The organism is Balneola sp. (genome assembly GCA_003712055.1).
Taxonomy (GTDB): domain Bacteria; phylum Bacteroidota; class Rhodothermia; order Balneolales; family Balneolaceae; genus RHLJ01.
In genome coordinates, this window is record RHLJ01000002.1 from 173015 (window position 1) to 230685 (window position 57671).

The window sequence follows — 57671 nt, forward strand, 5'->3', positions numbered from 1 at the left end:
TGGAGACAAGCCATGGGAAGCCGTTTTGCGGCAGATGGTATGTTTTTTGGCGATAATCGGGGAAGTGGAGCGATGTTAACTTATTCGGTAAATATTCCTGAGCCTGAAGAAGGTGAGAAGAAGAAAGACGAAAAAGTTAAAGTCGAAGTATTCGATAATTCAGGTGATAAAATCAGAACCTATGAAGTAACCCCTGATGGAAATGGCTTAAACCGAACCAGTTGGTCACTAAACCGAAAAGGAGTTCGATTTCCAAATAGAAATGCTCCAAGACCGAATGCTCCAGAACCAGGTGGCCCAAGTGTACTTCCGGGAACATACAAAGTGAAGTTTACTTTCATGGGTGAGTCTGATTCCACAATGGTAAGGGTGCATCCGGATCCGCGCATCGAAATGCCGATGAATGCTCTTCAGGCTACTTCCGACTTTTATGACAGAGTATATGAAGTAGTGAATCAAATGAACGATGCAGTAGCCATGCTTCGTGATGCCAAGGAAATTGTGGAGGTAAACGAACGACTTTTAAAATCCGATACTCGTCCAAAAGATGAGCTAAAGGAAGTCAATGATCTTAGTAAGGAAACCAAGGAACGCATTGATGAATTGATGAATCATGTATTCGGTAAGCCGGATGACCGCCAGGGAATTACACGTAACCCTGCAATTACTGTAATGACCCGGTTGTTTGGCCCAAACCGTTATTTAAACAATGATTGGGATGGCCCGGGTTCTCATGAAGAAAACCTCCTCCGTTTAGCTGCTGAAGCAGTAGATGAAGCAGTTGCTCAAATCGAGGACTTTGTAGCTACCGATTGGGTAGCTTACCAGGTAGCGATTGAATCTGCTGATCTAAGTCCGTTCAAAACTCTAGGTGGAGACGACCAGGACTAAACCTTTTTAACAAAGGAAATACTAAAGCCCCGGCTATTCGTCGGGGCTTTTTTTATTCGTCATTGTTTCGGTCGCTGTTGGCTTCCTCGCAAAAACTCTACAAGTCATTCTGAGGATACCTCCGAAGAATCTAAGTGTTTTGAATCACGTTGATTCTTCGCTTTCGCTCAGAATGACAGTAGTGAGAAGGAATGCGAGATTACAAGTGAAAGTTTTATATTCGATTCAAGGCAACCGCTAAAAGAACATAAATCAGCATGGAGTCATTTATAGAGTTTTTTGAAAACATCCCATCCGCTTTCAGAGCGGGTATTCTGGTAGGGGGTATTTTCCTATTCTGGATTATCGAAGGGGTATTTCCACTCTTCGAGTTTGGGTACAGGAAAGTCCGTCATGCTGGTATAAATGGATTACTCACACTCTTCTTCCTAATCATTGGGCTTGCTTTTGCCAGTGTGCTATTAGCCGCTTCTGATTGGGTAACTGCCAATGATTTCGGATTACTAAACTGGATAGACATGCCCATTTGGGCACAAATGATAGTAGGGGTAATGCTTCTTGATTTTTATGGAGCCTGGCTGGTTCATTGGGTGGAACACAAAGTTCGATTCATGTGGAAATTCCACCTGGTACACCACAGTGATACTACGGTTGATGTAACTACAGGACTAAGACACCATCCCGGAGAAGCTGTATTCCGAATGATCTTCACTATCCTTGGAGTGGTGATTGTTGGAGCTCCAATCTGGATTGTATTCCTTTATCAAACTTGCTCAGCAGCTTTTACCCATTTCAATCATGCCAATATCCAAATGCCCAAAAAACTGGACCGCACACTATCCTGGGTATTTGTAACTCCCTACATGCACAAAGTACACCATCACTACACCCAGCCCTTAACCGACACTAATTACGGGAATATCTTTGCGATTTGGGATCGGGTATTTGGTACTTTCGCAGAGGTGGATGATACTAAAGAGTTGATTTATGGAATCGATACCCACATGGACCCTAAAGAACATGACGATGTAGTAAACCTGCTAAAAATTCCATTTCAAAAATATCGCCCGCCAGTAGGTTCTAAGTTTGGAGGGGATGAGAAAGTAGAATCTTCAGATATAGAATCATGAGCCTTTTCGAACAATGCCATTTCTTATAAAATACCTATATATAAGTATTGCATCTATAGATATTTATGGATATGATGATTGTGGTCAGGTCAAAAAAAGGAAAATTATGAAATATCTATTCAGACTCTCTTTAATCTATATTTTAATTCAAGTCTTTTTACTTCCCAATAACGAAATCGAAGCTCGGGAAAGTTGTCATGACAATGGCGTATGTACAACGATATGTGGAGAAGAAGGAACCAAAGCTTGTTCATATGCTTGGTGTGATGATGAAATAGGTACTGAGCTATGTATGTCTGGAGGTGGTACACCTATGGAGTGTACGTCCGGGTGTTTTTAGCCTTTATATATGAGATTATTTGTTACTATTGTATCAGTTTCTCTTATAGTTTTTCTTTTCATTTATGTATTTCATACCAAATCATATTTATTTGAAAAAGAGGCTTTTGACTCTCAAAGTTTAGAGAGAAGAATTGATACACTTGATGTAGGTAGTAGAAAGGAAGTTTCTTTACCAGATTCTCTATACCGTCCTGAACAGATTCTTTTTAAGGAAGGGTATATTTATATCCTTGATTTTTCTGATATGAGAATTTACAGGTTTGATCAGGAATGGAACCTGATATCAATAATCGGAAACGGTAAAGGTAGGGGGCCTGGAGAAGCACTCTTGATCACTGATTTTTTTGTGGACTCCAATTTTATTTGGGTCGTAGATTCAAGGCAATTCAAAATTCTTAAGTTTGATCTTAATGGTAACTTAGTGGATGAACTAAATTCTAAAATTCATCCATTAAGAATTTTCTCAAACGATGAAAGTATTTTTTATTTAAGCTTGGGAGATGAGTTACTATTTAGCAAAATAAATATCGAAAATGGCCTGGAAAAGAGATTTGGACAATTTCCTGAGTTAGAGGCTAAAAGTTCTATTCTTTATGATGGTCAAATTACTGGTGGTAAAACAAACGATTTTTATTACTTACCATTCTATTATAGTAAGCTTTATAAATTCTCAGGTACTGAAGCTAATCGCATTCAAACAATTCACCTTCCTGATGCCCAAGATAAACCTGAACTAAAAATAGAATCTGGTTCAACTAGGATAACAGCACCAAAAGAAGAAAGGATAAATAATACTGGTATCGATGTATATAACGGAAAAGTATTTGTTGCCACCTATGATAAAGGAGTTTGGAATGGTGAAAAGTATGTAGAAGAGTGGAAATTATTTTTAGATGTATACGACGAAGAAAGCGGAGAATATTTACAGTCGTATAGGGTGCCAGGTTTTTTCCATAATTTTGCACTTGGCGAAAAGAAAATGTATATGATTTTACCTTCAGATATTATCTATGAAGTTCCTTTCGAGTATTAATAGTAGATTTCTGCTGGGAGATATCTTTATAAGAGTATTGATAATACTTTTAATGCTTGCTCATTTAGTTATCATTCTTCTTATCGCATTTAAACCAAGTTTAGTTCTAGATTTTTTTGAAGTAGTTTTTGTTCGAAGTAGATTTATTTTTTACACCTTTCTTTTTATTACCATAGCAAATCTATCATCAGGTTTGTTTTACAAAACAAAACCTTTTTGCTTGTTCTCTTTCCTGATCTTTTTTTCGCTTTCAGTTCTGATAATTAATTATTCTAGATCAATGGGCTTAGATTCGATATTAATGGATCCTCTATATTTTGATTTTGAAATGTTAAGCTTCTCTGTGATTGAGATAGGAGTAATTTCTCTTGTATCACTAATAGTGTTTTTTGATTTAATGGAAGGTAAAGAGTTAGAAAATTCAAATTGAAAGTACGTTTGCTCATTAGTTTATAGTCTGAAATGAATAAGGTCTATTTTACACTGCTTCCTTTATTAATGCTAATGTTGATGTGCGCTCCAATTCCGGACCCTTCACAAGATCCTTGCTATAAGCTTCCGGATTATTACTTCAATGAAGAAATTGTAGATACCTCTGAGGTTGTAACCGATTTTGATGTTCCATTTGAAGTAGTACCAAATATTAATTCAGGAATCACCTTTCCTGAGCCTGCTAGAAGAGCAGGTGTTTCCGGGAGAGTTACTATGGAAATAACTATATCAAAATATGATGCAGTACAGGAAATCAAAGTTATAAATGGACCAGGTTATTGTCTAAACAGACAAGCAGTACAGGCCTATATGAAAGCTTCATATACTTCTGCCATAAAAGATGGTGAACCTGTTAAAACCAGCTTTACAACGGGAATGAATTTTAACCTTTCCACTGTGAATTATTGATTAGCGTAGATGCACAAAAAGGTGTCAAAGAGTGATCAATAATTACATTCCAAGCAGGTAAGAGAACTTAATCAGAAACACATTTTCAGGTTTTACTGAAAATAGCTCATCAAAACCTGAGCCATAGTTAAAGCCTCCGGTTGAATCATCAAAGTCGGTTCGGCCTTGTGTCCAAACCAGGAATACCAGCGATCCTGGGCGATATTCCCATCTTAGTACTAAATTAGATCTGAATTGACGAAAGTTGAAGTCGTAGTCATTTACGTAATCTTCGGATGAAAACGAAACATCCCTGCTAAATCGATCTTCAAAATTATCGGCACGAGGATTAGTGACGACTTTAGGGTCAGAATAATCTACCGCACTAATAAAGGGTGATCCATAATATTGAATAGTAAAATCCGGAGAGACTACATAATCCAGTCGCATGGTAATGCTCGTAGTTACTTGATCAATGTCGCCAAATATATATGCATCGTCACCAATGAGGTCACTTGTTGTGGTCATATACTGAAGTTCCCCGTCAAAAATATTAAGGCTTGGGCGGACAAAAATTCTAAAGGCGTCAGTAGGAATGTATCTGACAGAGAAACCAAAATTCTTTCGATTGGCAGAATTATCAAATCCAAAGAATTGACTATGATTAGTTCCAAATGAAAGCTGCTTTCTACTATCAGTATTTACATTAAAATAGTAGCTATATCCACCAGGTACCTGCATAGATGGACCACCTCTTAAGAAAGTATTTGATACTTCTTCTCCTTCTATATCCATGCCACCACTTACAAACCAGTAATTTTTAAGCTGACCATTGATATTAAAATTCCCACCTTTGAAGCTATTGGTGCCACCAAAGTCCCAGCCTGTCCATTGATTGAAATTCAAATTCGCGTTTCTGAAAATTCCTATCGGATTAGCGAAACGGTAGCCGGCCCAAAGTACCTGGAAAATGGAATCACCGCGTCTCAAGAAACCTAAATCATTTAGTTCCAGCTCGGGAGAGCGCCAGGTTAGCCACCCCAAGTATCGCCATCCGCTGCTAGCTTGCTTTCCAACTTCGATATTTCCACCAGTTCCGGTCAGAGAAGTTCTGGTTGGGTCATAGGTGGTATAATCATTGTCAGGTCGTTGGAAGAACCTTCGGGACGATTCCTGCTGACTTAGGATTGCTTCTTGACTTCCTGTGATATGGCTGGCGATCATATTTGCACGAACGTAATACGTTCTGTCATTCCAATAGTGTTCAAAATTTAATCCTCCTGTATAAGCACTGGTATTTAGATTTTCGAGGGAGGCATCATTAATGTCCCGGTTTGTGGCGGTGAACATTCCACCAAAAACAGTATTACTCTCATTCGTTTCCTGCTGTACACTAGCCAGGAAATAATTCGTAAGTGGTTCAACGATTTCTTCACTAGAAATTCCATTCCGACTTACATCTGAGTATTCAGCAGAAGTCAGGCTTTCCACGATTCCAATGGATAGGCCGTTTTGGGTTTTGCCAGTAAGCTTTACAGCACCTAAAATGGTCGTGTTTTGTGGCACATCTGCATATTCGTTTAAATCACTATCAACATCCGGGAAATTTTGCGGGCTTCTGCCAATTCGACGAGAGTAGAATAAATTGTCGGATGAGTAAGGATTACCTCCACCGGTAATTTGGAAACTTGTGATGTTTCTACCTTCAATAAAAAATGGTCGTCGTTCCTGGAAAAAAGACTCAAATGCGGTAAGATTTACTTCAGAAGGATCGGCTTCAACCTGTCCAAAATCCGGGTTGATCGTGAAGTCTACAGTGAAGTCGTTAGTAATACCGATTTTACCATCTAATCCAAGACTTAAAGATTCGTCACTTCCATCTCGGAAAGGGTTTCCTGCTTCAGCTTCATAACGTTCTGCTTTTGCAACCGTGTATGGCGCGATTTCAATTTGCCGTTTTGGCTTAATTCCCCGGATACCGTGTAGTTTTCCAAAATTACTTACCCATCCGGCGTCTTCTTGTGAGAAGTACTGCCAGGTAGACCGCTCTTGATTTCTGAAAAACCTGCGGGTGAATTGCATTCCCCACTCCTGATTTTCATTTGCATCGAAGCGAAGTTGAGTAAACGGAATTCTCATTTCTGCAATCCAGCCTTCATTATCAATGCTGGTTTCAAAATCCCAGAGTGGATCCCAGGAAGAATCCCAGTTATTACCATCATTACTAATGGCTTCATCTCCTTTTACACCGGCAACTGTTGCGGTAAATGAAAAGGCGGTTCGTTTGTCGTTATAGCTATCAATATTAATCTCTACCCAGTCGCCTTCAAATCCATCTCTACGTGAAAGGCGTTTAACGATTTTATCCGGTTCATCGTCAAAAGCCCGGATCGCTACATAGAGGTAATTGTCATCATACAAAATTTTAATTGCCGTGGGTTGAGATGGCTCGGCTCCATGATCCGGACTGATTTGTGTAAAGTCACCCGACCATTCTACCATATTCCAGCTGTCTTCATCGACAAAACCATCAATTCGGGGAGCCTCGCCCGCAATTTTTTGAGTGTAATAGCTCTTTTGTTGAATTTCGGTTTGTTCCTGTGCAGTTACCAATTGTTGTGCACAGAAGCTAACGATGAGGAGTACTCCGAATTTGATTTTCATTGCGTTAATTTCTGAATTTTGTACCTATAACTATTTAAGCGACTTACAGATACACGCTTGGCGAAGAGAAAGGTTTCCTTAAGGAATGTAAAAGAATGGGAAGGGGGCTAAATGGGAATATTCACTACTCTCGGAAAGTATAACCTCACAATAGACTAAGTCTCAAAAAGCTCTTCTAAGATTTTCCAAAATTCATCAATCAGGGCTTGGTTGCTCAAAGCAGAATTCATAGATGTTTGTTCGGTAAACTTACCTATTGATTTTCCTTCTGGTGCTCCAATTAAGTTTCCATTGTTACCAATTTTTCCTATTAGACATTCTGCAAACTTTTGTCCCCCTTTTTGTGGTGTTTGAGATTTTCCTGCTAAAGCCATAAAAGTAAAAAGGACATTATTCATGAACCATCTCTTAAAAGGAGGTAAGGTTTTGAGCCCATCAGAGCCAGAAGTAAGCCCTGGAGAAAACCAGATAGTTTCATGCTCATCTTTGAATACCTCAGCCATTTTCTTCGTCCATAAAGCTCCGCAAAATTTTGAAACACCAATAGCATTCATTGGATTATAGGGTGGCGTTTGCTTCAAAAAGACATAGTCTCTTAGTTCTTCAGGAGTAGAGAATTCGGGCTTTTCTATTAACCCTTTTAACCCTCGAGCACCTTCACCACCTGCAATAACTACCCTCGCATTAGGCTTAAGCAGATTGTTTTCTTTAATAAGTTTTAGGGTAACATGACTGCCCATCAGGTTTTGAAAGATATTCTTTTCAATTCTTTTGCCATCCCATTCTACAGCCTGGTAATCATCTGAAAACACAGCGAAACCTGCTGCGAGAAAGACTATATCAAAAGAAAGGTTGTTTGGCAGCGAATATATTGCACTTCGAATCTTTTTTGGGTCATTCATATCAAACCCACCTATCACTCGAAGATTTACTTTGTTGCCTACTCCTAACTCATCCTCAATCTCTTTCTTGGCTATCAACCCTTTGGCCTTAGACCGACAAGCCATTACTATTGACGTTGCGCCATTAGCAATTAATTGCTTGATGGTTTCTCTTGCCATCGCTCCATTAGCGCCAGTGATCAATATATTCTTGTCAGAAATATTACTATCCATCTTAATCAGCTTAAGAGTTAGAAGTAATAGTTGAACCAAAAAAGGCTTTCACATTTTTGTGATAGGAAAGAGCAAAAGAAATCACAGCCACAAGGATTCCTATATATGCCCCAACTGGGATAGATATGAGGATGTTCAACGCAAAGACCAATCTCATCAGAATGATTTTTCTATTTAAGATTGTAGCGACAAGCATTGCAAAGCTGATGATGTACCCGATACCTGTATAGACCATCCAAATTGGATCAAGTGTACCTATAATTATATCCTGTGTAGTAAAAACCAGGTAAAAGAGAAAAGGGAGGGCAATCATCAACGCATTTAAGATGAAGATCGCTCGCAGCTGCTTCGGTTTATTTATTTTTTCCATTGCTGTTTAGTTATGTGTTATTAAGATGACCATTCGTCATATTTTGTTTAAAAAAATTATAGGTTTGCTAAAAAGTACTTTTTGAAATCCTCAAGTGGCTTTGCAGTAGCAGAAGCTTTCATCCGAACTAGCGCACCATGCCAGCCATTAATGATAGAACTTCCAAGAAGTTCTACATCTGTTTGTTCGTCAATTTCGCTTTGTGACTGGGCTTCTTTAAGACATTCAATGATTACCTGCTCCTGTTCATCAAAGCCCTGATCTAACAATATTCGAAATGACTCATTTACATCAGCCATTTCCGTAGAGAAGTTCCCCATCATACACCCCATCTTAAATTCCAGGACTTTTTTGTATTCCTGGATATTTCCCTCGTAAAAATCTCTAATCCTTTGAGTAGGTGACTTACTTGTATTTAGTAAATGGTTTTTGTGGATATTAAGTCCGTTAGACATATAGTTTCTTAATACTTCCAGCCCAAATTCTTCTTTACTTGAGAAATGATTGTAGAAAGAACCTTTAGGTATACCCACCTTATTGGTTATGTCTTTGATACCGGTAGCATTGTACCCGTTCACAAACATCAGGTCGCGGCCAGCATTAATAATGTCTTCTTTAAATATTTTTCGTCTCACGGATCAATTATAATGACCGTTCGTCATATTTCCAAGTTTTATTTTTTTAATGCCAGCGAGCATCTTTACTCTTTTCAATTAACTGAGCCAGCACATCCAAATCAATATCGGCAAGTTTGTTGATGTACAGGCACCCCTTGCCCCATTTACACTTACCCAATTTGCTGGTTAGTTCTTCCTGTTCATTGATATCGAAGGTGAGATATACAGTCATTTTTGTCTTTCGTGGAGCGAATCCAACATTAAACCATTCGAACTCTTCTTTCCCACCTTTCCGAGTGTAAGTGTATTTCCCGAAGCCAATGATAAAATGATCACCCCAGATTTTGGGCTCATGGCCAGTGATTTCCTGTATCATTTTGATCAGGGTTTTGCTGTCCTCCCTTTTAGACGCACTTTCAATACTGTCGATAAAATCAGAAACGCTTTTGTTGGTTTCCTGTGTTGCCAGGCCTGCCATAATACCTATTGGTTTATTGCTGTGTTAGGGAATGTAATACATCCATGGCTTTTTGGGCGTCTTTTGTATTCACGAAAAGATGATCATGATAATAGCCTGCTACCACATTACAGCTGATATCATGCTTAGCCAATTCGGTAGAAAATGCGGCGGTTAAGCCAACTGCTTCCAAAGAAGAATGAACGGTGAGGGTAATCCAGGCCGCCACGAACTCATAGGAAAACCCTAGTTCATTCGCTTTTTCTTTATTTAGGATGAGAGTAGTTCCTTCTTCTTCTTTGATTTGAGCAATGATATCATCTCGATTAATGCCTTCTAAACCGGTCACCAAGACAAAGACATATTCTCCCTCATTGAGTTTTGGGGAGAGGTTTTTGAGGAGGGAGTTGAGATTAGTTTTTACGGACATATATCTAATCTATACAAAAGCTTATACCAACCCTCTTTTAAGAAAACTTTCAACTTTTTGTCTTAAAATAATTATTAGCTCAGTCTGCATATAGTCATATTCATCAGGGATATATAGGCATACAATTTTCTTATTCTGGTATGTATCAGGATCTAATTTCCTTATATAGTTTCTGTGGTGCTTTTCCATAACTATTATTGTATCCGCCCAATTAAGTAATTCGATAGTTATAGGAGTATTAGCACTAACATCAGTGCCCGCAGATTTAACTGCAAACCTTAAGTCATTTTTATAAATCTCATGTGCAGTAGCGCTTCTCATTCGATTAACAGTGCAAATAAATAGGATTTTCTTTCTTTTTATCTGTTTAGAAAAAAGATTTCGTATAAGTGGAGTGATACCCCACCAATGGCTAGAGCTTTCTGAATCCAAACAAGACCAATAATTAATCAAGAATTTGTGGATTTCATAGTCCCAGATTAATCTTTTTTCTAATTCTATCCATCCATCATTGTCACATTTATCTTCAATAAGGTCATTAGTAGCTTGCATCATAATCTGCATCATGACAAACTTTTCTTCCTTGGTAATTAAGCTATCATAAATGCAGTGATATTTATGTATCAATTTTGGATCAGCAACCTCATATGCCCAGTCTTGCATATCTTCATGATGACTAATCTCTAATCTATGTGCTATTGATTCAAGAGCTTCTTTGGTCTCATAGAATTGGGCTTTCTTTTCCATTAGAGATTAATTTTTCTTCGGAAAAGCCATACTAACCCCTAAACCAACAATCACTACCACAAAAGCGCCGAGTGGGTTTAACCATAAGAACTCAATGGCTTTGGTATAGCCTTCAGGGGTTTGGGCCCACGGAAAGAAAAAGGAGTAATCAGCCAGGGCTTCAGAATAGAAGAGGCGATCGAAAGTAAATACAGAAAGCATTCCTGCAGCCAGACCAGCAAGGGCTCCATTTCCATTAGCTTTCTTAGCCCAGAGTAAGAGGATGAATACCCCAAGAATGGAGCCATAAAAATAACTACCGATCTGGTTAACCAGCTCAATGATAGAACGAGTCTCACCCAGAGCGAGGGCAGAAAGGGTGGCAAATACTCCCCAACCTAAGGTAGTCCAGCGAGAATATTTGAGGTAATGCTTGTCCCCATGCTTGTTGTTATCCAGCCGCTGGTACCAGTCTACAATAGAGACGGCACTCAGGGCATTCAACTGAGAATCGATGGAACTCATGGCTGCCGCGAAGATTCCGGCTATAATGAGTCCTATTAAGCCAATGGGAATATAATTCAGGATGAAATAGGGGAAGATGTAATTGGTATCGTTGACATCAGCATCTAAAATCTCGGCTTGTAAATCGAGTTCGGCCTGACGTGCTTTATTTAGATCGTTGTCAGCATCAATAAAGGCTTGCTGAAGGGCGTAGTCTCGAGTCTCGGCGGCTCTAAGTGCCAGGGCTCTTCGGTTACCTTCAGCTTTTTGGTATTCATGCATGATGATTTCTTCCCGATTCAACTGCTCTTCAGTCTGGGCGACCGGGTCAGAAGCGCGGAAAGAAATAGGGGCGTCGTTAAAAATGAAGAAGATATAGAGCATCACCCCAAGCAACAGGATGAAGAACTGCATAGGTACTTTCGCATAAGCCGACATTAACAAAGAATTACGGGCTGCTTTAACCGAAGGAGTAGTTAGGTAGCGTTGTACCTGAGTCTGATCGGTTCCGAAATAAGAAAGCATCAGGAATAACGCGGCAATAACCCCACTCCACACATTGTATTTCTCGCTCAAGTCAAAGCTTAGGTCAAGTGCTGTGAGTTTATCCAAAGAACCAGCCAGATAGAGTGCATCTCCAAAAGAAACGTCTTCCGGGAAGTGATATAGAATCATCCCAAAACAGAAGATGAGGCCGAACATCATGACTGCCATCTGCTTCACATCGGTGGATATCACGCCAGCCATTCCGCCAATCATGGTATAGCCGGTGGCAATTACTCCAATTATAAGAATGGTGATCCACAGTGGTAATCCAAGCAAAAGGGCTAATACGTAAGAAGGTGCGGCGATTACAGTACCTAAGGCCAATCCGCGGGAAATAAGGAAGAGTCCGCTGGTAGTGAGACGTGTTTTTAATCCAAAACGTTCTTCCAGTACCTCATAAGCAGTAAAAGCTTTCTTTTTGGCAAAAAAGGGTACCAGGAACATACAGATGATGATCATTGAAAAAGGAATGGCCAGGTACACCATCACAAAGCGCATGTCTTCTACATAGGCTATTCCTGTTGTTCCAATGAAAGTGATGGCAGAAGCCTGGGTAGCCATAATGGAAAGTCCGGCGGCCCACCAGGGCATACCTCTTCCCGCAAGTAAGTAGCCTTCGATATTTTCAGCGTCTTTTCCTTTCCGGGTACCGTCCCAAATAGTGTAAGCTAAAAAGGCGAACAACACCGCCCAATCAATCCAATGCATAAACTAGGGCTGGTTGAAGATTGCGGTGAATATCCAGAAAAGAATTACACACACTATTCCCCAGATGAATACGATCCAGTAAGTCCGGTTCCAGTTGGTGTTGTCCGTGTTTTCTTCCATCACTGATGATAGGAAATGATGCCTTAGGAAAAAAGGGCTGAGAGCACCTTATAGCTCTCTTTTCCCTCATTTAATAGCAAATCGAGGATAGAGCAACCTTCAATAAAACCGGGATGAGCCTGACGGTAATTGGGATGTCTTTGCAAAGCAACAAGAGCTTTGTCGCTCTGCCACAGATAGTTTTTGGATTGGTGCTCGATATAGAATTCATTAGCTCCAAGATTTGCTGCAGCTTGCTCGGGGTTAGAATCATACTTAGATAGCTCACTGGCGTGGGAGATATTGATATCTAATTCCAGGTAAGCGCATAACCGCTGAAAGAAGTAAGCGTTGAATTCAAAAAGGAATTGGCACTCCCTAGCGTATTGAATATCTGAAAAGAGTTCGTCTTCAAAGAAATCAAACCAGGTGGCATGCTGGTAATTGTGAAGGATTCCATTCCAGAAGGCTTCCAGCCAGGGCTCCGAATGATCAATACGAACTTCCCGAATGGGCTTTTTCTTGTCCTCGCTAAGAATGGGGATGTTAATCCATTGAGTTCCATCGGCATTCCTAAGTTCCGCACGATGAGTTCTGCCTTTTCTTGACCAGGGCTCGATATCCAGCCAAATTACCTGCTCAGATTTAAGCATAGAAGCCAGATCATACAGGTTCGGTGCGAATTGAGGAGTTATTAAAGCGAGTTTCAATTGGTCAATTATTCAATTAAGAATTCTGAATCTGCGAGAAGGTAAGAAAAAAGTCCCCTCTTGGGAGGGGATTTAGGGGTGGGTTTTTCGTACCTTTGAAGCCTTTTAGAATTAACCAAGAAGTAGATTTTTAAATGAGCGTTAGAGTACGTTTCGCACCATCACCAACCGGATTTTTACATATCGGTGGATTGAGAACCGCATTATATAATTACCTGTTTGCCCGGCATCATGCAGGAACTTTTGTATTAAGAATAGAGGATACCGATCAGGCAAGATTTGTAGAAGGGGCAGAAGAAGACATCATTCAATCATTGGAATGGGCGGGAATGACCATTGATGAAGGCCCGCACAAACCAGGAGGATTTGGTCCATATCGTCAGAGTGAGCGAAAGGAATTGTACCATACGTACGCTAAAGAATTAGTAGAAAACGGACACGCTTATTACGCCTTTGATACCCAGGCAGAAATCGAAGAAATGCGGGAGCGCTTGAAGAAATCAGGGAATCCTTCTCCAAGCTATGATTCTATTACTCGTCAGTCCATGAAAAACAGTTTAACACTTCCTCAGGATGAAGTGGAAAAGAGGCTGGCAAATGGGGATGAGCATGTAATTCGTTTGAAGGTACCTCGAAGAGAAACGGTTAAATTCGAAGATTTGATTCGAGGTATAGTTTCCTTTGAAACAGCTGGGCTAGATGACCAGGTATTGATGAAATCAGATGGGATGCCTACCTATCACATTGCCAATGTTGTAGATGATCATACTATGGGGATTACCCATGTAATTCGCGGAGAAGAGTGGCTGAGCTCGGCGCCCAAGCATATGCTTTTATACCAGGCTTTTGGCTGGGAGCCTCCAACTATGGCACATCTCCCGCTGATTATGAGTCCCAGTGGAGGAAAGCTTTCAAAAAGAAAAGCGGAAAGCGAAGGAATTCCGATTAATACTAAAGATTACATTTCCGGGAATTATGAGCCAGAAGCACTGGTGAACTTCCTAGCCTATTTGGGTTGGAGTCCGGGAGATGATTCAGAAGTACACTCACTTACTGAATTATGTGAACTGTTTACCCTCGACCGTGTGAGTAAAAGTGGGGCTGTATTCAATCACAAAAAACTGATGTGGTATAATGAGCACTACATCAGAGAAACGTCGATTGAGGCATTACTTCCAAGAGTAAAAGCTTTGGCTGAGGAACAAGGTTTTGATACCAAAGACGAAGGATATCTTTCCAAAGTAGTTGGGTTGCTGCACGAACGTGTTTCTAAAGTAGATGAATTTGTAGCCATGGGTTCATTTTTCTTTGAAGCTCCTGCCGAATATGATGAGAATGCCCTCAAGAAATGGAAAGACGACAGTGCAGGTCTGGTTAAAACCTACCAGTCAAAGGTAGAAGCTTTATCGGGTGACGAGTTCAAAGCGGCCAAAATAAAATCCTTACTTGAAGAAGTAATTGCAGAACATGAAGTCGGTTTCGGAAAATTGATGATGCCACTTCGAATTGCTGTAACCGGACAAGGCTTTGGCCCGGATTTATTTGAGTCTTTTGAACTTCTTACAAAAGAAGAAGTGTTATCAAGGATTGAAACTGCTTTGCTTAAATTAGCTTAGTTGAACATTGAACATTGAACATTGAACTCAATGAATTCTGTTCAAATCAATTATCAAGGGTTTTTCTGATCGTCTAATACTACTTCTTCACCTTTAGCGTCTGCAAGTTTGCGGATCTTAAGCCCTGCATAGGCATAGAACATTGTCATAAATGGACTGATGATGTTGAAGAAGGCAAAAGGAAGATATGCAAGTGTTCCAACGCCAAGCACTCCTGCATGATAAGCTCCACAGGTATTCCAGGGGATAAGTACAGAAGTCACAGTACCTGAATCTTCCAGGGTACGGCTTAGGTTTTCAGGGGCAAGGCCTTTTTCCTTGTAAGTGTCAGTGTACATTCTTCCCGGAACTACGATTGCAAGATATTGATCAGATGCCGTGATATTGAAGAACACACATGTTCCAACTGTAGAGGCAATGAGAGAGCCTGTAGAATTAACGGCAGAAATAACGGCTTCGGCTATACGCTTTAGCATTCCGCTCTTCTCCATAACACCGCCAAAAATCATAGCAGATAAGATCAGCCAGACGGTTCCAAGCATTCCATACATTCCTCCTGAGCTCAACAGATCATCAACAATGGCATTTCCAGTAACAATGGCGATATCTCCATATAGAGAAAGCAACACGCCCACATACATCGACTCAAAACCTCTGGCTTCATATCCTGAAACCGAATGAACCACATCTGGTTGGAAGATTAATGCGAAGATAGCCCCTAAAAGAGCTCCGGCTAAAATAGCTGGTATTGCAGGTACTCTTTTGACGATCAAGGCTATTACAGCAATGGGGACCAGGAACAACCATCCATTGATGTTAAACTGGCTGGCAATAGCATCCTGAATTTCCTGAACATCAACTCCTCCCGTTCCTCCAGTTTGCGTAAAGCCTAAAATGATAAACAGGACTAGTGCGATACTTATTGATGGCACTGTGGTATAAGCCATGTAGCGGATATGTGTAAATAAATCCGTTCCTGCCATGGCTGGCGCAAGGTTAGTAGTATCGGAGAGGGGAGACATTTTATCTCCAAAATATGCTCCTGAAATAATAGCTCCGGCTACCATCCCCGGATTCAATCCCAATGCTGTGCCAATTCCTATTAGGGCTATACCAACGGTAGCTGAGGTGGTCCAGGAGGAACCAGTTGCTACTGAAACAACCGCACACACCACGCAGGCTGCAAAAAGGAAAATGGTAGGATTCAGAATTTCAAGGCCGTAATATATCATGGCTGGCACAATTCCACTCAATAACCAGGTACCTGCTAATGATCCAATAAGCAATAGGATAATGATGGATGCCATGGCAGAGCTAATACTCTTTACAATCCCGGTACGAATTTCAGTCCAATCGAAGCCAAGTCTCAATGCTACTAAACTGGCTACAGCTGCAGCCAGCATAAGGATTATTTGGTTTGATCCATCCAGGGAGGCATCCCCATAAATGCGAACATTCACAAAAAGAGCAATAATAAGAAAGATAATAGGGATAAATGCCTGTAGAAGAGTTGGTCTAGCGTATTTGTACGTCATGAAATAGGATCATATTAATAGTAAAGCGGATTGAATAAACGCCGTTTTCTAACCAAAAACCAGTTTAAAAGTGTTCTCTTCAATAACTTCAGAAGTAGTGAAATCGTATCTGCGTTCTATGAACTCGGCCTGGCCTTTCTTATCAATTAAGAGCAGAGTGGAAGAGCGGGTGCCATATTGTTCGGTTTTGATGAATACAGAAGAGACAGCTCGTTCCCATTCTTTAGGAATGCCTGTATCCGGGAGCTCTTCATCAGGCGCTCTATGATCATTCTTTAATAGTGAGAATAATTGCTCATAATCGATGTCATCATGAGAAACAGCTTTTGCAAGATCGTTTTTGGCCTGTTCTAATTTTGGCCAGGGAGTATCCATAAGGGCATTACTTAAACCATGAAATCCCGGTTTAATGCGCGTACTCTCTTGATTTATGTTCGAAAAATGAAAAATACCTTCTGCATCACCTACAAGAAGATTAAATCCTTGATATCGTGATGACCCTGGTGAGATATGCCGGAGATAGTTTTCCGGAAGACGATGCTCAGCAAGATAATTTAAAACCAGTTCTCCACGGCTTGGAGGATTTTCTCGTTCTATGGATGGATCTCTGTAATTTGTAAGGGCAGCCCATTTACCGGTTTGTTCTACACCCATCCAGGTTCCTCCGGCTTCCAAATCCTTTCCTGCCAATATATTTTCCTGGTTCTCTTCCTGCCAAAACTGGGCTCTTCGGGTAGGTCTACCATAGAATTCATCGCGATTTGCAGCAAGCACTAAATCATACTCTGAGTGTACTTTATAAGCGAAGGTTATGAGGCACATAAAACAGGATAAACAGTGGTTTTAAAAACGGCGGAATCTAAGCATATTCCCGAAACCATTTACAAGTTTTCCGTATATCCGTTTTATGTTTTCTATCTACGACCAGCGCTTTAGGGACATTTTGCTTCTTATGTTGGGGTTCTTTGGAGCAATATGGTTTTTTTATGATTTAAAGAACCATCATCCACTTGATACTCTGGAATTATACCATTCCAGCGATGAAGTGATAGAAAAGGCGGATTCTATTTTTTTAAGTCTTCAATACCAACCGGTAAACCTTAAAAAAAGAGCCAGGGTAAGTTCTAAATCTGATCTTATTGATCACTTGCAACATACCTATGGACGTAGTGAGTTTCTGACTTCTCATAAATCAAGCGAAGAACAACGCTTACCTTTATTTCATTGGGCCATAGATGAGTTTTCCGTAACAGAGGGAGAAATTGAGAACGCATTTACAATGTCGCTCTCGAAAAAAGGAGAACTTATCAGTTTCACAGTTTCTGATGAGCTTATAGAAAACCAAACTCCGTTTAACAGGGGGATGGTTCGGTTTGGGTTTTTCAAAGGAAGAGAGCTTACGAAGGCAATGGAAGATTCTATTATAACGGAGTTGGTGAACTTCCAGCATTTTAGGACAGATGAAGCAAGTGCATTCGAGGGGCTTTTGAAACGTCTTGCCAATGAAGGAGAAACTATGAATGATTTCCTTTGGAGAGCATTGGAGCAGTATGTAAGCAATACTTACTGGGGAAGGTTCTCTTTTTCAAGAGACTCTGTTTTATATAATGATAATGGGAGTTACAGATACGCAACAGCCTTTATGACATCCAGAGATACGCTGATGGGTGTAGTTCCAAAAATTGAGGTTCAAATACTTCCAGCCGGGGTTCTGAAAAGTTTTTCTGTGGATATGGAGGAAGGGGTAAAAAGGCCTAATACCTTTTCCAGTACCAAATCGAATATACATTTTGGTCTGGCTTTATTTTTCACAGTATGGCTCTTGGTGTCTTTTTATCTAAGAATAAAAGCGAGAGCTGTTGATACACGACCTGCTTTGGTTGTAGCTATAATTACTGGTTTTCTTATCCCGCTTTTTATGCTTCTGGCCTATATCAAAGAGTTTGCTATAGGTTTTGAGACGGAACAGATTTCTCAATTGATAAATCAAATGTTTGTTTTTGGGGTTGGTGGAGCGTTAACAGCAACCTGTTTCTTTGTGATAACAGCCGTAAGTGACTCCGTTACTAGGCAATATTGGCCGGAAAAGCTGAGCACCTGGGACCTGGTTCGAAGAGGGATGTTCAAAAATAAACCCATTGGTTGGGCAATAGCCCGGTCTATTTCCATTGGAGCAGTATTGGCGGGAAGTTTTGTCTTCTTTTTAAACTTTTTCCCTGAGCTATATATACGAGGTAATGTAGGTTTTCAGGAGGGTAATTATGCGTTACCTACAATGGCTAATATTATTGTAACCCTGTTACTCGGATTAGCGGTTGTGCTGATATTCTTTATGATATTAGGGAATCAAGTATACGCCATGACTTCAAAAAAATGGGCGATCCCTCTTTTAAGTGGGTTCCTCCTGGGATTTATAGATCCTATTCCTGTAAGTATGGACCCTTACCAGGTTGAGTTTTTTCTGAATTTCACGCTCGGCTTTTTAGTAGGGGTCTTTTATATCAATTTTGATTTCCTGACTACGGCACTTGGCTTCTTTATTTTTCTGAATTTCCTTAGTACCTCTAACGGCTGGCTGGTTTCTGGTTCTCCGGATGCGGGTATTTTCTACGGTTTCATTATTACTCTTGGGGTACTTTCGGTAGTTGCATTATACTTCTTATTGGTAGGTGATGAACAAGATCAACTGCCCGAGTATGTGCCAGAATACATTGAGGATTTAGCAAAGGAGCAAAGAGTAAAGCAAGAGTTAGACATTGCAAGAGTAGTACAACGCACTTTTCTACCTAATACAACTCCTGATTTATCTGATTTTGACTCTGCTGCAGTTTGTTACCCTGCCCAAGAAACAGGCGGTGATTATTACGATATTATTTGTATTGATGATAACCATGCAGCCATAGCCATAGGCGATGTAAGTGGTAAGGGAATAAAGGCGGCTTTTTATATGACTTTTGCAAAAGGGGTTATTCATAGTTTATGTAGCATTTTCCCCTCACCTAAATCGATGCTTTTCCGGGTAAACAAGCTATTTAATCAGCACGCCACCAGAGGAACATTCATTTCGATGATTTATGGAGTGCTGGATTTTAACAAACGAACCTTTACCTATATAAGAGCTGGGCATAATCCTCTTCTTTATAAAAAGGCAAATGGAGAAGTTTCATGGTTGCAGCCAAAAGGGGTGGCCATCGGGATGGTAAAGGATGAAGTTTTTAACAAAGTGATGGATGAAGAGACTATTGAGTTGGCAAAAGGTGATACACTTATCCTTTATACTGACGGGATTACCGAGGCTCAAAATGAAAGCGAGCAGTTTTATGGGGAAGACCGTTTGTTAAATCTTTTGAAAAGAGAGAATGCGGGCTCTGCAGCCGAACTTCGTAAATTAATTATTGAAGATGTTCGTACCTTTATAGGCAATGCTCGCCAATATGACGACATGACGCTCGTTGTATTAAGAGCTTAAAAAAGGGCACTTTTTATGAAACGAACCCGAATTTATTTACTAGGCTTTGTGCTTGGAGTTTTTGCTGTTCAACAGGCATCGGCGCAAGACCAATCTGATTTTAACTCAGGTTTTGAATGGTACACATTGGATGAGGCTCAAAAGAAGGCAAAGGAAACCGGGAAGAGTATTCTTCTATTTGGTTACGCTGAATGGTGTACCTATTGTTTAAAGATGAGAAGAGAATCTTTTCCTGATTCAACCGTGCTTGAATCAATATCGGAGTATTATTACCCGGTTCAGTTGGATGGAGAATCGGAAGAACGTGTAGTATATAATGGAGAAACCATGCCTGCTAGGGAATTAGCACGTTACCTTAGATTATCTTCCTTTCCAACCCATTACTTCATCAATTCCGAAGGAGAAATTTTAGGAGCTCAACCCGGATATATTGAACCATTTATTTATGCTCCGCTTCTTAAATACGTTGGTTCAGGGGCATATGGTCAAATGAAATTTGAAGAGTTTTTGGAGCAGGAAGAAGATTCTGGTAAAGAATAAAACCATGAGCCTCAGCCAGTCAGTTGAAGATTATTTAAAAGCAATATATGTGCTCGAAACCGAAGGGGATGGAGCCACTACCACGAATATTGCTGAAACACTCAATGTTTCATCAGCCTCAGTAACAAATATGCTGAAGAGGCTGGCTGGCATGAATTTCATAGAGCACAAATCATATAAAGGTGCCACACTTACCGAAGCTGGCAGAAAGATTGCTCTTGAGATCTTACGCCATCATCGGTTACTTGAATTGTACCTGAAAGAAATCATGGGTTATTCCTGGGATGAGGTTCATGAAGAAGCCGAAAAGCTGGAACATCATATTTCAGAACAATTTGAAGATAAAATCGCGGAGTTATTAGATCATCCTACTCATGACCCTCATGGAGATCCCATTCCATCTAAAGATGGGGTGGTCCCGGAGATGGCTTCGCTGTCGGTATGTGATGCCGAATTAGAGACCCCATACATTATTGGGAGGGTAAAAGATCAAGACCCAGAATTACTACGCTATTTAGAACAAACAGGGGTTATTCCTGGTGTAAAACTAACGGTATTAGATAAAGCTCCATTTGAAGGTCCTATTCGCGTTTTACTAGAGGAGGAAGAGAAAACCCTCGGTTTTGCTGTAGCAAGGCAAGTTTATCTCGTTGAGTAAGGCTCAGTTCAACTTGATTTCGACATACTGGAATAGCGAAAGCCGAATCTAGATTCCCGCCTTCGCGGGAATGACTTTTAGAATTTAGAGAATGTCGTCATCCAAAACTCGGGTGTCAATTCAATGAGAACTTTACACCCATCATAAAACGCCGTCCTTGTAATGGCCCATATACATAATCGGTGGCAAAATCATCACTAAAAGGTCGGTCGGCAGCAATTATAGGTTCTGCCTGGATATAGTTGAAAATATTCTTGGCATTAAAAAACCCTTCAAACCGATCAGAGAAGATTTTGGTGACTTTAAGATTGTGTTCACTAAAAAGCCTTGAATCTAAATCTCTGCCAGGATATTCGGGCAATCTCATTTTCCCGACAACCCGGCTTGTATAATCAAAATTAATACCTTGATTTGGCAAGCGATAAGTAAGGCTAAATGTAGAGTTAAAATCCGGAGAAAAAGGGAGATCTTCTTTAACACCATCTTCAACAGAAAACACATCCTGGAATGTTACTCCAATGGTGTAAGTAAGTGGGGCTATAAAATTATGCGCCATACTTATAGATATTCCCTGAGAGACTGCATGACCATCGAGGTTAGCATAGATAATTCTGCCAGGGGTATCATAATCGGGAATAATCTGATTTGAGAACCGAGTATGGTACACATCAAAATCAACATTTAATACGGAAGGGCCAATATCAATAATCTGGTTCCAGTTCAACGCTACATTTATAGAGCGTTCTGGTTCCAGTGCCTCAGCTACTTCAACTTGCCTTGAACCTGTTAATGATTCATGTTCTTCTGTAAATAAGTTCACGATTCGGAAACCAGTGCCCACATTTAATCTTACTGTCGAGTGGGAAAAAGGATCAGCCTTAATATTAAACCGTGGAGAAAAAATCAGTCCGTGATCTTTGTGATGATCAGCTCTCATTCCCACAAGACCACGTATTTTATCATTAAAACGATGATCATATTGAGTGAATACTCCCGGAACAAAACGTTCATCTTCAGAGCCTCCATCCAGCCGAACTCCATTGAATTGCTGGTTTAAAAGATCATATCGAGCAGTTAATCCGCTAACAAATCCGCGGTCGGTTGACAGTGGTTTGTCCCAAATAAGGTTAGCAAAAGCAGTTTGCTGGTCAGCTATATAATGATATTCCCCATAGTAACTGTCCTGATCATGGTAGCTGTATGAAGCATCTAGCCGGAATACCTCTTTTGCAAAAGGAAATTCATAACTGCCGAATAATTCTAGCCTATTAGTATAAATAGATTCGCCATACACTAATGAGCTACCTCTCAGATCACGGCTGAAATCCTGAGTCCCACCCATTCTGTCTTCGAAATAGTATTTACCGGCAAGCGAGAATTTTTTGCCTCCGGGGCGATAGATATCCCACTTATTAAACAAAGACACTCGCACGTTTTGAGTTATATCAGCAAAACCGTCACTATTTTCATCGATAAAGCGATCTTGTACATAAACGCTTCCACTAAACATAGTTGGAGTTTTTCCAATTTCAGGGACAAAGGAAAAGTCAAAATTATGTTCGCTATGGGTTGAAGTGGTTGTAGAGAAATCTAAAAGAGGAGAGGAGGCAGGGTTTTCTGTGATAATATTGATCACTCCTCCCATTGCCTGGCTACCATAAAGTGTAGAATTTGGGCCTTTAATCACTTCAAGATTTCGGATAATTGCTGGGTTAATCCCATTTAATCCATACACAGAAGCAAGCGCACCCATTACTGGCATTCCATCAATCAGAACGGAAGTATAAGGGCCTTCCATCCCATTAATTCGGATGTTATTAGTACCACAAACCGCGCAATCAACCTGAGTATAAAGGCCGTTTACATATTGGATGGCATCCATAATATTACTAGTGCCGGATTTGCTGAGGAAGCTTTGCGAAATCAGGTTCACTTTTACAGGAGAATCCTTGATAGACATCTCTTTCATAGTTCCAGTAACCACCATCTCATCCAATTGAAGCATAGAAGCTTCCAGGTCAATGGTTAAGAAAAGTGTATCAGAAGTTGAGAGCGTAACAGGGAGTTGTTTTTCAAGATAGCCAATAGCCCTAATGGTAAGTATGTGCTCTTCTCCCAAAGGAATTCTTTTGAGAATGAAGCTTCCATCCGTTTGAGTAAAACTACCAATCCCAAGTGCTTTAATGCCAATAGTAGCATCAGTTACAGGGTTTGAGTCGGAATAAACAAATCCTTTAAGCACACCAGTGTCTTGCGCCTGGATTAAATATGCTGATAAAGCAAAAATAAATAATAGGAGAACTCTCTTCATGGAACCTGATTTAGTAATCAGCTTAAAAATCAGGTTAATTTAAAATTTAGTCAAGGCTAAATTTTAAATTTGTCTAGATAAATTTAAATCAAAAAATCCTCGCCATTGCGAGGAGCATATAGAAAAAAGAAATGATCCGTTTAGCCTCGACGAAGCAATCTCCTTGAATAAACTTCTACATTGAGATTGCTTCGTCGTAATGAGCCAAGCTTTTTTCAGTCTCTTTTACTCCTCGCAATGACCGTTCTTTTAGTTTTTTGTGCCCTATTGTATGAGATTGGTCATTTGATGAGCATCATTCTTCTCGAAATCTGGGTTTCTCCTGAACTGAGTCGATATACATACACTCCTGAAGGAACATTTGAAGCATTCCATACAATAGAATGATTTCCAGAAGCCTGGGTGCCGTTTACCAGTGTAGCTACTTCTCTACCAAGAAGGTTATACACTTTCAAAGAAACTTCTCCCGGACTATCGATACTATATGAGATTGTGGTACTGGGATTAAAAGGATTAGGGTAGTTCTGATTTAACTGAATAGTACTTGGAGTAAATCCTTCTTCTTCTGAGTTGGTGGCTACTTTTTCGAGTTCAGCTTCAAGTACATCCTGTACAGCCTCAAAGTCATTATTCACAAATACGGTTCCTCTGTAACGCAGCACCCCATCTGCACCAACTACCACTGAGCGATCATAAGCTCCCGAATTCCCATAGTAATCAACCAAGACGTCTCTTCCGTTAAGCAAAAGGGGATAAGTAATTCCTGTTACGTTTCGAAAGCTATTATTAGAACTGGTATTTGCATTCCAGGTATCGATACCCAATGCAACAAAATTGGTATCATCTTCAAATACTTCAAAGATTTCAGTTTGGGTAACCGGGCCATTGGATCTACAGTGGGGGCAGTTCGCTCCATAAAAGAAGATATACACTACTTTGCCTTCCTGATCTTCCAGGGAAATACGATCATTCTGACCTCCCCCTAAATATAGAAGTGAAAAATCAGGAGCGTCCTGCCCCACTGAAACCTGAGCCCAAGCAAAAGATGAAAAAATAAAAACGGTGAATAGTATGATAGCAAGTTTTTTCATAGCGGTTTCTTATTGACTAAGAGTATTAAGTTCTTCCTGAATTACTGATATAACCCGATCAGAATCGGTATTCACAAAACCTGATCCCTGATAGGCTATTCTGCCCTCTGAGTCGATTACGACAGAGCGGTCATAAGCTCCTGCATTGCCATAGTAATCTACCAGGCTTTGTCTTGCATTAAGTAGTAATGGGTAGGAGATCCCGGTAGCACTGCGAAAAGAGATATTCTGAGATGCAGAGAGGTTCCAAGTATCAAGCCCAAGAGCTACAAAATCAGGATTGGATAAAAATTGTTGATTAATCGTTTCTGTAACTGGTCCATTGGATCGGCAATGAGGACATCCTGCGCCATAGAAAAAGAGATATACTACTTTTCCTCTGAATTCAGATAGACTAATTTCCTGACCGTTTAAGCTAGTGTATGAAAAGTTAGGAGCAATCCTTCCTACGGCTTCGTCTATCCCGCCACTATCGGTAGAGGAAGATAAGCATCCCGTGAAGAGTGAAATGGATGTAAGTAAAATGAATAATGTAGTACGTCTCATTATCTAAGTATTCAAGTTAAAATCGAGTTGAAAAACGGAGCTCTACCCCCTCAAAGTCCAGAATCTCGTAACAGATTCCTGAAGTACAGGCCGGACCACCTCGCCGCTTTCCGGCAAATACATCTACTCTATGCTTAGAGTTGAATTTGTAGGAGAGGTTTCCACCCAGCCAGGTTCTTGTATCCGTTTCAGCATCAAAAGTATTGGGGTTATCTGTTAATTGAGGATCAGTAGATGCCTCAAATACTACTCCAACAGAAAAATCGGGTAAATAAGAGAAGGCGAGTGATCCATAGAAGTTAGTGCTGTTATCCGGATCAAATTGCCTGTCAAAAGTCTGGTACTGAAGGTCTAGTACAAAGCCCCAAACATAATCGAAGGATTTATCAGTGATAAAACCAACAGAAATACGATCCTCTTCTCCTTTTAAATCATCATTTGCGTAATCAAAGAAGGCTTTAAGAGAGAGGTAATCATCAACTTCATAATAGCCCTCTACGAAATATTCCCTGTAGTCAAATTCTCTGAACAGATCATTTTTTGCAGTGGTCATGTTTGCGGTAACAGAATGTCCTCCTTCAAAATTATAGTACACTTCAGCCTGTATACCAGTCTCGTCGGAAGTTTCGAGTACATGGGTACTTCTGTTAAGGACGGGGTAGGTGTGTTCTTTTATAAGAGACGGGGGGTCATTATATCCTTGTCCTAGCCTAAACTGATTGTAGTTCTTGTATTCAAAACTTCCCCCAAAAGAACCAATATAGAAATTCATTCCGGCATACAAAGCATACGAGTCATCGTCATTGAAAGCAGTAAGAGATGCATCGGATTGAAACGCATATTCACTGAATACCTGTAGATTAGGAAGAGGGTTCAAATCCAGTGAAAAAGAACCATATTCGGTATAGTTATTTGTGAAACTGGGGTGAGATCGCATATAAGCGCCACCTACGCTAACAATGTCGTTTACAAAGAACTTGGCTTCCAGCGCTTCAACAAGATCAGGCCGACGGGCTGAGTCGGCTTCAAAATTCGGAGGGAGTAAATTGAATAAAGGTTCAGCTCTAAGAGCTTTTACTTCTAAACGATCAGTGTATAAATCGATGCCGATTCCTTCCAAATCACGATAGAACCCATATCGAGTTCGTTCAAAGGCATCTTCATACACCGATCCGGGAATGTCATAACTTCGAAGGAGTAAGCCTCTGCCTATGGTTTCATAAAAATTACCTACCCGTACTCTAAACATTTCATCCCGGTATTGTACAAGCTTTTGAGTTAAATCCAGATAATTCCGGTCGTCAAAAGGGGTAATGAACTGTTCAACTTTCCCAAAAAAACTGAGATTGTCTGAGTCGTAGAACAGGTTAAGTTGATTATAAGAGGTAGTTAAATCCCTGTCGCCTTCATAAGGGAGGTTCCCATATTGAAATTCAAAGGTATTAGTGCCGTAAATTTGTGCAGCTGCAGGTGTGCTAAAAACCAGTACAATAAGGCAGAGAAATATGGAATAGAAACTCAGTTTCATTCTTCCAGAAGGCTTAGGATTTTTTCTCTTATCTCCACCTCTTCACCGGGCTTATATCCCTCATGAAAGTAGATAATTTCGTCATCCTGGTTAATGATGAGCAAGGTAGGAACTGCCTGAACGCCCAATCGTCCCATTACTTCACTATTTGGATCCAGAAGGACATCATATTCTACCCCTAATGAGCGAACAAAAGGTTTTACTTTGGCCTGGTTTCGAGGGCTATCGATGCTAATACCAACAAAGTTTACGCCTTCCGTTTCAAACTCCTTCGATATTTCAACCAGCTTGGGAATAGACTTTATACAGGGCTTGCACCAGGTAGCCCAAAAATCGATGACCGTATAGGTATCACCCTTTATATCTTTGTACGTGGTGGTTCGGTTATCCAGATTCTTAAGGCGAAAGTTATTCACCTTGGGAGGAGCAACTGAAAGGCTCCCCAAAAAAACAAGTATGGCTAATGTTAACTTCATAATGTTTGATTATTTCTAAGCTAATAATCATCAATAAAGTTCAGCCAAGTATCACAAAAAGATAAAATCGAAAATTCGTCATTGCGAAGGAATTGGCCTTAGACAATCCTGAAGCAATCTCCTTGATAAAGTCTGGTACGTAGAGGTTGCTTCGTAGATTACTTAATAAAAAGGGTTGAAATTACCCGAATTCTCGCAATGACAGTGGGATTTACTAATCCACCCAATCTGCTATAAAGACATTAGTAGATCGATCTCCTCCATTGAAACGGTTAGAACCGAATACTACTTTTTTACCATCGTACGAAAACATGGGGAATGAGTCGAAAGTAGGGTCGAAAGAAACTTGTTTTAGCTCTGTACCATCTACATTTATCATAAAAAGATTAAACGGAAATCCTCTTTCAGATTTGTGATTGGATGAAAAAAGAATTTTTTCTCCAGATGGATGGAAATAAGGTGCCCAGTTTGCTCTTCCAAGGTTGGTGATTTGGCGTAAGCCGGTACCATCTACATTCACTATATATAGTTCCATATCAGTCGGCTCAACAAGCCCCTCAGCCAGGAGGGAAGTATACTTCTCAATTTCTTCGTCTGTTTTTGGTCGGGAAGACCTGAATACTAACTGGGCGCCATCTGGTGAGAAGAAAGCTCCTCCGTCATATCCTAATTCATCGGTGATCTGAACCACATTAGATCCATCTGTATCCATGATGAAAAGTTCTAAATCTCCAGTTCGCATTGAGGTAAACACGATTTTAGTTCCATCCGGAGATAAGGTGGCTTCGGCATCATAACCCGGAGAATCAGGGGTAAGGTTAGCAATGATTTCTCCTTTCAAATTGGCTTTAAAGATGTCATAACCCTCATAAATTGGCCAGACATAAGCTCCGCCAGGACCTCTCTCTGGAACCTCAGGACAAGCTTTATCTGCAAGGTGTGTTGATCCATAGACAAAAGTAGTATCGCCTGGCAGAAAGAATGAACAGGTAGTTCTTCCCGTACCTGTACTGATCATAGTAGGCTCGAAATCAGCGTCTTTAGGTGAAGTATCCATGTAATAAATCTGATCACAATCAGCACCCCAGGCCGGATTATTTGATTGGAAGATTAACTTGGTGTCTTCGAATCCCCAGTACGCTTCTGCATTATCTGCTCCAAAAGTAAGCTGGCGAACGTTCTGGAAATGGACTTCCTGCTCATACTTCAAGGTATCTGTTGAGGGGTCATAAGGAGTTTCTGCTGGTTGATTAGAGCAGGCAATGAATGGGATGAAGATTGTTAGTACCGATAAATATTTCATGGATCGAAAAAGAGTTAAAAATTGGATGATAATCACCTTTGAGTATGAAGATAAGATGAAGAGAAGGTGCCCGTCAATTATTGTTGGGGCCAAACAATTCAATAACCTGCGAAATCAACCCCTTGCCCATTTTAACAATTCTCTCCTGGCTTCCCATTGCTAAATACCGAAGTACTAATTTTAATTCAGCCAGCAAAATAGGTGGATCTGTAACCAGTGAGTCCTCACGAATTATTAAATCCCAGTCTATAGGCTTTTGAAATTTAACCCCGGCCTTTCTCATTACTTCCCGATATACATTGGCCATTAAGCCATAACCTATGGTCGTGGGGTGTAAGCCATCGAGGCTGAAAACACCTCCTTTATGGATTTTTCCGGTCTCCTTTTTAACACGAATAAAATCAGTAGATATTAGCGCTTCGTTGTGCTCATCTACTAAATGCTCAGTGTTAGGATTTCTTTTTAAAGCAGCGATAAAATCATCGGGGTAGCTTCTGAGTAGTTCTCCTCCTAATCGTCTTCTTGCCATACTGGCTACGTTTTTTGCCATTGGAACTACATGCCAGCCATACTCACGAGCGACCTTCCGAATGATGGAGTTGAATTCATCAACAGTAAAGTCAATTTGGATAGCTTCATCCTTGGTAAGGTGGGGATGTTTTTCGGGATCAAAGTCCTCATCCCAAATCCAGAAGCGGGTGTAATAATCGAAATACCCTAAATGATTACTTGAAAACTCAGAATTTACTCCCCGGCAAACAGGAGGGATTGTGGGATAGGGGATAGTCGGTACAAAAACCCGTTCGGCTCCAATTTTTTTAACTCTTTCTGCCAGCTTTCTGTAATCCAGTTCAAAGTGTTCAGGGCGATAGATGGAGTGCTTTCTAAAAGCCATGAATGATTCCAGGTCTTCAGGCTCCGACCAGGTGAGATTTAAATTCACAACTGCACCTAAGGCATTATTGTGACCAATACAAACGATCAGATTTTCAATACCACCATCCTCGGCCAGTTTTTCCACGTTCGAAAGCTGGGATTCCGTTTCGTATTCCGCTTTTAGCTGAGGATTCAATACCAGGCGAGAGGTGACATATTTCGCATGTTCAGGAAGGAAGCCAAAGACTGAAAACACTTCCTTATTTTGTTCAATAAACTCGCGGCTGTTTTTCTCATTAATCATCCAGGTATCATTAATGGATAATCCCCAGATAGCCTGGTTATGGAAGGGGGTGGGTTGATCAACACTTAAATCTTTAAAACCGCCCTCCCAGTATTTTTTGATTCTCTTTAGGGTTTTGATGGTGTGAGCAGCAACGCCTCCATACTCACTCCAGTCAATTTCAGAGCCGAATTCATCAGACAAACCTCGGAGCAATACTTCAAGATTGAGCGGGATCCCTGCTTGGGCCAGGAATTTAGGTTGATCGAAAACGGGAAGAGGATCGAAGCATCTGTGAATGAAAGAAGGGAAATTGATGTCAGTTCGGTAAATACCTCCATTTTGAAATCCCTGAGAGAGGGAATCACCAATTACCACCAGCTTATGTTTCGATTGCTTCTTTTGGAACATATTGGCTCAGAATTTGCCACAAAATCTCCAAAGCACAAAATTGATATTAGTTATTTGTTAATGGTTATTGGCAAAGTTCACCAATAACCATTAACAAATAACCAGTACATAATAATTTATTGTACTTTTATATAAATCATTTCGTGGCTTAACAATGACAACTATGAGTGAAGAAAAAAACCGACTAGAACAATTCCGTGAACGCCGGGCTGAACAAAATGAAAAAGTGCTGGGCTTAGATCACCTGGGCATCAAGCGTTTTTTTAATATGGATACAAACACTTACCGTGATGGTGCCCTGGATACCAAAACAAAAGAACTTCTTGGACTGGTTGCTTCTGCTGTGTTACGCTGTAACGATTGTATTGACTATCACCTGGAGCAAAGTGCAAAAACAGGCTCAACGAAAGCCGAGATTATTGATGCGCTTAATGTAGCTTTGATTGTCGGAGGAAGTATTGTGATCCCTCATTTACGTCATGCGGTAGATACCATTGAGATGCTGGAAGAGGAGGGGAGTTTTGTCAATTAAGAATTATTCAATTACCTATTCCTAATTAATAATTGACTAATTCTTAATCGATTCCTTATTCATCAAAACTTAATACCCATTTATAAATTTGGATTGTAGATTTAAGTAATTACTGAAATCAGTTATTTATGACATGAAAGTAGTCTCCTTTCTATTCATGCTATCCCTTTTCTCAATGGCCTTTGCCACCGATTCCTTTGCACAGGAGGAAAATTTAGTACTTCATCTGGCCTTTGATGGAAGTGTCGTTGATTCAACAGGTTTAAATCCCAATATCGATGCAATAGGCAATACATTTGTTGAAGGGGTGAATGGTAAAGGGTTTTATTTCGACGGAGTTGATGATGAGATTACACTAACATCATTAAGTGATGAGTTGAGTGCTATTTCTGATGCTTCTGGATTTACAATAATGGTTTGGCTCAAATATGATGTAGAGTCAACTGGAAATTTTGGGGTAATTTTAGAGCGGTTTGATTCTTTTGTACAAAATACCTGGGTTAGCAGAGATAGAGGGTATGTTTTCTGGATGGACAATCTTGGTAAAGTATATGTAAATAGTTATTGGTCAGATTCTGTAGAACGAATAAATAATGGTGATTGGTTTCATGTTGCTTTTACTATCAAAAATGGGAAAGCAAGGTATTACATAGATGGAGAATATATAAATGAAAAGAACGTAGTAATTGGCAATCCTAAAACCGATACCGTAACTATTGGAAGTAGCAAATTTCCAATGGGTAATTATGTTCCTAACGTAGGATATAGCAATTCTTTTCAAGGGGTGATGGACGAACTCAAAGTGTTTAATGAAGTAGTAAGTGAAGAGTTCATTGAAAATGAAGCAAACTACTATAAGAGCTTATTTCAGAATGTTAGTAATGATGAAGACACCTTAAAACTATTGCATCTGAGTTTTGATGGTGCTGTGGAAGATCTTACTGGATTTCATTCTAATTCGATAATTCAAACTGATGGAGAAGGATATGTATACGATCGTTTTGGGAATCCAAATAAAGCGTTTCTGTTAAATGGAATTGATTCAAGAGTTAAGATAAAGAACAATAATTCTGGAGGAATACCAATTTGGTTGAGTGTTCCAGAAAGAAACTGGAGTAGCTATTCTGTTATGTTTTGGCTAAAGATTGATGAATTTACAAGTCACTTTTTTGGTGGTAAAACATACGATGAAACGATTGTTATTGAGCAAGGAGAATCGCCCTCAACTACGATTGGCTTTTCCAATGATCAATTGAAATTTAATGATATCTGGTCAAATGAACGGGTGATTCAGAATATAGAGCTTCAGGATGCTGAATGGATGCATTTGGCATTTATTGTTGATGATGCAAAAGCTCTTGGGGGTGAATCAATAAAAATCTATAAAAACGGGCAATTCATAAATGAGGTTGAACATACTTTATTTCCTTTCGATAAATTTTTTAATGATGTTAGAATAGGGGTAAGTAGTGCAACCTCGTCAAAGGTCATAGGAGCATTAGATGAATTAATTATTTATGCAGGAGAAGGGGGAAGTCTGGAAAATGTGATTAGGGAGTATAATCAACTTGAGCCTTTTCCTAATTATGATTCTTTGAAAGTATTAGATATTTCGTTTGATGAGGGTGTAGTAGATCATAGCATTCCTTCAAATCCCATTTTTCTAGAGGGAGGCACATTTGTAGAAAATCGATTCAAAGAAGATAAAGCAGCATTATCCTTTGATGGAAAAAGTGACATTTTATTTTTTGAGTATGATGATTCAACAAAATCATTAGACCCCTTTGAAACATTCACATTTTCAACATGGTTAAAAATTGAGTCTTTAAATCCAGTGAGGTCAACCATTTTTGAAAAACCGAACTATTATGTTTTAGACTCTAAACCGTACCTCAAAAGCCTAGGTGTTAGTGTATATCTCGATCAGGACGGGAAAGTGTATTCATATCTAGAGGGAGAAGATATAAGGTATTCCACACCTGTTTTGCCTCAGGATGAGTGGCTAAATTTGACAATCACTTTTGATAATAGCGAAGAGGAGCAAAATAGATTTAAGTTTTATTTAAATGGAGAAGAGCAGGGTATTTTAAGTAGGTATGTTCTAAGTCAATACAAATTTAGCTTTGATGGAGAAACGATCAATATTGGAAATTCAGCAAGTAGGAATTTTGGTTTTCATGGTTCACTGGATGACGTTAAGCTATATGATTTCATTCTTTCAGGAGCTCAAATAGACTCTCTCATTGATTTTATCCATGTTGATCCCGCTGTAGAACAAAAAGAACTATTATATCTTCCATTCAATGAAGATGGCGTTTCAAATCAGGTACTAGAAGGGGAAATCATAGAGAGGAATACAAGTAGATTTGAAGATCGGTTCGGGGTGAAGGATAATGCAGTCTATTTTAAATCTTCAGAAGATTCGGTTTTATTGACAAGTCTTGATGAGAGATATGATTCATTAACTTCAGGTTTTACTATAGCCTCATGGGTGCTTTTAGACAGTTTGAGGACTACATATTCAAGCCTAGACGATAGCTTCATCTTTACGAGAAAAGAAACCGGAGCAGGTGATCGGTTACAATTCGGTTTATCGCGTTATAGGTATTTCGATTGGTATGGTTTTTCTACCAATCGAATGTTTCTTGACCTGAACGGAATAAGGGTAAATATATCTGACCTGGATATAGATGAAGGGTATTGGATGCATTTAGCAAGTACTTTTGATGGAGAAGAAGTGAAGTTTTATGTGAATGGAGAGATGCTAAAAACCACTAACGTTGATGCCAAGGTAAAACTCAAGGAAGCAGATATTGAAATAGGGTCAAACTTTTTTGGGGCTATAGATGAAGTAAGAATGTTGAACTACGCGGTAGATAGTACCTATATAAAGGAGCTTTACAACAATCGTTTTAGAGGATTTGGCCTGGAACAACAAAAAGTACTTTCTTTAGAATTCTCAGATAATTTTGTTGATTCAAGTTCCTTTAATCATACTGTGACAAATACAGGAGGATCATTTGTCTCCGATCGTTTCGATACTCCTAACTCTGCACTATACCTGGATGGGGTAGATGACGTGCTTATGATCACTGATTCAAATTCAATTTTAGATTCCCTATCCGAGAGCTATTCATTTACTTTTTGGTTAAAGATGGAGCGCGAAGGAGAGATATTATCAGAAAGCTCGATAATCTCTCGCTTTGATGGATTCAACGATGGGTTTTTGGTTGGCCTAAGAGATGGATTAAATGATGGGACCGGGGATGCCAACTCACCTGATCCTAATCTAGAGACAGTAACTTTTACTCTTAATGAGAGGCGTATCTATTTTCGAGATACTCCTATACAGCCCGGAGATTGGTTTCACGTAGCAGCAGTATACGAGGGGGAGAATATGAAGCTATACCTAAACGGAGTGAATACCAGAAAAGTTAAATATCCTGGCTTGATCAAGGTTACTAATTCCGATATATATATCGGAAACAATGCAGAAGGAAATAAACCTTATAAAGGTGCGATTGATGACATCCAAATCTATAATTATGCCCTAAGCGATAGTGCCATTGCAGATATGATCGATGTCAGTGTATTGAGCGTACCTAACGAAGAAGATCCTATCCAACTACCATCTTCCTTTAATCTTGAGCAGAACTATCCAAATCCTTTTAACCCGACAACAAACATAAGTTTTTCACTTCCTAACTCATCTAAGGTATTGTTGACAGTTTATAATTTACTTGGCCAGGAAGTAGCTCAATTGGTTAATGGAGAGTTATCAGGAGGAAACCATATAGTTCAATTTGATGCCTCTGGTTTATCATCCGGAATCTATGTGTACAGAATTCAAGCAGGAAGTTTTGTTCAGACAAAAAAGATGATGCTTATTAAGTAATCCGTGTGCAATTAAGAATTAGTCAATTATCAATTTTCTTTTTTGTCATTTCGAGCGGAGCGAGAAATCTACACATCGTAAACAAAGATTAACTTTTAGATTTCTCGCTCCGCTCGAAATGACAAACTAAGGTTTATCTATTCAGAATTATTAGTAACACGACTAGAATCAGAATACCAACTAAAATTAACCGTATGGTAGTAAGCGTTTTTTTAGAAACCCTTTGCTTAAACTTTTCTTGATTCTCCCAGGGACTACCAACAACGTCCCAAATCTTATGAATAATTTTAGAGCGTAATTCATTCAAGGGATAAACGAAAATAGCTATTGCTAGTATAACAATGGTTGCGTCCTTTAAAGCATCTTCTGGTAGTTTTTTTCCGGAGATTTTTAAATCCAAGTACCCAATAAGAGCTACAAAACCTGCAATTAAAATTGTCCAGCTGAAAAATTTAAACCAACTTTTGAAGAAGGGATTCATCCTAATTGATAATTGAATAATTCTTAATTGAACAATTGATCATTAAAAATTGACAACCGTAACTCCCGCACCGCCATGATCTTCATGGGCTAACTCAAAATGCTTTACTTCGGTTCGGTCTTTTAGGTATTTGTGAATTTGCTCTTTAAGAATCCCATCTCCTTTGCCATGAACGATCTCTACCTGGTTCAGTCCTCTGAACACTGCTTTATCCAGGTAATGAGTGACTTCATTTAAAGCTTCATCTGCTCGCTTTCCTCTCAGATCAAGACGAGGGGAAACCATTTCTTTTAAAGAAGCTGCATCTCCAACCAAAACAGAAGCCCTGGCTTTCTTTTCCTTCTTCTTTTTGGGAGGCTCAACCTTTACTAGGTTTTTGTATTTGGTTCGAAGGCGCAATCCATCGGCTTGAACGGTTGCATTATTTCCTTTCTGTTCAATGAGTTGACCAGTAGTATTACCATCCAGAAAACGGACATAATCACCTACTTTTGGAGGTTGCTTACTTTTGCGGAAAGTAGCTTCTCGCTTTTCTTTCACTTCTTCCAGCTTGCTCTCAATCTTCTGCTTCTCCTGGTCAATATCCTCACGGATATCTTTAATTTCTTTTTTGTTGGTTTTTTTCTGTTCAATGATCTGCTCAACCGCTTTTTCAACTTTTTGATTGGCTTTATCCATAATGGATTTGGCTTCAATCAAGGCCTTTTCGCGGATTTTCTCCTTTTCTCTGTTTAGGCCGTCCAGCTTATTTAAATACCGGTTTCGATCGGTTTCGGCTTTAGATTTTAACTGCTCAAAGGTCGACTTAAGTTCTTCGGCATCCTGGGTTTTAGCCTCCAGCTCAGAGATGAGGGATTCCATCTTATTCTTCTGTTCCCCGAGTAATTCCCTCGATCGCGATAAGATATCTTCATCCAGCTGCATGCGCTCTGCAATTTCGAAAGCATAACTGCTTCCGGGAATTCCTTTTTTGAATTTATAGGTAGGAGACAAAGAAGCCTGATCAAACTCCATCGATCCGTTTACGGCTAGAGGGTGCTCATGAGCAAAAACTTTCAGGGAGCCGTGATGGGTGGTAACCAATACCGTACACTCTTTTTGGAGTAGATATTCAATAAAGGACTGGAAGAGCGCGCCACCCTCTTCAGGATCAGTTCCGGCCGCAGCTTCGTCTATCAGTATCAAACTTCCCGGTGTGAGGTTCTTTTGCGTTTCTCTCATCCATTGAAGTCGGCTTGAAAAAGTACTCAGGTCATTTTCGATAGATTGATCATCCCCTAAGTCCACAAATATTCCCGAAAAGATGGGAAGCTCAGAAGTTGGATCGGCAGGGATGGCATAACCGCTTTGTTGCATAAGGGCAAAAATACCCACGGTTTTCATTGCTACCGACTTTCCACCTGCATTAGGGCCAGTGATCATCAGGCAACGCTCATTTTCATCCAATTGAAGGTCTAATGGGATAATATCCGTGCGTTCATCCTTCTTCAAACCGTTATTCTTGAGAAGGAGGTTTGCATTAAATCCCTGTTTGATCGAAAGTCGACGAGATGTTGAAGTAATGGAGATTTCAGCATCCAGAGAAAGAGAGACCTTTGCTTTTGAAGCAATCACATCCAGCATGGCTAAAGCGTCCAGATTTTGCTGAAGGTATTCACGATTTATCCGAACGTGATTGGTGAGCTCCCTAAGGATGCGTTCGATTTCACGTTGTTCTTCTGCTTCGAATTGTCGGATTTCATTATTCAAGTGCAGGGCTTCAGCAGGTTCGAGGTATACCGTCTGCCCTGTGGAGGAAACATCATGAATAAAACCCTGAATCTTACGCTTGTATTCCACCAAAATAGGGATCACCATTCTACCATTGCGAATAGTAGCCCCTTCATCGGAAGTCATTCCGTCTTTGGTAGCATTTCTCATCAGTTTATTGACGGTGCTCCGAAGCTCATTTTTCTTGGAGTTCAGTCGCTTTCGAATAGACTTCAATTCCGGGCTGGCATCATCTTTTAGTTCTCCACCATCGGTTACCTTTTGCTTGATAGAAGCTTCCAGGTCTTTGAGGGGAATAATGGTTTCAGAAATAGCATAGAGCCTGAGTTTATGCTCAATCCGAGACTTAAAGTATTTTTTGACCAATCTGGAAGTAGTACATACCGAAAGAATTTCAGGAAAAGCGTGTAGAGAAAGGATACTTCCTTGTGGCTTAGCTATAGACATGTAATCCCGGATATCAGGAACTTCTCCTAGTGGGAAGGGATCCGGATCTCTCAGAACGTCAATCATTTCTCCAGTCTGTGAAAGCAAAGTTCTTACAAAATCGGGATGGTTCGATGGAGACAGACGAGCAATAGTCTCCCTGGCAAGCTCTGATTGAGATACTTTCAATGTGGCTTCGCGGAGTTGTTCAAAGCCAAGCTTTTCTACTATGGATGGAGGATATAATTTCATTTGCAATACTAAGCCGAAAAGATAAATCTATTTATGCTGGATTTCGATCATGTTTTGTTCAAAGTTCTAACAAGTCTTTGCGAGGAGTTTGGGTTTGATATCATATTAGAAATGAATCGACGAAGCAATCTCCTGGAAGAAGGCAATTACATTGAGATTGCTTCGCTACACTCGCAATGACTATTCACTATTTGATTCTTTTTAACTATAAATCGGTACCTTCATCAAAAAAGCCATGAACATTCCCATCTACCAGGTTGATGCCTTTACTGATTCTTTGTTTGGAGGAAATCCTGCTGCCGTATGTCCACTAGATTCCTGGATTCCCGATGATGTAATGCAACACATAGCTGCAGAAAATAATTTATCAGAAACGGCCTTTTTTGTTGCCGAAGGGGAAGGTTTTGGGCTAAGGTGGTTTACACCTGAAAGCGAAGTTGATTTATGCGGTCACGCCACTCTAGCTACTGCTCATGCTTTGTTCATGGAAATGGGCTACTCAAAAGAAAAGATCTTATTTGAAACCAGGAGCGGAAGGCTGGTTGTTTCAAAAGAAGGGGACCGACTAAAAATGGATTTTCCTTCTGATCCAATGCCTCAGGTAGAAGCTCCTCCAATATTATTCCAGGCACTAGGTATACAGCCTAATTCTAATGTCTTCAAGACTGATGACTATATGGTTGTGCTCGACTCCGAAGCAGGCGTAGCTGGTTTGAATCCTAACTTCAGAATGCTAAATGAAGTGAATGCACGGGGAGTTATCGTTACCGCTCCTGGAGATAAGGTAGATTTTGTGTCCCGGTTTTTTGCCCCACAGGTTGGTATTGATGAAGATCCGGTTACAGGTTCAGCACATACTAAACTCACTCCCTATTGGTCGGATCGATTGGGTAAGGCAGAAATGGAAGCACGTCAAATTTCAAAAAGAGTGGGAGTACTTACTGTTCGGGATAAGGGAGAAAGAGTGGAAATTTTAGGGAAGGCTGTTACTTATTTGAAAGGTGAAATCACCGTTTAGTGGAAGTTTTTTTTCTCATACTAGTTGGTTTAATAGGTGGGCTGGTAGCCGGGCTCATGGGTGTAGGCGGTGGAATCATCTTTACTCCTGTGCTTTTCTTTTTGTTTGATGAAGCAGGTATTGAACATCCTGTTCAATGGTCAGTGGCTTCCGGTCTCCTATGCACCTTTGTAGCGGCGGGCAGTAGTACCATTCGCCAGTACATCCAGAAAAATATGTTTTGGAAGGAAGGGCTTTATTTAGGCTTAATGGGTGTGATTGGAATCACACTGGGTAAATGGATACTTACTTCTGAGTTTTATGATCGGCAGCAATTTGCAGTGTTCTTCAGCGCGATTCTGTTTTATGCGGCCTATATGATGTTTAGAAGGGGAAAGGATGCATCCAAAGAATCGGAGCGATTGTTTTCAGAACTCAAGATTAAGGAGTTTTTTGTAACAGGAGGAGTAGGTGGATTTATAGCTTCATTAGCTGGGGTAGGTGGGGGTGGTATTATGGTTCCCATTATGAACCTGCTCTATCGGCAGCCTTTTCGAAAAGCTGTTAGTGTTTCCCAGTTGGGTATGGTTGTTTTGATCTTTTCAGGTTTGGTTCAACTGGCATTGGTTAATGTTGAAACTGCCGGGTTATCCAGTACTACCTTGGGCTATATCGATATAGGAACTGCATTGCCATTGGCTTTTGGAGGTTTGGTAGGAGGTTTTGGTGGGGTATTTCTAAATCACAGAATTAAAAGAAAATACCTGCAATGGGGCTTTGCGTTATTGGCTTTTGTAATGGCTGGCCGATTACTCTGGAGTGTATTCAATTAAGAATGGTTCAATGATCAATTTTCCCCTGTCATTTCGAGCCTGTCCTCCGTAAGATACTTCGGAAGGCGGGTAGTGAAAAATTTAAAGAATGGTCTCTGTTTAAGATGAGTAGATTTCAACTTGTTCCCAAGCTTTAGCTTGGGATACTTTCTTGGAGCTGGAGCTTCTTACACCACGTTCCTAAGTAGACCTTCGGAACGAGATTAACTAGGTCTATATCCATGCCAAAGTTAGGTTTTAGAGCGGAGAGTGAGGACCATTTAATATGGTTAATATTATAAATACCAAAAACTCAAGAATTACTATTATGGTAATTAACTTTTTAAATTTTTCAGGGTTATTTCCTTCAATTTTCTTGACGATGTAGACGTAAGTATTATTTCTCAGAAAATAAAACCCGTTAAATACCATAAAAAAAATTGTAACTACACCTATTTGTATCGGAGTTTTGGATTCAAACCAAACTTGATTTTTAAATTCTATTAAATCCAAAAACAGGATAGTTATCAACATAAGAAAGCCCTTTGTAAGACTAATGAATATTAGCGCTTTAAATTCTGGCATATCATCTTTGCCAAGAAATTGATAACTAAATTTGTAAAAGAAATAATACGCACGATTATAAAAATCTATCATTTTATGATTCGTATTAATTGGAAATGTTACTGCATAAATACTAAAACTGCCCGAGATTCTTGATCGTTTAAAACTTGTTTTCAAGCTGTGGCTTGGGACACCTATTCCTAATTCTTAATTGAACCATTCTTAATTGACTATTTCTCTTTAAGCTCGAACTCTTTTACTTCGGCCATCTCTTTAAGGTATGTTTTTAGTTCTGAAAGCTGTTCATTAGTATACACAGGAAGTTTAATTCTTTCTGAAGACCCAACCTTATTTTTGATAACAATCTTATTCTTTCGAAGGGTAAGTTCTGAGATGTTATCCCACTCGAATTCGTTTTTTTCTCCCCAATAAGTATTGTAGTTATGTCTCAAGATTCCTTCCTCATTAAAGGTGAGAGACTGCTTTCTCAATATTTCAGGGAAAAACAAGAAAATGGATGAATAAATGATTCCTGTTACAGTATTTATCCAGTCAATGTCTTCACCTTTAGTCCATTCAAGGACGAAAGATGTCGCGAAAAGGATCACTCCTATTATGCCAATAGCACGAAATACTTTCATATAAGAAGTGGAGGTATCTACCTGAAGATTAAATTCTTTCACAACTCGTTATTTTATTTCAAATTAAAAACTCCATTTTCTGTCTCAATTTCAATCCTGTTTTTAGGGTCATTCTGAGCATACTTGCGAAGAATCTAGACGGATTACTACCCCCTATTTAAGAATTGTGAAAAGGGTCAAAATTATTTTATGCAGGAAAACATAAATCCCGACGTACTTCACCGGGATACTCTTAATCAATTAGATTCTTCGGCGGTAGCCTCAGAACGACTCTTAATAGGAGCATAAAAAAAGAAGCCCCGTTCAAAGGGCTTCTTTTATTGTTAGCAATCTATAGCCTGCCGTCTGTAGGCCATCCCGACTTAGTCGGGATTACGGCTATATTTATCCAGTAAACGGTTCCGGCTTAGAGATACCATTCCCATGGCACCCTGGGGAAAAGCCGGGTTTTCTTGGAGAATTAATCCATGATCTTTCGCAAAAATGCGGGCTGATCAGAATCGTCTTTCCGAATACGCTCCGCTCGGCTTTGGAACGGAGCTACGTTATTCTGCTCCTCAGAAGAAGTCTCTTCCTGGGTAGTTGTAGCTTCCTCTTCTTTTCTCACGTTGAGGTCACGACGTAAGTAAGAAGGGGTATCTAAGCGTTTTAGATTTCCTTCACCTTTGTAGAAATCACCGGTAGTTCGTGTGAACCGGGTAGCGATTTCTTTTTTAGGTTGAGCCTGATTTTTGATTGCATTCTCAGCAGCAACTCCCATAGGTTGTTTAGGAGCAACTTTAGCGGCTGTTCGGTCTTCCGCTAAATCAAAACCAGTAGCAATTACTGTAACTCTTATTTCATCACCGAAATCCTCATCAAGTACAGTACCTAAGATGATTTCTGCATTATCTCCTGCCTCTTGCTGAATAATGCTGGTAGCAGTAGTGGTTTCTCTCATACCAAGATTAGATCCTGCTGAGATATTAACCAGTACATTTCTGGCTCCACGAATGCTTACTCCATCAAGAAGCGGAGAATTTATTGCTTCACGGGCAGCTATTTCGGCTCTATCTGAGCCTGAAGCCATTGATGAACCCATGATTGCAGCACCACCATCAGTCATTGTAGTGCGCACATCAGCAAAATCAAGGTTGATAAGACCTGGCATAAGGATGAGGTCACTGATCCCACGAGTTGCACTATACAGTACTTCGTTTGCTAGGGCGAAAGCCTCCATTAACGAAGTATTTTCGTCAGCAATATCTAATAACCGCTCGTTTGGAATAACTATAACTGTATCACAGTTTTTCTTTAGCTCGTTGATACCTTCAAGGGCATATTTCTTACGGATCTTACCTTCGCATTCGAAAGGGGTAGTAATAATTCCTACCGTAAGGATACCTTTTCGTTTGGCCATACCCGCAACTACAGGTGCACCTCCGGTTCCGGTTCCACCACCCATCCCTGCAGTTACGAAAACCATATCCGCACTTTCAATCGACTCCTCGATTTCATGCCGGTTTTCTTCTACAGCTTCGCGGCCGATTTCAGGGCGAGCCCCTGCGCCAAGTCCGCTTGTTAGGGCAGAACCGACCTGGATTTTAAGGTCAGCCATGCTGTTTTTTAGTGCCTGGGCATCTGTGTTCAGCGCGATATACTCAACGCTGTCGAGGCCCATGTTAATCATATTATTAATGGCGTTACCGCCACCGCCACCAACGCCGATGACTTTAATCTTAGCGTTTTCCTGGCTTTGCTCGTCAAAAAAGAAAGTAGCCATGATAACTCCTTTTATGTTTTTATTTACTGGATTATTCTGTTGTAGATGATTGTTAAAGTTCTTTGAACCAGCTTTTCATGCGATCTGCAATCTTTGCCATAACTTGTTCCACACTCGTAGCTTTACCCGAGGACTGGATCATGGTTTTACTGGTATTGTTACCGGTTTTAAGGGCATGTATAACCAGCCCAACGCCAGTAGCGTAAATGGGACTGTTTACTTCTTGTATTAACCCACCGGTAATGCCTAATGGAATGCCTACTTTGGCATCCATTCCTAAAATCTCTGAACCAAGTGCAGTGATATTCTTGATTAATGAACCACCACCAGTGATTACAGCTCCGGCGCTAAGTGATTCAGAATACCCACTTCGTTTGATTTCGATACTTACGATTTCAAGTATCTCTTCCATCCTTGCCTGGATGATTTTAGCGAGAATACTCTTTGTAATTTCCTTTGGAGGACGACCTGCGATACCAGGTACTGTAATTACTTCATCAGCCTGGATAAGGTCGGCATAGCTTTCGCCATGGTTTCGTTTCAGTGTTTCTGCCTGGTCATCCAATACACTCAAGCCAAGGCGGATATCATCTGTTACTTTTTGACCGGCAATAGCTATTACTGCAGTATGTCGGATGGTATTATCCTGGAAGATGGCTACATCTGTAGTTCCACCTCCGATATCCACAAGTACTACCCCGGCTTCTTTTTCTTCCTGGTCTAGTACCGCATAAGAAGAAGCAAGTGGCTCAAGAATGATATCAGCAACCTGGTATCCGGCGCGTTCAACACATCGGTAAATATTTTTGGCGGCAGAAACTAAACCAGTGATGATATGCACTTCTGCTTCCATCCGCATTCCGCTCATACCAACAGGATCATTAATCCCATCCTGACCATCCACTACAAACTCTTGCGGGATTACATGCAGAATTTGCTGATCAGTTGGTAGCATGATGCGCTGACAATCTTCAAGAAGACGCTCCACATCCTGCCCGGTAATTTCGTTGTCTTTGTTGTTAATAGTAATTACTCCTTTGCTTCTCATGCTGCGAATATGATCTCCAGCGATCCCCACATTCACAGAATTAACCTGGATACCGGAAGCAAGCTCAGCCTGGGCTATCGCATCTTTTATAGCTGTAACAGTTTTATCGATGTTTACAACCACACCCCGGTTCAGGCCCTCACTTGGAGCTTTCCCTACACCTAGGATATTGATGCGCTCCTGGTCATCGATAGATGCAACAATAGCACAGATTTTTGTCGTCCCGATATCGAGACCTACCATGATGTTTTCTTGTTCTGACATTTCTTAATCCGCTGTTTTTTTGATTGCTACGTTTCTTGGGTAACCACCTGGTTTTTAAACCTCAGGTCAACCTGTTGTATATGTTGAATACCTTTTGTTCGGACAACCTCCACATAAAAGGCTTTCCAGTTTCTAAGCTTCGTTTCGAAATCATTGTCCCCGAAAACTAGCTTGACTCCATTTTCGTGGCTTAGTGCAATCACTCCTTGGTCTGCACTGTAAACCACTTCACTGATGGTTACCCATCCAAATTCATTTGCTCGTGCTTCAAGCAGGAAGTTTCTAATCTGTTCAAATTCCATCGACTCCAGCGTGTCGGAGCTAGAAGAAGCATCAAATCCATATACAAGGGGCAAGTCGAGAGTTTTACCTTCCAGAATAGGTAGTTTAACCCCGTAAGCGTCCACATAAATACGTTCTTTTCCATCCACAAGTAACGCCAAAGGAGAACGTTCGATGATTGAGAGAAGCAAATCTCCATTAGGTTCGATATAAGGGGAAGCAGAGTGTACATAATCCAATAACTCTACTCTGGATATGAGTTGATTCAAATCAAGGCTATCCGGTTTAATGCCTATAGGTACATCAGCTGCCTGGATGATTTCTTCAGGGAGCGTGAAATAAGTTTGGGATACCTCCACTCCGGTAACCGAAATATTCTTCATCCAGTACATTGCCGCAATTACAGAGATGCCTATAATCAAAAGAATAGCGGTCATCCAGGGCAGGAGATTGCTTTTCTTAGTCTCGATATGTGAGTTATTGTCACTCAATTAATTGGATTCTACCTTAAAATTTCCTGATTCGATTTCCTGGACGAAGTCTTCACCAGAACGGTAAATATCTCCCGCTCCCATTGTGATGATGATATCTCCGGGTTGAATTACTTCTTTCAGTGTATTCGACACTTTGTTCTTATCCTCTACATATAGCACATTCTTGTGACCGTACTGCTCAGCCGTTCCAGCAATTAGTTCTCCCGATACCCCTTCAATGGGCTTTTCACGAGAAGGATATACATCAGTCACTACCAGCATTTCAGCATCAAAAAAGGAGAGGCCAAATTCTTTATAAAGCTCCTGGGTTCTGGAATACAAGTGGGGTTGGAATACCGCTACAATTCTACGGTCGGGCCAACCCTTGCGAGCAGCGTTAAGTGTTGCCTGCACTTCGGTTGGGTGATGCGCATAGTCATCAATTATCATAATTCCGTTGTTATACTTCAGCTGGAAGCGGCGGTATACACCTTGGAAGCTTTCAATACCAGCCTTGATGAGCTTGAAATCTATTCCTAGTTCCAAGCCGGTGGCGATGGAAGCCAATGCATTTTTCACATTATGCTCACCTGGGGCTTTTAGTGTGACCACTCCAAGCTTTTCATCGTTATAAACAACGGTAAAGGTTGCAGTGAACTCAGAAAGCCGGATATCAGTAGCTCTAAGTTGTGCCTGAGGAGTTACCCCATAAGAAACGATTCTACGTTCAAGCAGAGGTAGTATACTCCGCACATTTGGGTCGTCGAGGCACACAATTACCGACCCGTAAAAAGGAACTTTATTCGCGTAATCCACGAACGCCTGTTTTACATCTTCAAGGTCATTATAAATGTCGAGATGTTCCGCTTCTATGTTGGTAATGATAGCGATGGATGGAGTAAGACGAAGGAAGGTTCGATCAAATTCATCCGCTTCAACTACGATTACATCTCCCTTCCCAACAACTGCATTGGTTTTGTCAAAACTGTGCACCTTACCTCCTACAATAATAGTAGGGTCGTAATTACCTTCACGAGTAACCAACCCAACCATAGTGGTGGTGGTGGTCTTTCCATGAGTACCTGCTACACCAATGCCGTACTTCATTTTCATGAGCTCGGCCAGCATTTCGGCACGCTTAATCGTAGGTATGCGTTTTTCGAGAGCAGCTTTAGTCTCTTCATTTTCGGTGGCCTTGACTGCACTGGTATAAACAACCACATCAGCACCTTCGATATTTTCTGCATGGTGCCCTTCAAAAATAGTAGCTCCAAGTTCTTCAAGACGCTTAGTAGTCTCGCTAAGCATTCCATCTGAACCAGAGATTTTATATCCCCGATGGATCAATATCTCTGCCATACCGCTCATACCAATACCACCAATACCCACCATGTGTATATGTTTGGTTCTACCAAAAACGGGTTGTGTTTCGATTCGTTTATCCATCAATTCAATCGGGAACTTGCAAGGGTTAAAATTTCTTTGGCGATCTGTTTGGCAGCATCTGGCTTGGCCAGTTTTAGTGCAGCTAGGTTCATTTTCTTTAGTGCTTCCTGGTCCGAAATCAATCGTTCAACAAGCCCGGGAAGTGCATCAACCGCCTCATTGTCTTTGATTAATTCCGAAGCTCCTGCATCACGCATTGCTTTGGCATTTTCTGTTTGATGATCCCCTGCCACATTAGGTGAAGGGATAAGCACACTTGGCATTCCAGTAAGCATAAATTCAGAGCAAGAACTGGCACCAGCTCTGCTGATTACCAAATCAGAAGCGGCATAAGCCTCAGGCATATTGTCAATAAATGCAGTGAGCCTGAGATTTGGATAGCTTTCGAGATCAATTTCTTCGGAGAGAGCATCAAAATATCTTGAACCACACTGCCAGATAATCTGAAGCCCGGCTTTATGGTGAAGGTGCTCCAGGTTTTGTTTCATGGCCTGGTTAATGGTTCGGGCTCCTCCGCTTCCGCCCATAATTAACAGCACTGGTTTAGAACTATCGAAATCAAAAGCAGTCAGTCCTACTTCCTTCTCAACAGCAGTTAATGTATTTCGAGTTGGATTGCCGACCACTTCCGTTTTCTCTTCGGGAAGAAATTGGTCAGCCTCCTTAAAAGCGGTAAATATCTTTGAAGCAAATTTAGCCAGTAACCTGTTAGTGACTCCAGGGAAGCTATTCTGCTCCTGAACAACCACCGGAATGCCTTGTTTTCCTGCTACCCAACCAACTGGCCCAGCAACATAACCTCCACATGAAATCACTACCTGAGGTTTAAATCTAGCCAGGATAGATACGCTCTGAGTAAGCGCAGTAATTAGTTTAACGGGGAAAAGCAGATTCTTAAGAGTTAGTCTTCGATGGAATCCACTAATCCAAACATTCACAATTTCATAGCCGGCTTTAGGTACCGCTTTCCATTCCATGTGATTTCGGGTACCTACAAAAAGCACTTCGGTAGATGCATTCTCCGATTTCAGGGCATCAGCGATAGCAATAGCTGGATATACATGACCTCCGGTACCGCCTGCTGCGATTAAGACTTTGGGATTAGCCATAATAGAAGGCCCCCTGATCTCGGTTATGTTTAGAAATATTGAGCAGAATGCCCACCATTAACCCAGCAAACATCATGCTTGTACCACCATAACTCACAAATGGCATAGGCAAGCCGGTAACAGGAAGTAATCCACTTGCTACACTTGCATTCACAAAACCATATAGTACAATAGTGAGGGTACATCCTACAGCTAGTAAGGATCCAAGTGTATCCTCGGCTTTCCTTGCAATGAAAACGACACCTCGAATCAAAATCAGACTAAATAGAACAATGAGTGCCATGGCGCCCATGATTCCATATTCTTCCGCTATAATTGCGAAAATGAAGTCGTTATAAGGAGCAGGGAGGAAGTCTCGTTGTGCACTCTTGCCAATGCCAACTCCCATTAGTTCGCCTTTGGCAATGGCAATATGAGCTTGCTGAGCCTGGTAACCACTACCTGTTAGAAACTCCTGGGTCTCGATGTGTTTTATCTGCTGCAGGTATTGATCAATCCGGTTTTGACGGTTTTCCGACTGACTCAGTAACAACATACCACCTAATGCTGCAATAGCTATCATGGTTCCAAGTTGGAGCACACTTACCCGTCCGATAAACATCATAATCAGGCAGATTCCCATTAAAATGCCTGCACTACTAAAATCCTCTACCCCAATAAGTCCACAAGTAACCGTTACCCACACCATAATCGGGACGAACGACTTTTTGAAATCCTTTACGTAATCCTGCTTTTCACTTAACAGTACGCTTACATGTAAGATGAGTGCCACACTAGCAATGGTAGAGGGCTGGAAACTAAAACCACCAAGATTAAGCCATCTCTTGGCTCCGAATTGTTCCGTTCCAAAAATGAGTACAGCCACTAAGAGAAGGAGGCTCACAACCATACCTAACCGACTGAACTTGGCTAAAGTGTGATAGTTGATTTTAGATGCGATCAACATCACAAAGAAAGCAATCCCCATCTTCACAACATGCCGAGTAACCAAAGAAAAAGCTGAAGTCTCGTTTGATGCTGCAAAAAAAGCAATTGATGAATATACCGCTAGCATACCAAACATCATGAGCATAATGATGGCCATAAGCAGAATCCGGTCACTCCCTTGTTTCCGGGTATCTATATCCTCAGGGGTAGTGCCCAGGACGCTTGAAAAGTTGCTATGTGGTGAGGTATAAATCATTTATTAGTGTCAGAGTAACAAAGTATCATAGTTGCAAAGTGGCATAGCGTAGCTACTCAGCCACTTTACAACTCTGGTACTCTGCAACTTTGTTACTTTGCCTTTAATCATAGTTTGTATACTTCTTCCTTAAATACTTTTCCGCGGTGTTCGTAGCTGTCAAACATATCGAAGGAGGAGCAGGCTGGGCTTAGCAGAACTACTTCTCCTCGTTTAGCTCCTTTCTTCGCAAGCCGAACGGCATCACGCATGGTTTCCGCCATCTCAAACTGTGGGGCTATCGCGCCAAGTTGTTCTTTAACACGGCCTTTCGACTCTCCAATTGCGATTACGGTATGTACCTTATCACGAATCTGATCAATCAACTCTGAGTAGTCGTTTCCTTTGTCCCTGCCGCCGAGAATTAAGGTCAAAGGAACGTTATAGCTGTCGAGTGCAAACCAAACGGCATTTACATTAGTAGCTTTACTATCGTTGATGTACTTAACTCCTTGTACTTCGCGTACGACTTCAAGTCGGTGCTCCACTCCGGTAAACGTCTTGAGGCTTTCTCGGATAGCCTCATTCTTTATTTCCGCAGCCCGGGCAGCTAATGCTGCCGCCAATCCATTTTGTAGGTTATGTTGACCTTTAAGGCCGATTTCGTACACTGGCATAAGGGTTTCTTCCTTATTATTTAGTCTGAAGATGATATGTTCGTTTCTTATGAAGGCACCCTGAGGGACTTCTTCGGTATTTGAAAAGCCCCAGAGTCTTGGGAAGCTTTCCTTTTTCTGAAGACTCTCAACGTGCTCTTTTATAATTGGATCATCGTAATTGAAGATGAACCAGTTGTCTGTAGTCTGATTTTCTGTGATTCTGAATTTTGAAGCTGCATAAGCTTCCAGGTTGTTTCCATACCTGTCTAGATGATCCGGGGTAATATTTAATAGCACACTAACTTCCGGATGGAAACTCCGGATATGATCTAGCTGGAAACTGCTTACCTCTAAAATGTGAGTTCCTTTAGTGGTATCAACTTTATCAGAGAAAGCGAGTCCAATATTTCCTGCCATGCTGAAATCTTTACCAGCAGTTTCCCAAATGTGAGCCAACCATGTGGTTACCGTAGTTTTCCCATTGCTACCAGTGATGGCTATGATATCTTCATTAGTAAACCAGCTGGCAGCCTCTATTTCGGAGAATACCTCTAAACCTGAATTCAAATAAAATTGAACAAGAGGAGCTTCAGTTGGTACTCCGGGGCTAACTACTGCAAATTCTCCTTGTTCAGCTAATTCTGTGTGTCCCGATTCCTCAAATGGGATGGCATTAGCATCTAATTTCTTTTTCGAGGCTTCAGAAATTGCACCAGCATCGGTAACAAAGACATCAGCCCCTTCCTTCTTTAATAGAAGAGCTACAGCTAAACCACTTCTGGCTGCTCCGATTACAATGATATGTTTACCTGCTACATTCATTATCGGAATTTCAGTGTTAGTAAGCTGATGAGCGCCAACATGATGGTCACAATCCAAAAACGCACAACAATTTTTTGTTCCGACCACCCTTTCTTCTCGAAGTGATGATGGATGGGGGTCATAAGGAATACCCTTCGTCCTTCTCCATATTTCTTTTTGGTGTATTTGAAGTAGGTAGTCTGGATAATTACCGATAAAGTCTCGAAAAAGAATACACCACAGATGAAAGGTAGTAGAAGTTCCTTATGAAGCATTAAAGCCAATGCTCCAAAAGCTCCGCCTAAAGCCAAAGAACCAGTATCGCCCATGAAAACTGATGCTGGATTGGTATTGTACCACAGGAAGCCCATGCAGGCTCCAATTAACGCAGCGCAGAAAATGGTTAGTTCTCCGGCGCCAGGCAGATACATTATATCAAGGAAACCTGAGTAGTCAACTCGGCCAGATACATAAGCGAAAATAGCAAACACGAAACCGCAAATAGCGGAAGTACCTGATGCAAGCCCATCCAGTCCATCTGTTAAATTGGTGGCATTACTTACCGCAGTGATGATGAATACAGAAACAGGCAGGTAAATTACCCAACCCCATTGTTCTCCAAAGAACGCATAATCAATATTTAAATCCTTAGCGAATGGGACGGTTGAAAGGGTATTGAATAGCTCGAAATCGGGATGGAAATAAAGCACAGAACCAAGTACTAGTCCGACGGTAACCTGTCCTGCTATTTTAAACCGTCCGGCTAAACCGCTTTTGTCCTTTTTAACTACTTTAATATAGTCATCAATAAACCCAACGATTCCCAAAGAAAGCATCACAAAGAAGATCAACCATCCATAAATGCTATCCATCTTTATAAATAGCAGGGTAGGAATTAGGGTGGCCAGCAGAATGATAACCCCTCCCATAGACGGAGTTCCTTTTTTACTTGCATGGTGCTCAAGACCTACATCTTCCCGGATCACTTCTCCAAGCTGCATTTTCTTCAGCCACTTGATAATTCTTCGGCCAATTATGAGGCTGATTACCAGAGAAGTCACCGCAGCTAAGCCTGTTCTGGTGGAAATAAATTCCATGGCAGACGCTCCAGGGAATTCATAGGTAATTTCAAGCCAGGCGAATAGTTCGTATAACATTAGCTCGCCTCCTTTAAATAATTCCGTAGTGCATCCCAGGCAATAATCCGGTCATCAAAAGAGTGTTTGGTTCCCTGGATATCCTGATAATCTTCATGCCCTTTGCCAGCAATAAGAATAATATCATCAATAGAAGCCGATGATATTGCTTGTTCAATGGCTTCTTTACGATCAGTGATTCGAGTTACATTATCGGCCTGATCAAATCCTTGCATTATATCTTCAATAATTACTTCAGGGTCTTCGAACCGGGGGTTATCACTTGTCACATAAATAGAATCGGCATATCTCTCTGCTGCTTTTGCCATTTCAGGTCGTTTTGATCTATCCCTGTCGCCACCAGCGCCAAAAATTAAGGTTAATTTCTGTGTTGGCTCTTTGATTTCAGATAGGGTGGAGCTAACATTCTCTAAGGCATCTGGAGTATGAGCATAATCCACAATTACAAGTGGGGTATTCCCTTGCTTTAATTTCACTACCTGCATTCTTCCGGCTGCTCCGGTTGCTTTTTTAAGTGCCTTGGCTACTTCCTTTTCATTAAAACCAAGCGAAACACAAGCAAGAAAAGCCTGAGCTACATTATAGGCATTGAATTCGCCAACCAACGGGCTTTGGATATTTACTCCATCAATAAGAAGTGTCAATCCATCAGGGGTGTTCGATAAAATATGATTAGTACTGCCCTTGAAGCCAAATTTGATCTTTTTAGCTCTGGATTTCGAGATCATGAACTCACCGTATTCATCATCCTCATTAATAATTGTGGTGGCACTTGAACTCAGATTGTCGAAAAGCAGTTTTTTAGCCTTTGCATATTCCTCTATAGTAATGTGGTAATCCAGATGGTCATGACTAAGGTTGGTGAATACAGCGATCTCGAAATTAAAACCGGAGACACGTTCCTGTACCAGTGCGTGGGAGGAAACTTCCATAACCAGGTATTTTGACTTCGCATCCACCATCATCTTCATATCGTTAGCCAATTCAATGGGGTCGGAAGTGGTAAGAGAACTGGATAGCTCCTCTTCTAAAATCTTTTTGTAAACCGTACCTAATAAAGAAGCCTTTTCTCCCAAGGCACAAAGTACTTGGTGAACAAGTGTGGCAGTTGTGGTTTTTCCATTCGTGCCGGTTATACCAATAATGCTAAGTTCTTTAGCTGGATTTCCCGTAAAAGCCTGAGCCAGTTTTCCAAGAATTACCCTTGTGTCTTCAACTTCCATCACGCAAACACCTTCTGCATCGGTATAATAGCTTTCCTCGGTAATCAACACCTTTGCTCCACGTTGAATGGCGTCTTCTAAAAATAAGTGCCCGTCAACTTCATGTCCTCTAACGGCAATAAATACCGAACCCTCAGTAACCTTTCGGGAATCTTGCTCAATGGCATGTAGATTCTGTGTTGACTTGGTCCTGGAGACATGCAATGGATTTACTAATTCTATGAGTTCTTTTATTTGCAACTTAGTCGTCCCTCCCTGCTTTTGAGATTAATTCCAACGACTTTGCTTTACCTCTGATGGTAATCTCACTTCCGGGGCGCATGAACTCTCCTTCTCTTGGGAATTGTGCGAACACTGTCCCTGATCCAACCATAGATGATTTTAAACCCAATGAGCTGAGTAAATTGGAAGCATTCCTCATACTCATTCCTTTCAGGTTGGGAATTTCAACAAGGCCGTTGTTCAGGCTTGCACTATCAACCTTCGTATAAGTTTCCGAAAGAGTAAGAGAAAGTTTGGTCCCTACCGGGATAACTGCTCCTGCTTCAGGTTGTTGATCAGTAATGAAACCATGACTTCCTGCGAAGCTATACTCAACATTCATACTTTCAAGCAATTGCACTGCCTGGTTTTTAGATAGACCATGAACGTTGGGTGTAGTTGCAATGAGCTCATTTCTAAGCAACTCAGGACTGTTATATTGTAAATCACTATCTAAACCGGCAATTCTTGAAGCAACCTGCCGGAAGATTGGTCCGGCCGTATAGCCTCCATATCCAACAGGCTTTGGTTCATCTAATAAAATCAGACATACATATTTTGGATTTTCAACAGGGAAAAAGCCCGCAAAAGAACCACGGTATCTATTAGTATACCGACCATCTACCACTTTTTTAGCTGTACCGGTTTTCCCTGCTATGCGAAGCCCGTCTACCTGGGCATATTCTCCGGTTCCGGAATCAGAAACTACACTTTCAAAAATGGGGAGTAGTAAATCCAGGGTTTTTTGTTTAGCAATTTTCCGGATTTTAACAGGTTCATGCTCATTGATTACATTCCCATTCCTGTCTTCAATGCGCTCTACGATATAAGGCCTCATCATTACTCCATCGTTAGCAAATGCAGCATAGGCCTGAACTACTTGCATCGGAGTGGCTAGTAATTCATACCCATGAGACATCCAGGGAAGACTTACTAAACTCCAGTCATAAGGCTTTGCCATTCTCCCGCTTTCTTCCCCGGCAATATCTACATAGCTAGGTGTACCAAAACCCATATTCCGGGCATATTGGTAGAACTTGTCCTTATTTAATCGCATGGCGATTTCTGCGGTTGCGATATTGGAAGACTGACGAATCACTTCTTCAAAATCGATATCTCCAAGAGGATCATGATCTCTTAGAGTAAGCCCATGAATGACAACCTCTCCATTTTCGGGAGTTTCAAAAATCTCCTCAAAATCAACTTTTCCTTGTTCTACGGCGGCCACAGCAGTAACCAGCTTGAAGGTAGAACCTGGCTCAATCATATCGGAAATGGCGAAATTCCGTCTGTTTACATCGTCTTCATTTCCAGGAAAGTTGGGATCATAAGTTGGATAATTAGCTAATGCTTTGATAGCCCCTGTTGTAGGATCCAGAATAATTCCTGTTCCGTAATTGGCTTTATTGCGTTCCACCCCAGCCTTTAGCTCATCCTCTAAAATTGCCTGGATATAGGCATCTATCGTAGTATGAAGTGAATATCCGTCCTTAGGAAGTTTTCTTGGGGCGCCAACATATTCGAAAACCCGGTTGAACGGATCTTTACGAACCTGGCGCTCGCCATCTTCACCTTCCAACTCTTTGTTATAGAAAGCTTCAATTCCGGTTCTGCCATCCATATTATGGTTTACAAAGCCGAGCGAATGTGCAGCTAAGGTTCCAAAAGTATATTTGCGCCGGAAGTTTTCCTCTATAATTACTCCGCCAATCCCAAGTGCTTCAATCTCATCTTTAGCAATTCCGGATAAATTTTTTGCCAGCACTATATACCTTGATCGAGCAGGAGCTTGCTCAATCCTCTCTACAAAATAGCTTTCTGGTCTTTGAGTTAGTGATCCAAGTGTTTCGGTGAGCTGGAAGATTTGATCCTGAGTAATTCCTTTTACTTTAGGATCAAGAGCAATTTGATAATCAACGGCATTTGTTGCTAACAATGTACCATTGGTATCATAAATATTTCCGCGTTGTGCAGGAATAGAAATGAAATCAATGGCTTGCTTGCTCCATAAATCTCTAAGCCCTTCGCCCTCTACATAATTGATGCGAACCAATTGAAACGCAAGCGCACATGGGATGAGGAACAACAACCCAAGTACAAGGAATAAGCGGTTTAATATGGCAGTTCTGTAATCGTTCATTCTTTTACAATGATGACTTTATCAACAGGGCCGCCATTTACGAATCCTTGTTCTTTGGCTTTTTCATAGATCTCAGCCGGACCAATCATTCGATCGTACTGTAATTTCAGCTCATCGTGGATTTGTCGGGTTTTGTTGTATTCGCGTTCGAGCTCCTGTACTTCCTGAAGAAGTTTTTGGGTGGCGAATACATGGGTCAGGTACATAAAACCAAAGGCTCCTAAGAGAAGGGTGATCAGGATAATATTTCCTGGTTTGAGTTTCGGTAATGAACCTGAACCAGAAGGCGTCTTTTTCCTGACTTTTTGTTTCTTAAGCTTTTTTGCTTGAGAGGGAGAGGGTGCTATGTCAGGTTTAGGGACTTTTCGGAGGTTTGGCTTCACTTCATGCCGCTTAAGCGGGGATTGTACCATCATGAGCCGCCTCCCTTGGTTTTTTCGGCTATTCGAAGCTTAGCACTTCGCGCCGCGGGATTTGAGGATATCTCAACATCAGTGGGGGTGATGACCTGCCGATTGACAGGATTTAAAGGAGAGAGTACGTTTCCGTAAAAATCTTTTTCAACCTTTCCTTCCAGATTACCTGCTTTAAAAAAGCGTTTTACAATCCGGTCTTCCAGTGAATGGTAGCTCATTACCACCAATCTTCCTCCTGGCTTCAGCATTTCGAGAGATTGAGTCAGGACATCCTTCAACATTTCTAATTCTCGATTTACTTCAATTCTAATTCCCTGGAATACCCGGGCCAGTGTTTTAATCTGGAATTTTCCTTTTACTACCTCAGAAATAGCAGCTTTTAATTCTCCGGTAGTTTCAATTGGTCGCGCATCTATAATAGCACGTGCAATTTGCCGGCTGGCATGTTCCTCGCCATAATGAAAAATCACATCACGAAGCTGCTGATATTCATAGCTATTAACCACCTGGTAAGCCGAAAAGCCAGTCAGATTACCCATTCTCATATCAAGTGGACCATTTTCCTGAAAGCTGAATCCCCGTTCACCTTCCTTAATTTGATGAGTAGATACGCCTAGATCTAAAAGGATTCCGGCTACCTGCCCATGAATCTGGGGAGGTAGAAGAGTGGACAGGTAGCCAAAGTTTCCTTTTAAAATGGTAAATCGATTATCTGAGCCTATTCTTTCGCTTGCAGCGGCGATGGCTTCGTCATCCTGATCGATGGAAAAAAGTTCCCCTTGTTCACTAAGGTTGTTCAATATCTCCAGAGAATGCCCACCTCCGCCAAGGGTCCCATCCACATAAATGGCATCCTTATCAGTGATTAGGGCATCCATGCACTCCTGGAGCATTACGGGAATATGCTCATAATATGTAGCCATCTTAACTAGCATCGGTTTGAGCACCGCCTCCCATTACTTGTTCAAAAATTTCTTCAAAGGCATCGGCGTCCAGGTTTTCATCAGCCTCTTTAAGGGCTTCAGGAGACCAAACCTCTATATATTGACCCATACCCAGGAAAATGGCTTTAGAACTGATACCGGCATAAGTCATATGGTCCGTGGGGATAGCAATCCGGTTTTGTTTATCCAGGGCTACATCCTCAGCATAACGGAGGAAGTTTCGCTTAGCAATTCGTCCGGAACGTGTAAAATTATTGGCTTGAAGGAGAGCTTGTTCTACATTTTGCCATTCATTTTCGGGGTATAAATAGAGACAGTCTTCTAATCCTCGAACTATAACAAATCGATCCTGTGCGGACGGAGAGAGTACCTTACGCATTTTGGCTGGTAAGGAAATACGACCTTTCTCGTCTATACTATGCTCGTATTGGCCCTTAAAACTATGCACGGGTATTTCTGAGTGAATTTAGATTGCTAAGTTGTTCCGAGAAGAGAAAGTCCCCACTATCTCCCACATCACCCCACAATGTACCCTAATTTGCCACAATAGTGCAAATAAAATCCACTTATGCCCAATAAATTATCGCCGAGCTCTTAAAAAGACTTTGTTTGATGAAGCTGAGGAAATAGGAATTTGCTCTGAATAGCGTCTACAGATCAGGCGCAAAACATTTTTTTTAGAAGAAAAGGTCTACTTATGGTCGACAGTTATAATTAAACAGTAACAGTTCAGCATGTTTGCCCTTCATTAAGGCAGTAAAGCAGATCAATGAAGCTGGTAAAAAAATCTGAACTTTAATCTATTAACATGTCTCAAGCATTTTTATCACTTGGAGCAGTAACGATATTTATGTTTTTGTCTGTAAATATCCTTCGTAGTTATGTAAATGCTGCCCATCAAACGGTTAATAGCCAACAAGAAATAGATGCTATAAATTTCGGAATTTCGATAACTGATGAATTGTATTCTCAATCGTTCAATTACGACTCATTGGAAACGAATTATGGTAACCTAAACGATATTCGTTTTGAGAGTACTAGAAAAAACTACATCACAACTACACAGGATACGTTAGCTGCAACAATTAGCCTTTCCGAGGAAAGAGAAATTTTAATTGGGTCTCATGGAAGAGTGGCAACCATTACGATTTATAGAATTGAAGATGGTACAGCCAGTGAATTAGCAACCCAATATGCTTCAATAGTGCCATATAATTCTAACTAGAACACTATGAATGTAAGCTATGAATTAATAATACCGCCTGTAATACTGGGCATTTTGATAATGATGGTAGTCTCCTCAAATGTATTGTTAGTTAACTCTTCGGTAGAAAATCAATCAACCTACCACATACAGTCAAATGCGAATAATGCAGTAATGCTTATTCAAGAAGAGATAAAATATTTACAGCGCATTAAAACAGCTAACGGGTCGGTACTGGAGTTTGTTGAAAAGACGTCAGATACTTCTGATTCAACTGATGTACGGATTTATAAACAAAATGAATACTTAATAATTGAAAGAACGCCTGATGGTGGGAGTATTACTACCCAAGATTATTTTCTTAGGCTTAATTCAATAACGTTTGAAGAAACTGTTCATGGAACTACTTCTGCTCCGTTCCTAAAAGTTGTGGTTGAGACCATTACCTCGAGTTCTGAACAAGTAGATCCGGATAGACAGTTTAAAGCCTCAGCAGAGCTTAGTATTTATCTCAAAAATTTACATGTGTCCGGGATTTTTTACACTGATGGGAGTTAATTATGGGTAATTATGCAATTTGGTTGGTATTAGGTATGAGTCTGGCTTTAACAACTTTCGGTGATATGACCAGAAGGAATTTGTACAGAGCTCAGTTGGAATCGGTAGAAGCATATAATGCAAACCAGGCAAAAAATATCTCGCAAGCTGTAATTTTTGCCATTTCAAATCAGTTAAACGATGATGCTGAGGTTACAGATGTAAGTTCTTATCAAGAATGGGCAGAAATGGGAGGTAGTTATAAATATTCCATAACAGAAAATGGTGACACGGTATTCGTGGAGAGCTGGGGAAAAGTTGGTGATGTTTCTTACAAGCAGGAATTAAAGTTGCTTTCTCAAAAAACTAGTCCTGTTTGGCAGCCGAACTTACCATATGCTGTTTTCAGTGGGAATAATATCACGCTAACAGGAAGTGCAAGAATAAAAGGGCATGCTGGTACTAATGCTGTCGGGAATGGAGATGTTAACCTTGCGTGGTCAACCTCAATCGATAGTACATTATTGATAGGCCCCGGTGGTGATCCGT

The 57671-nt window shown here is 40.7% G+C and carries 52 protein-coding genes (2 of these 52 running past the window's edge); 18 read left to right on the forward strand and 34 right to left on the reverse strand.

Annotation, left to right across the window (positions count from 1 at the left end):
* From ED557_05740 to ED557_05765, 6 genes are all read left to right on the forward strand, one after another.
* Nucleotides 1-891, forward strand: partial view of a hypothetical protein gene (locus tag ED557_05740; protein ID RNC84481.1) — the end only. 2283 nt of this gene lie to the left of the window's left edge; only the last 891 of its 3174 coding nucleotides appear in the window; the start codon falls outside the window, past its left edge; it ends in the stop codon at nt 889-891.
* A 257-nt stretch (nt 892-1148) separates the two neighbouring features.
* Nucleotides 1149-2021, forward strand: a complete 873-nt coding sequence (locus ED557_05745) for a sterol desaturase family protein (GenBank protein ID RNC84482.1) — start codon at nt 1149-1151, stop codon at nt 2019-2021.
* A gap of 13 nt (nt 2022-2034) precedes the next feature.
* On the forward strand, nt 2035-2361 hold the full coding sequence (locus tag ED557_05750; GenBank protein ID RNC84483.1) for a hypothetical protein: 327 nt from the start codon (nt 2035-2037) through the stop codon (nt 2359-2361).
* 9 nt (nt 2362-2370) lie between these two features.
* Nucleotides 2371-3396, forward strand: a complete 1026-nt coding sequence (locus ED557_05755) for a 6-bladed beta-propeller (protein ID RNC84484.1) — start codon at nt 2371-2373, stop codon at nt 3394-3396.
* The gene (locus ED557_05760; GenBank protein ID RNC84485.1) at nt 3374-3826 is read left to right on the forward strand and encodes a hypothetical protein; all 453 of its coding nucleotides are present in this window, start codon (nt 3374-3376) and stop codon (nt 3824-3826) included. The genes ED557_05755 and ED557_05760 overlap by 23 nt, the downstream gene beginning before the upstream one ends.
* A gap of 32 nt (nt 3827-3858) precedes the next feature.
* The gene (locus ED557_05765; protein ID RNC84486.1) at nt 3859-4296 is read left to right on the forward strand and encodes an energy transducer TonB; all 438 of its coding nucleotides are present in this window, start codon (nt 3859-3861) and stop codon (nt 4294-4296) included.
* A 42-nt stretch (nt 4297-4338) separates the two neighbouring features.
* Here ED557_05765 and ED557_05770 read toward each other — a convergent pair whose 3' ends face one another.
* The 6 genes from ED557_05770 to ED557_05795 all read right to left on the reverse strand — a co-directional run bounded on the left by ED557_05770 (nt 4339) and on the right by ED557_05795 (nt 9928).
* Nucleotides 4339-6939 carry a hypothetical protein gene (locus ED557_05770; GenBank protein RNC84487.1) on the reverse strand — a complete coding sequence of 867 codons (2601 nt, stop codon included), beginning with the start codon at nt 6937-6939 and terminating at the stop codon, nt 4339-4341.
* Nucleotides 6940-7094: 155 nt separating this feature from the next.
* Nucleotides 7095-8093, reverse strand: a complete 999-nt coding sequence (locus ED557_05775; GenBank protein ID RNC84488.1) for a KR domain-containing protein — start codon at nt 8091-8093, stop codon at nt 7095-7097.
* A complete protein-coding gene (locus tag ED557_05780) occupies nt 8065-8424 on the reverse strand; it encodes a hypothetical protein (GenBank protein RNC84489.1) in 360 nt (119 codons plus the stop codon). Before ED557_05780 ends, ED557_05775 begins: the two co-directional genes overlap by 29 nt.
* A 56-nt stretch (nt 8425-8480) precedes the next feature.
* Nucleotides 8481-9008 carry a TetR family transcriptional regulator gene (locus tag ED557_05785; GenBank protein RNC84490.1) on the reverse strand — a complete coding sequence of 176 codons (528 nt, stop codon included), beginning with the start codon at nt 9006-9008 and terminating at the stop codon, nt 8481-8483.
* A gap of 97 nt (nt 9009-9105) precedes the next feature.
* Nucleotides 9106-9519, reverse strand: a complete 414-nt coding sequence (locus ED557_05790) for a DUF1801 domain-containing protein (protein ID RNC84491.1) — start codon at nt 9517-9519, stop codon at nt 9106-9108.
* A gap of 13 nt (nt 9520-9532) precedes the next feature.
* Nucleotides 9533-9928, reverse strand: a complete 396-nt coding sequence (locus ED557_05795; protein RNC84492.1) for an ACT domain-containing protein — start codon at nt 9926-9928, stop codon at nt 9533-9535.
* Between the two features lie 618 nt (nt 9929-10546).
* On the opposite strand from ED557_05795, the gene ED557_05800 reads away from it, so the two are divergent.
* Nucleotides 10547-10615 carry a DUF2933 domain-containing protein gene (locus tag ED557_05800; GenBank protein RNC84800.1) on the forward strand — a complete coding sequence of 23 codons (69 nt, stop codon included), beginning with the start codon at nt 10547-10549 and terminating at the stop codon, nt 10613-10615.
* 66 nt (nt 10616-10681) lie between these two features.
* Here the strand turns inward: ED557_05800 and ED557_05805 are convergent, their stop codons facing one another.
* Both ED557_05805 and ED557_05810 read right to left on the reverse strand, forming a co-directional pair.
* Nucleotides 10682-12412: a sodium-coupled permease gene (locus ED557_05805; protein RNC84493.1), complete on the reverse strand. Its 1731-nt coding sequence runs from the start codon at nt 12410-12412 to the stop codon at nt 10682-10684.
* Between the two features lie 143 nt (nt 12413-12555).
* Complete coding sequence (locus tag ED557_05810) at nt 12556-13221, reverse strand: hypothetical protein (protein RNC84494.1); 666 nt, start codon at nt 13219-13221, stop codon at nt 12556-12558.
* 134 nt (nt 13222-13355) lie between these two features.
* On the opposite strand from ED557_05810, the gene ED557_05815 reads away from it, so the two are divergent.
* Entirely contained in the window at nt 13356-14837 is a 1482-nt protein-coding gene (locus tag ED557_05815; GenBank protein RNC84495.1) for a glutamate--tRNA ligase, read from the forward strand.
* Between the two features lie 53 nt (nt 14838-14890).
* Here ED557_05815 and nhaC read toward each other — a convergent pair whose 3' ends face one another.
* Together nhaC and ED557_05825 are read right to left on the reverse strand one after the other, a co-directional pair.
* Complete coding sequence (gene nhaC, locus ED557_05820) at nt 14891-16372, reverse strand: Na+/H+ antiporter NhaC (GenBank protein RNC84496.1); 1482 nt, start codon at nt 16370-16372, stop codon at nt 14891-14893.
* 48 nt (nt 16373-16420) lie between these two features.
* Nucleotides 16421-17194 (reverse strand): NRDE family protein, encoded by a 774-nt coding sequence (locus tag ED557_05825; protein RNC84497.1) that lies wholly within the window; start codon nt 17192-17194, stop codon nt 16421-16423.
* 85 nt (nt 17195-17279) lie between these two features.
* Between ED557_05825 and ED557_05830 the strand changes: the two genes are divergently transcribed.
* Genes ED557_05830 through ED557_05840 form a run of 3 tightly spaced genes read left to right on the forward strand, consistent with a single transcriptional unit; the run spans nt 17280 to nt 21039 of the window.
* A complete protein-coding gene (locus ED557_05830) occupies nt 17280-19841 on the forward strand; it encodes a hypothetical protein (GenBank protein ID RNC84498.1) in 2562 nt (853 codons plus the stop codon).
* Nucleotides 19842-19856: 15 nt separating this feature from the next.
* Complete coding sequence (locus ED557_05835; protein RNC84499.1) at nt 19857-20381, forward strand: DUF255 domain-containing protein; 525 nt, start codon at nt 19857-19859, stop codon at nt 20379-20381.
* A gap of 4 nt (nt 20382-20385) precedes the next feature.
* Nucleotides 20386-21039, forward strand: a complete 654-nt coding sequence (locus tag ED557_05840; GenBank protein RNC84500.1) for a metal-dependent transcriptional regulator — start codon at nt 20386-20388, stop codon at nt 21037-21039.
* A 115-nt stretch (nt 21040-21154) separates the two neighbouring features.
* Here ED557_05840 and ED557_05845 read toward each other — a convergent pair whose 3' ends face one another.
* The 7 genes from ED557_05845 to ED557_05875 all read right to left on the reverse strand — a co-directional run bounded on the left by ED557_05845 (nt 21155) and on the right by ED557_05875 (nt 29864).
* Complete coding sequence (locus ED557_05845) at nt 21155-23350, reverse strand: TonB-dependent receptor (GenBank protein ID RNC84501.1); 2196 nt, start codon at nt 23348-23350, stop codon at nt 21155-21157.
* A gap of 281 nt (nt 23351-23631) precedes the next feature.
* Complete coding sequence (locus ED557_05850; GenBank protein RNC84502.1) at nt 23632-24441, reverse strand: T9SS C-terminal target domain-containing protein; 810 nt, start codon at nt 24439-24441, stop codon at nt 23632-23634.
* Between the two features lie 9 nt (nt 24442-24450).
* The gene (locus tag ED557_05855) at nt 24451-24987 is read right to left on the reverse strand and encodes a hypothetical protein (protein ID RNC84503.1); all 537 of its coding nucleotides are present in this window, start codon (nt 24985-24987) and stop codon (nt 24451-24453) included.
* Between the two features lie 16 nt (nt 24988-25003).
* On the reverse strand, nt 25004-26515 hold the full coding sequence (locus ED557_05860; protein RNC84504.1) for a hypothetical protein: 1512 nt from the start codon (nt 26513-26515) through the stop codon (nt 25004-25006).
* Nucleotides 26512-26991, reverse strand: coding sequence for a TlpA family protein disulfide reductase (locus ED557_05865; protein ID RNC84505.1), 480 nt, complete (start codon nt 26989-26991; stop codon nt 26512-26514). Before ED557_05865 ends, ED557_05860 begins: the two co-directional genes overlap by 4 nt.
* A gap of 214 nt (nt 26992-27205) precedes the next feature.
* Nucleotides 27206-28294 (reverse strand): hypothetical protein, encoded by a 1089-nt coding sequence (locus ED557_05870; protein RNC84506.1) that lies wholly within the window; start codon nt 28292-28294, stop codon nt 27206-27208.
* 73 nt (nt 28295-28367) lie between these two features.
* Entirely contained in the window at nt 28368-29864 is a 1497-nt protein-coding gene (locus ED557_05875; GenBank protein RNC84507.1) for a hypothetical protein, read from the reverse strand.
* Between the two features lie 163 nt (nt 29865-30027).
* On the opposite strand from ED557_05875, the gene ED557_05880 reads away from it, so the two are divergent.
* Together ED557_05880 and ED557_05885 are read left to right on the forward strand one after the other, a co-directional pair.
* Nucleotides 30028-30396, forward strand: coding sequence for a carboxymuconolactone decarboxylase family protein (locus ED557_05880; GenBank protein RNC84801.1), 369 nt, complete (start codon nt 30028-30030; stop codon nt 30394-30396).
* Between the two features lie 133 nt (nt 30397-30529).
* A complete protein-coding gene (locus tag ED557_05885; GenBank protein ID RNC84508.1) occupies nt 30530-34291 on the forward strand; it encodes a T9SS C-terminal target domain-containing protein in 3762 nt (1253 codons plus the stop codon).
* Nucleotides 34292-34424: 133 nt separating this feature from the next.
* Here the strand turns inward: ED557_05885 and ED557_05890 are convergent, their stop codons facing one another.
* Together ED557_05890 and ED557_05895 are read right to left on the reverse strand one after the other, a co-directional pair.
* A complete protein-coding gene (locus ED557_05890; protein RNC84509.1) occupies nt 34425-34772 on the reverse strand; it encodes a hypothetical protein in 348 nt (115 codons plus the stop codon).
* A 42-nt stretch (nt 34773-34814) separates the two neighbouring features.
* A complete protein-coding gene (locus tag ED557_05895; protein ID RNC84510.1) occupies nt 34815-37220 on the reverse strand; it encodes an endonuclease MutS2 in 2406 nt (801 codons plus the stop codon).
* Between the two features lie 235 nt (nt 37221-37455).
* On the opposite strand from ED557_05895, the gene ED557_05900 reads away from it, so the two are divergent.
* Both ED557_05900 and ED557_05905 read left to right on the forward strand, forming a co-directional pair.
* Nucleotides 37456-38238 (forward strand): PhzF family phenazine biosynthesis protein, encoded by a 783-nt coding sequence (locus ED557_05900; protein ID RNC84511.1) that lies wholly within the window; start codon nt 37456-37458, stop codon nt 38236-38238.
* A gap of 56 nt (nt 38239-38294) precedes the next feature.
* Nucleotides 38295-39050, forward strand: a complete 756-nt coding sequence (locus ED557_05905) for a sulfite exporter TauE/SafE family protein (GenBank protein RNC84802.1) — start codon at nt 38295-38297, stop codon at nt 39048-39050.
* Nucleotides 39051-39287: 237 nt separating this feature from the next.
* Here the strand turns inward: ED557_05905 and ED557_05910 are convergent, their stop codons facing one another.
* The 15 genes from ED557_05910 to mraZ form a co-directional block, all read right to left on the reverse strand.
* Nucleotides 39288-39686 carry a hypothetical protein gene (locus tag ED557_05910; protein RNC84512.1) on the reverse strand — a complete coding sequence of 133 codons (399 nt, stop codon included), beginning with the start codon at nt 39684-39686 and terminating at the stop codon, nt 39288-39290.
* Nucleotides 39687-39823: 137 nt separating this feature from the next.
* On the reverse strand, nt 39824-40276 hold the full coding sequence (locus ED557_05915) for a hypothetical protein (GenBank protein RNC84513.1): 453 nt from the start codon (nt 40274-40276) through the stop codon (nt 39824-39826).
* Between the two features lie 418 nt (nt 40277-40694).
* On the reverse strand, nt 40695-42011 hold the full coding sequence (gene ftsZ, locus ED557_05920; protein ID RNC84514.1) for a cell division protein FtsZ: 1317 nt from the start codon (nt 42009-42011) through the stop codon (nt 40695-40697).
* Nucleotides 42012-42048: 37 nt separating this feature from the next.
* A complete protein-coding gene (gene ftsA, locus ED557_05925) occupies nt 42049-43308 on the reverse strand; it encodes a cell division protein FtsA (GenBank protein RNC84515.1) in 1260 nt (419 codons plus the stop codon).
* 26 nt (nt 43309-43334) lie between these two features.
* The gene (locus tag ED557_05930; protein RNC84803.1) at nt 43335-44060 is read right to left on the reverse strand and encodes a hypothetical protein; all 726 of its coding nucleotides are present in this window, start codon (nt 44058-44060) and stop codon (nt 43335-43337) included.
* A gap of 21 nt (nt 44061-44081) precedes the next feature.
* Nucleotides 44082-45509, reverse strand: coding sequence for a UDP-N-acetylmuramate--L-alanine ligase (locus tag ED557_05935; protein ID RNC84516.1), 1428 nt, complete (start codon nt 45507-45509; stop codon nt 44082-44084).
* Complete coding sequence (gene murG, locus ED557_05940; protein RNC84517.1) at nt 45509-46618, reverse strand: undecaprenyldiphospho-muramoylpentapeptide beta-N-acetylglucosaminyltransferase; 1110 nt, start codon at nt 46616-46618, stop codon at nt 45509-45511. Before murG ends, ED557_05935 begins: the two co-directional genes overlap by 1 nt.
* Nucleotides 46611-47801: a cell division protein FtsW gene (locus ED557_05945; GenBank protein RNC84518.1), complete on the reverse strand. Its 1191-nt coding sequence runs from the start codon at nt 47799-47801 to the stop codon at nt 46611-46613. Before ED557_05945 ends, murG begins: the two co-directional genes overlap by 8 nt.
* 107 nt (nt 47802-47908) lie before the next feature.
* Nucleotides 47909-49261 carry a UDP-N-acetylmuramoyl-L-alanine--D-glutamate ligase gene (murD, locus tag ED557_05950; protein ID RNC84519.1) on the reverse strand — a complete coding sequence of 451 codons (1353 nt, stop codon included), beginning with the start codon at nt 49259-49261 and terminating at the stop codon, nt 47909-47911.
* Nucleotides 49261-50397: a phospho-N-acetylmuramoyl-pentapeptide-transferase gene (locus ED557_05955; protein RNC84520.1), complete on the reverse strand. Its 1137-nt coding sequence runs from the start codon at nt 50395-50397 to the stop codon at nt 49261-49263. The genes murD and ED557_05955 overlap by 1 nt, the downstream gene beginning before the upstream one ends.
* Complete coding sequence (locus ED557_05960; GenBank protein ID RNC84521.1) at nt 50397-51860, reverse strand: UDP-N-acetylmuramoyl-L-alanyl-D-glutamate--2,6-diaminopimelate ligase; 1464 nt, start codon at nt 51858-51860, stop codon at nt 50397-50399. Before ED557_05960 ends, ED557_05955 begins: the two co-directional genes overlap by 1 nt.
* A gap of 1 nt (nt 51861) precedes the next feature.
* Nucleotides 51862-54021 carry a PASTA domain-containing protein gene (locus ED557_05965; GenBank protein RNC84522.1) on the reverse strand — a complete coding sequence of 720 codons (2160 nt, stop codon included), beginning with the start codon at nt 54019-54021 and terminating at the stop codon, nt 51862-51864.
* A complete protein-coding gene (locus ED557_05970; GenBank protein ID RNC84523.1) occupies nt 54018-54437 on the reverse strand; it encodes a hypothetical protein in 420 nt (139 codons plus the stop codon). Before ED557_05970 ends, ED557_05965 begins: the two co-directional genes overlap by 4 nt.
* Nucleotides 54434-55372 carry a 16S rRNA (cytosine(1402)-N(4))-methyltransferase RsmH gene (gene rsmH / locus ED557_05975; GenBank protein ID RNC84524.1) on the reverse strand — a complete coding sequence of 313 codons (939 nt, stop codon included), beginning with the start codon at nt 55370-55372 and terminating at the stop codon, nt 54434-54436. Before rsmH ends, ED557_05970 begins: the two co-directional genes overlap by 4 nt.
* Nucleotides 55362-55829, reverse strand: a complete 468-nt coding sequence (mraZ, locus tag ED557_05980; protein ID RNC84525.1) for a division/cell wall cluster transcriptional repressor MraZ — start codon at nt 55827-55829, stop codon at nt 55362-55364. The genes rsmH and mraZ overlap by 11 nt, the downstream gene beginning before the upstream one ends.
* Nucleotides 55830-56189: 360 nt before the next feature.
* Here mraZ and ED557_05985 point away from each other — a divergent pair, with 360 nt between their 5' ends.
* The 3 genes in view from ED557_05985 to ED557_05995 are tightly spaced (at most 6 nt apart) and all read left to right on the forward strand, a layout consistent with a single transcriptional unit that may run on beyond the window.
* Complete coding sequence (locus tag ED557_05985; protein ID RNC84526.1) at nt 56190-56606, forward strand: hypothetical protein; 417 nt, start codon at nt 56190-56192, stop codon at nt 56604-56606.
* Between the two features lie 6 nt (nt 56607-56612).
* Nucleotides 56613-57143 (forward strand): hypothetical protein, encoded by a 531-nt coding sequence (locus tag ED557_05990; protein RNC84527.1) that lies wholly within the window; start codon nt 56613-56615, stop codon nt 57141-57143.
* A 2-nt stretch (nt 57144-57145) separates the two neighbouring features.
* Nucleotides 57146-57671: the beginning of a hypothetical protein gene (locus tag ED557_05995; protein RNC84528.1), read on the forward strand. Its footprint extends 764 nt past the window's final position; only the first 526 of its 1290 coding nucleotides appear in the window; it begins with the start codon at nt 57146-57148; its stop codon lies beyond the right edge, outside the window.

What these genes read in the sequence shown, in the direction of transcription:
- ED557_05965 (RNC84522.1), bottom strand. Translation starts at nt 54,021, where the DNA reads ATGAACGATTACAGAACTGCCATATTAAACCGCTTATTCCTTGTACTT.
- ED557_05875 (RNC84507.1), bottom strand. Translation starts at nt 29,864, where the DNA reads ATGTTCCAAAAGAAGCAATCGAAACATAAGCTGGTGGTAATTGGTGAT.
- ED557_05890 (RNC84509.1), bottom strand. Translation starts at nt 34,772, where the DNA reads ATGAATCCCTTCTTCAAAAGTTGGTTTAAATTTTTCAGCTGGACAATT.
- ED557_05860 (RNC84504.1), bottom strand. Translation starts at nt 26,515, where the DNA reads ATGAAACTGAGTTTCTATTCCATATTTCTCTGCCTTATTGTACTGGTT.
- murD (RNC84519.1), bottom strand. Translation starts at nt 49,261, where the DNA reads ATGAATGTAGCAGGTAAACATATCATTGTAATCGGAGCAGCCAGAAGT.
- ED557_05855 (RNC84503.1), bottom strand. Translation starts at nt 24,987, where the DNA reads ATGAGACGTACTACATTATTCATTTTACTTACATCCATTTCACTCTTC.
- ED557_05945 (RNC84518.1), bottom strand. Translation starts at nt 47,801, where the DNA reads ATGATTTATACCTCACCACATAGCAACTTTTCAAGCGTCCTGGGCACT.
- ED557_05835 (RNC84499.1), top strand. Translation starts at nt 19,857, where the DNA reads ATGAAACGAACCCGAATTTATTTACTAGGCTTTGTGCTTGGAGTTTTT.
- ED557_05970 (RNC84523.1), bottom strand. Translation starts at nt 54,437, where the DNA reads ATGATGGTACAATCCCCGCTTAAGCGGCATGAAGTGAAGCCAAACCTC.
- ED557_05880 (RNC84801.1), top strand. Translation starts at nt 30,028, where the DNA reads ATGAGTGAAGAAAAAAACCGACTAGAACAATTCCGTGAACGCCGGGCT.
- ED557_05840 (RNC84500.1), top strand. Translation starts at nt 20,386, where the DNA reads ATGAGCCTCAGCCAGTCAGTTGAAGATTATTTAAAAGCAATATATGTG.
- ED557_05825 (RNC84497.1), bottom strand. Translation starts at nt 17,194, where the DNA reads ATGTGCCTCATAACCTTCGCTTATAAAGTACACTCAGAGTATGATTTA.
- ED557_05815 (RNC84495.1), top strand. Translation starts at nt 13,356, where the DNA reads ATGAGCGTTAGAGTACGTTTCGCACCATCACCAACCGGATTTTTACAT.
- ED557_05760 (RNC84485.1), top strand. Translation starts at nt 3,374, where the DNA reads ATGAAGTTCCTTTCGAGTATTAATAGTAGATTTCTGCTGGGAGATATC.
- ED557_05745 (RNC84482.1), top strand. Translation starts at nt 1,149, where the DNA reads ATGGAGTCATTTATAGAGTTTTTTGAAAACATCCCATCCGCTTTCAGA.
- ED557_05905 (RNC84802.1), top strand. Translation starts at nt 38,295, where the DNA reads ATGGGTGTAGGCGGTGGAATCATCTTTACTCCTGTGCTTTTCTTTTTG.
- rsmH (RNC84524.1), bottom strand. Translation starts at nt 55,372, where the DNA reads ATGCTAGTTAAGATGGCTACATATTATGAGCATATTCCCGTAATGCTC.
- ED557_05780 (RNC84489.1), bottom strand. Translation starts at nt 8,424, where the DNA reads ATGGAAAAAATAAATAAACCGAAGCAGCTGCGAGCGATCTTCATCTTA.
- ED557_05900 (RNC84511.1), top strand. Translation starts at nt 37,456, where the DNA reads ATGAACATTCCCATCTACCAGGTTGATGCCTTTACTGATTCTTTGTTT.
- ED557_05910 (RNC84512.1), bottom strand. Translation starts at nt 39,686, where the DNA reads ATGATAGATTTTTATAATCGTGCGTATTATTTCTTTTACAAATTTAGT.
- ED557_05765 (RNC84486.1), top strand. Translation starts at nt 3,859, where the DNA reads ATGAATAAGGTCTATTTTACACTGCTTCCTTTATTAATGCTAATGTTG.
- nhaC (RNC84496.1), bottom strand. Translation starts at nt 16,372, where the DNA reads ATGACGTACAAATACGCTAGACCAACTCTTCTACAGGCATTTATCCCT.
- ED557_05770 (RNC84487.1), bottom strand. Translation starts at nt 6,939, where the DNA reads ATGAAAATCAAATTCGGAGTACTCCTCATCGTTAGCTTCTGTGCACAA.
- ED557_05805 (RNC84493.1), bottom strand. Translation starts at nt 12,412, where the DNA reads ATGCATTGGATTGATTGGGCGGTGTTGTTCGCCTTTTTAGCTTACACT.
- ED557_05935 (RNC84516.1), bottom strand. Translation starts at nt 45,509, where the DNA reads ATGGATAAACGAATCGAAACACAACCCGTTTTTGGTAGAACCAAACAT.
- ED557_05990 (RNC84527.1), top strand. Translation starts at nt 56,613, where the DNA reads ATGAATGTAAGCTATGAATTAATAATACCGCCTGTAATACTGGGCATT.
- ftsA (RNC84515.1), bottom strand. Translation starts at nt 43,308, where the DNA reads ATGTCAGAACAAGAAAACATCATGGTAGGTCTCGATATCGGGACGACA.
- ED557_05865 (RNC84505.1), bottom strand. Translation starts at nt 26,991, where the DNA reads ATGAAGTTAACATTAGCCATACTTGTTTTTTTGGGGAGCCTTTCAGTT.
- ED557_05870 (RNC84506.1), bottom strand. Translation starts at nt 28,294, where the DNA reads ATGAAATATTTATCGGTACTAACAATCTTCATCCCATTCATTGCCTGC.
- ED557_05830 (RNC84498.1), top strand. Translation starts at nt 17,280, where the DNA reads ATGTTTTCTATCTACGACCAGCGCTTTAGGGACATTTTGCTTCTTATG.
- ED557_05885 (RNC84508.1), top strand. Translation starts at nt 30,530, where the DNA reads ATGAAAGTAGTCTCCTTTCTATTCATGCTATCCCTTTTCTCAATGGCC.
- ED557_05985 (RNC84526.1), top strand. Translation starts at nt 56,190, where the DNA reads ATGTCTCAAGCATTTTTATCACTTGGAGCAGTAACGATATTTATGTTT.
- ED557_05795 (RNC84492.1), bottom strand. Translation starts at nt 9,928, where the DNA reads ATGTCCGTAAAAACTAATCTCAACTCCCTCCTCAAAAACCTCTCCCCA.
- ED557_05785 (RNC84490.1), bottom strand. Translation starts at nt 9,008, where the DNA reads ATGTTTGTGAACGGGTACAATGCTACCGGTATCAAAGACATAACCAAT.
- ED557_05850 (RNC84502.1), bottom strand. Translation starts at nt 24,441, where the DNA reads ATGAAAAAACTTGCTATCATACTATTCACCGTTTTTATTTTTTCATCT.
- ED557_05755 (RNC84484.1), top strand. Translation starts at nt 2,371, where the DNA reads ATGAGATTATTTGTTACTATTGTATCAGTTTCTCTTATAGTTTTTCTT.
- ED557_05790 (RNC84491.1), bottom strand. Translation starts at nt 9,519, where the DNA reads ATGGCAGGCCTGGCAACACAGGAAACCAACAAAAGCGTTTCTGATTTT.
- ED557_05895 (RNC84510.1), bottom strand. Translation starts at nt 37,220, where the DNA reads ATGAAATTATATCCTCCATCCATAGTAGAAAAGCTTGGCTTTGAACAA.
- ED557_05750 (RNC84483.1), top strand. Translation starts at nt 2,035, where the DNA reads ATGCCATTTCTTATAAAATACCTATATATAAGTATTGCATCTATAGAT.
- ED557_05955 (RNC84520.1), bottom strand. Translation starts at nt 50,397, where the DNA reads ATGTTATACGAACTATTCGCCTGGCTTGAAATTACCTATGAATTCCCT.
- ED557_05845 (RNC84501.1), bottom strand. Translation starts at nt 23,350, where the DNA reads ATGAAGAGAGTTCTCCTATTATTTATTTTTGCTTTATCAGCATATTTA.
- murG (RNC84517.1), bottom strand. Translation starts at nt 46,618, where the DNA reads ATGGCTAATCCCAAAGTCTTAATCGCAGCAGGCGGTACCGGAGGTCAT.